Origin of the sequence: Butyricimonas faecalis, assembly GCF_003991565.1 — a bacterium.
In the GTDB taxonomy this organism is placed as follows: domain Bacteria; phylum Bacteroidota; class Bacteroidia; order Bacteroidales; family Marinifilaceae; genus Butyricimonas; species Butyricimonas faecalis.
Genome location: NZ_CP032819.1, coordinates 980,416 through 1,034,018, shown reverse-complemented (window position 1 = coordinate 1,034,018; position 53,603 = coordinate 980,416). Strand labels below are relative to the sequence as shown.

Below are 53,603 nucleotides of genomic sequence, written 5' to 3'. Positions count from 1 at the left end.
CGGAAGGCGTCGAGAAAGACACCCCCGATAGTCATGTCATGAGTCTTGTGGTAATACGCGAGTTCTTCCTCCTCCGTCAGGTCGAGAATCTCGCCGTAAGTGTCAGTACGTAGGTACCGGAAGGTCGTTCCTTGTGCCAGAATCTTCTCGATAAGCTCCATGTGCTCTTTAAGAACAGGGCCCGATAACGATTGGGGATGACAGTACAGGCATGTCTTTCCGAGATACACCTCGGGACAACCGTCTTTGTATTTGTTTTCCTTGATGCTGAACCCTGTTTCCGTGAAAAGGCGCTTTACCTCGTCGAAGAAGCGTCCGGCTTTCTCTTCCGGCATGCGACCGCCGTCATAGCCGGACTCGACGCGGAAGTATGTGTCGATATATATCGGTGTGTCCATTTACAGTTCTGATTTTGATATGTTATATAAAGCATAGCCCGGAACCTCCCGCTCGGGTTCCGGGCATCGTTGAAAATATTCTCATAGACGTATGGAATCGAACACTTTGTCGATGTCCTCCTGCGCCAGCCCGATGTAGCGCCGGGTGGTTTCCAGGTTGGAATGGCGGAATATCTGGTTGAGCAGGATCAGGCCCTCGGCCGAGCGTCCCATCAGCTCGTAGACATAGCGCCCGAAAGTCTTGCGGAAGGTATGTGTGGAGAATGCCCTGATCGGCAGCCTGTACCTTACCTTGAATACCTTGAGCAGCCTGTTGATGTATTCCAGCGAGTAAGGTTTCCCGGTACGCGGGCTGAGAAAGATGTACTGTTCGGGGGCGGGTTGTCCGAGCATCTCGTACAGGAAACGGTTCTTCTCCTGCACGTCCCTGTTGAACTTGATCAGGCGGTTTTTCTTTGTTTTCTGCTCGATGCGGGTCATGGTGCTTTTTCCTAAGATGTCTTTCCAGCGCAGGGTCCTCACGTCGGAGGCCCTGCATGCCGTGCAGAACGACAGCCAGCAGTAGGTCTCCCACAGGTACTCGCCGTCCTTCTCAAGCCCGCGGACCAGCCTGTTATATTCCGCTATGGGCAGGTAGTCGGCTGTCGTCAGTTGTCCCTTGATTCTTGTCACGTGGCAGCCTTTTAAGATTCCGGCAACCCTTCCGAGAGCATCAGCTCGGCCAGCGCCCCGTTCTGGGGAATCATGGCCGGAATGTCCGTACGTCCGGGCTTGTAGATTTCGGTTGCCACGTTATAGATATCCCACGCCGTGAGCGTCTTCTTCTCTTCGGTGAGTTTGAGCAGGTCCTCGGTGAAGATGGAAATCTGGGACTGGTTCAGGGGATAGGTCTCCACCTTGGACGAAAGACGCTTGTCGGAACTGTCATGCGATACGCGCAATGCTGTCAGCAATCCGATGTAGGCGTACATCTCCACCGGGGTAATTACTTTCGCTTTCAGGCGGCGGATGCGTTCCCTGTCCTCGTTCATCTGTACCTCGAAGTTCGAGAGCCACTCGTCTACACGACCGAAAAGCTCTTCGGTGGTGACTTTGTCTTTCCCGTAGTTCGACACACTGCGTTCGGGGGAGAGGATGCACTGGTTGTGGCACACCCTGACGCACGGGCCGATGGCCGCCTGGATGCCGTCCTGATGGAAGGCGATGACAAGCGTCGTGGTCAGCTCGTCCGTTTCCCATTCCTTAATGCGGATGGTCGTATAAACGCGGCGCAGGATATGCGCCTCGACGGCCATCGCCCCGTACTTTTGTTCCACCTGGGGCAGGACGACCACGCCGGGCTGTGCCTTGTTCTTGTTCTGGGCGGCGAAGATTTCCTCCACCTCGTAATTCAGGTTGTGTTTCTGGCAGATGTCCGCCATGCGCTCTATCACCTCGTAATGGTAGATTCCCTTGAGCGGGTTGCCATAGATGTCATTTTCCTTGTGTGTGCGCCGGAGCGTGTCGAGCGTCATCACCTCGACGTTGTTGTTCTGGAAATCGAACTGCACGGGGGCGGCCGTTGTTGCTAATGCTGTTGCCATAATGATTGATATTAAAAAAGTTATACAATAAGAAAGGCGGTGAACCGTTGTCCATCGCCTTTCCGGAATTCATTTTGCGGTTTCAGGCAGGTAACGCCTGCATATCAGGTCCGTGATACTCGGGTAATACACGTTGCCATAAGTTCCGTATGGTCCGAAACGGGCAAGGAAGCGGAAGTAAAAATCTACCGGACGCCGGTAGCTCGTCTGTATTTTGGTTTTCAGCAGGCGGTAGGCGTACTCGTCAGAATTTTCCACCTTGACCTTGCGTCCGTTGAAATAATAGTTTCCCTCCTTATCTGAAGAAAACGATACCTCTTCCTTTGCCGGACGCTCGCCGGCAACGACCCTGAAGAAGTCCTCCAGGGAGCGGCAATCCTGGTATTCTACCGGAATCGTGTCGCCCTCTCGCAGTTTCACGTCCAGTTTGTCAAGCAGTGTCTTGATGGCGGGCGTGTAGATATTTTCGGATTGGAAGCATCTTGTATCCCGCCAGTATTTCTCGAAAAGAGAGCCGGTTTCAAGGAGTAGGAACAGGGTTTCACGCGCTGTCTGCGGTTTATCGGCCAGATATGGAATATACTCGGTCACCAGTATGGAAAGTGAAAGATACTCCTCCGGTTGCAGTTCGCTCTTCTGGTGCAGGTTACAGTGCCTCTCGAGCAGGGAGTCGATGTCGGCTTCCCGCAAGCTTTCGTCCGTCCATACCAGGCAACCTTCTTTCTTGCAGGCGGGACATTTATCCGCTCCATACGGCAGGAGCATCACCTTGCCGCAATCGGAACAGGTGACCAGGTCGCCTCGTTCCGTATAAACATCTACCGTTTCCATTCTCAATCCTCCGCGTAAGGCCATTCAAGGCAGCAGTCATTGCATACGGCCACGCCCTCGTCACTCAGAATGTCAATATCTGTGCCCCCACATTCGGGGCATACCGGTACCTTTTTCTTGTCCATTCGTCGCTCTGCCGCTTCTTCCGTCAGAAGCAGCGGCACCCAGTATGCCGATGTGCCGAAATCCCGTATCCCGTTTTCATCCTGTATGGGTTCACAACCTTTCGTTCCCATGTATTTCTGGGAGTCCGGCCAACACACGGCACGGTAACACTTGTCCCGTTCGGGAGATTTGCCGGTATGGCGTATATAGTCTTCCTCGGGCACGTAAAGCGCCCCGTTCTCCCCGCTTCCCCATGCCGGATAACCGGTTCCTTCTTCCTCGAAAGGAGCACTTTCCTCGGGAAATTCCACGAGTGCATATAACTTGTCATCCCATGCCAGGGAACACTCGCCGCAGTGGAACCGACTTTCGTGAATATCATAACGGATATTTTCCGAATTGCATTTCGGACAGATAATGTCTTTTGTTTTTACTTTCGGGAAACTCAGGATTTCTCCGGCAATGATTTCCATGCTGGGCCAGAACAACTGTTCGCAGTAATCGTCGGCCATCTTTTCCGCCAGATTCTGCATGTCGTCATCGCTGATCTTTTCCACATCGAAACCTTGTCCTTCCAGGTCATCGCGGTGGACGGACGTGATAGGGAAATACCCGGCGTTCAGCTCCCGGATAAATTGTCTTTCCTCTTCTGTCGGTTCGGGTAAGTTGTTGAAATATTCCCTGAGCCGTTGATAAAGTTCTCTTACCATAATTATATTCCTGTTTTTAATCTAATATCCACCAGTCGAGGACCAGTAGTTCCGGTCCATGATTTTTTCAAGTTCGAGGTCGGAACGTTCTTTCCAGAGGTCGAAGTCATCAAGCAGCTCCGTTCCGTCCTCCAGAGAAAGCACAGTATCCTCATTGTCAAACAGATAGTCTTGTATGTCATATCCGGACGGATAACGGTTTTCCCGGATGATTTCTTCTGCAATTTCCTTGTCCATTCGGTTGCCATTTTTTCAGTTCGCCGGTATTGTAACCGGATTCATTTGTTTTGTCTTTTCCTTGTAAAACCTGTCGATGGCAAGGAAGTAGTCCTCCGCATCCCAATCAGTGCCCGCATGCTCAGTCTCGAATTCTTCCGCCCACTGGACGATCTCGGCATTGACGGCACGGGAGTCCCTGTCCTCCCACAGGTTGTCCGCCCCGGCATTGTAGGCAAGGTCCACGACAGCCTCCTGCAACTTGTTGTAGCCGTTACACTCTCTACCGTTGGAACGCAGCCATAAGTCCACGTCGACGGCATCCTCTTCCGTCGTCCCATTGTGCAGGCACAGGCACTGCCCGTTGCCGTTATGGCATACGAGGACCGGCCGTTTGGTGTCGGGGCATATCCGTACCAGCAGCTCATTGGCGGCAAGTGTTTCCGTATCATGCCCATTGAGCATTGCAGGAAGCGCCTGGCTGACCAGACTCAGGATTTCCTGTTCCTCCTTTGTCCCGGACGGCTTGGAAGCCAACAGGTTCTGTATGCGTTTAAGAAGATTGTAAATCATAATCAGCAGTCATTATGTTCTTTCCAGATTTTACGTTTCTCGTCATAGCCCTTGTTTTCCCACCATTCATTGCAGGTTTCGGCAAACCCCTGATGGTTGTCTCCGGCCGGACACTTGTCCTGACGGCAACCCGTGATCTGTTCCATTTGATTTGCGTCCAACGAGTTCCACCATTCCTCCATGCGTTCTTTGAACTCTTTTAAAGTACAGAATGGCTGATGGTCCTCGCATTCGTCGCACCAGTTATCATAGCGGTCTATACCCGTGGTACCGATGAATGTACGGGCATTCGGATCCACCCATGCCTGGGTCTGTATATTGTCTGAACCGCACCCCTCGCATACGACAATCTCGTCGTCATTGACATCAGCGGAGATGAACCCGTGTTCTTCCAGCCAGTGGGCAATCTCAAGCAATCCCTCGGTCTGTACCTGTCCGATGGGCTCATCGAAATCCTCGCCGGCTTCGCCGTTGAGCGTGCAGAGCAGTTTGCCGTTCCCGTCGATGAAAAGTTCATAAACGGTCGCACTTTCATAACCGCCGTATCCGTAAAAAGCGGAATTGTGGACCACCACTATCGGGGAGGTTTCATACTCCGCTGATTCCGCCTCCCGGTAATGTACGCCGCAGTTGCGGTAGAACGTGCCGATGATGTTGTTCTCCTTCTTCACGGCGTCGCGGATTTTCTCCATAAGTGATCTTCTGATGGAGATGATACTGAGGTGCGCATAATCCTTACGGAGACGTCTGTACACTTCCTGCTCGAAGTTGCCTCGAACAGAGTCGAAAGGGGATACGCCGGCGTTCTCCCGGATATATTTGTCCTCGTTAAAGTTGTAGCGCCGGCAGACAATATTCTTGACGCGGCGGAATTCCTCTCCGGCAAATTTGAGGATACTGTTCTCGCCTAGCGAAGTCGGAAAATAGCAGCGGGGCATGTGCACTGTCATTTCACGGTAAAGTGTGTCATCGTCTTCCGGAAAGGTTCTGTCTGTTTCCGGCTTTGTAGGTTTTTCCTGTTCCATGTTGCTTGTTTTTTATCTGTAGTTGAACAATTTCCGGTTTGCCGCCCGTTGCATGGCGGTCACCATATTCTTATGTCATAATCTTTAAAATAGTATTCCAACTCTTTTAATCCTTCCAAAGAGTGCAGCTCGTTCTTTCCGGTCACTTCGATGTCGACGGATACTGCATTTTCATCTTTGATGTTTACTTTGGCATTGTCAAACACGCATCTTACATATTCTGCAATGCATGAGGCAGGCAGGTCGTTTTTTACAATATTAAGTACCATATTATTTATTGTTCATTAAATGTTTGCTACGTCCATAAACCGGGCACCGCTTGCGGTATCTGCATTCGCCCCGGGCCGCGTCGGTATGCGCCCGGTGCCATTCATCCCAGCTCTTCACTCCATTGTCTGTAAGGAATATGATCAGTTGCATGCAGCAGAAACCGCGTTCCTCACGTTTCCGGTCATGAAGGTTGGCCAGCCCGTTATCTTTAGGTTTCATACAGGTTTGATGTTACGGCAGGTTTGCTCGAAACGCCTTCATGGCATATCATTAAAACCATGAGACATGCACATAGGCATCGCTTTGGTCACTGCCGTTGATTAGACAATCAAGTACTTCGATAAACTTTTCCCGGTCCATCCCGGCCTTTGCCAGGCAGGAATAAAATTCTTCGGCATTCTGCCGGAAGGTTTCATCCTGTTCTGAGATATGTTTTCTTAGCTGCTGCAGACCCGAACGGGCTATTTCGAAGTCATCGGTATAGGCGTCTTCTGCGGAGTTATCAACTTCGAACATTGTCAGGATATCATAAAAGATATCCTGACCGCCCCCGCCATACATACCCGGATATTTGTATTCGATTTGCCAAACTCTGGCTACATGTAGTTTCTGGCCATTATCTTTTCATTTTTCGGATTTGTTGTCTTATGCAGTGCAGCATCAATTCGATACCACGGATGCTTTCCTCATTCTCTTTCAGTTTGTAATAGTAGGCGTTCGCTTCGTCGTAGTCTTCCCGTGCCTTGCGCAATCTGCATTCCTTGGCGTCACGGACCTGTTCATGGGACAGGTCGTAACCGATGAACTCGTCCATGAAACAGGAAACCGTACGCCCGTAATAGTGGTCCGTGCGGGTTTCCACCGCAGTACGGATGATGTCGTCGCACCGCCTTCCGAGTGTCCGGAGTACGTCGCTGATATGCCGGTCATGGTACTCGTAACCGAAGAAACGGGTATACCACTCGTGTTCCTGCCGGTTTGTCTTCCCCGCGTAATACTCGTACCATTGGGCGTCGCACTTGGTGTGCCTCTGGGTAACCTTGAATATGGCATACTCTTCACCGATCCATGTAAAACGTGAGAGTATCTCACTCGCTTCTTCCTCATAGTAGCTATCCCGCCAATTCAATTCTTCGGTCTGGCTGAGCGGGAGGAATGACTGTTTGGTGATCCACTGCCCGAAACCTTTGTGCGTGACATGCGGAAGCACTTTCACGACCTTGCTCCATGCCTCGTTGCAGGCTTCATCCAGTGAAGGGAAACTTTCAGGAAAGCGTTCCCTGTCCGTTCCGTCTCGCAACACCTCGTTCCAATCTTTGTCGCAGACAATGAGGGTGAGGTCCTCCCTCACATGGCAGTCGCGTTCGCAATAGCCGTAGGGAGCATCGCAGAGCGTGTACCACTCCTTCGGTCCATAACCGTCGTCACGTCCCAGATAGCGTTTGGGCTTACCCTTCTCTGTCTGCACCTCCCACACTTCCGTGCAGTTTCCACGGTCGATATGGTGCAGGCGTACCCTGATTTCCTTGTTATCTCGTTTTTCTTCCATGTCGTTCATTTTTAGTATGGCCTGTCTTTTTCTTTTCGAGAATCCGGTAGATTTCTTCAAGGTCATGCTCATTGTCTATCGGTTGCCCGTATTCCGTATCCACGATGACCACCCTGGCATTGGCCAGGTGACATCCTGCTATCGTCTTGTCATAGCCGCTCCATTCAGGATTGATTTCTGTTACCGTGTCAAATTCAAGTCCGTATGATGTCTTCATTGTATTTCCAGTTATTATGCGTATTTTTCTATTTTATGCTACCGCTTTGTTCTGCCCGTCGATAATATGCCTGCATTCGGCTTCCAGTTCTTTCATACATTCCGTACCATAGAATCCCCAACAACTGTCCAGTTCATTGTCATCGTCACTTTCCGGCATGATGCGATACCCGAAAACTTCCCCGGTATAGTAGTTGTCAAGGGTACTGATTTCGTCTTGCAGGTATCCCTCGATCCGCTTCCTGCGTTTCGCGGTGATGTTCTTCCACCCGTATTCCCGGCGCACCTTGTCCAACGGTACCGCGATGATTCCGAAAAATCCGGAATCCCACGGGCAGCTGAACGGCGAGGTGGATATTGTAATGCCGCCATGGTCGTAGAGGTAGACCGGCAGGGCGATATATTCCTTCAGGAACGATTCCCGGAAATTTCCGATATGCCCTTCAAAAACCTTGTCGATATCGAAGTGGTCATCAAACTCCTTCTCCGGGCGGTAGCGACGATGTGCCGTATAAAGCGTACCGAGATTGTCATATGCTTCACGCGGGCTTCGGGCGTCATCATCATAATAGATGTTGATGCGGTACCCGTTATATTTGATTTGATTATATAGATTCATTTGCCTGGGTATTATGTCTTGTTACAAAGTCTTACAAATTGTTCCGTAATCTCGTCCCGCTCGAACTCGTCGCAGTTCAGGTCGAAGAATATACCCGAAGCCGCGAGCATGTCACGGGCTTCCCCGTAGGTAAGGTCGTTCCTGTGCCTGTATCTGTCCACCATGTCCCGATGTTCGGCTTCCGCCCGGTCGTGCAGCCTCATTTTATACAGCCTGTACCATGCGGGGAACTGTTCCTTGGAAACCATATTTTCCAGCTGCAAGTCCCGGTATCTTCCCGGTGCCAGCAGGATGTGGCTGTCAATGTAGGACTTCGCCTCGGCTATGATTCCCTCCCTGGTGAAGGGACGGTGGGAGCGTGCCGTGAAATGCACCCATCCACCATGCAACGGGTGTTCGATTTCAATCTGCACACCCTGCCTCCTGACATGTACCACGATATAGGCGGTCTGGCCGGGGAACATATCGTCCTTGAGGCTCACTCCCCGGCAGGCCGGCGGGTCAACATGGATGTAGTGGTCCTGCCTTGCGCCCCCGAGGAACCTTTCAAGCTGCCGCATCGACTGGCGGTAGATGAATGTCCCCACGCGGCACTGGCCTCGGCGGATGTCGCCGTAATAGTACTTTCTTGCCCTTGCTCCGGTAATGCGGGACTCGTCCGATGCCTCGAAATAGCTCCGGTAGGTATCGTCCGTACGGCAGAAATCATATATTTCCTGAAAAGTCCTTGTTTTCATTTGTTACTCCTTTTTATGTATTGTCTTCTTCCGGCGGGGGAAATTCCCCCGTCCTGTAAAATATCTCTCCGAGACGGTCAGCCTGTTCCGCCAGACCTCTCTTCCGGACAGCCGACACGGCATCGCGTGCGGCCTTTTCGTACATGCCCAGCAGTACCGCCTCGGGCAGGCGTTTCGTCCGCCACACCTCCTGTGCGGTGGCGAGCATCTCCACCTCGCAGCCCAGATGGCTGGCCGTGAGGATAATGACGGCATTGCCGATGAAGTTCGGTACGCGTTCTTCCTGTTGTTCTCCTTTCATTGTTCCGTGCCTTTAATCCGTTTCGAACTCGTCTTCATAGACCTCGATCTCCTTCCTGCTCTCGCAGATGCGTACCAGCCAGGTGTATTGGAGCCGTTCCAACAGTTCTATACGGCGATAGCCCTTGTAGGGCACTTTCAGCGTTGCAATGTCTCCCGGTTTCATGTCAGGCGGGTATTTCAAACTGGACATGGAAATGGAATTCGCTTATCAGGCTGCAAATCTGCGGTACTGATTTAGGATCCTCCCCGTAAAGGTAGAAGATGGTCCGGCAACGTGTCAGGCATCGGATACCCTGTTTTCGTAACCGGTACAGCAGGTAGGCCCTGCGTCGTAGTTGTTTCTTGCTCATCGTATAAAGGATTATGTCGTTTTGATTAGAATAGCGGTGTGGTCGTCAAACAGGGGCATCTCTTTACGTTTTCGATGTAATGCCTCCATTGAAAGATGCTCATCTTGTGTTAACAGGGATGAGCATCATTTCAATGGAGGGAGTACTAATTTATTCTGACCCGCCACACCGCGCCGCCTACCGGGCGGATGGTGATGACGGCCTATTTCTTACGCCATGCCGCCATCTTCTTTTTGATGTTGATATTGTTGTCCGCCAGCATTTTTTTCAGGACTGCCAGCAACCGCCAGCCTTCTCCGTTTTTATACTCTTCCGCCTTGGCTGACAGGAACGTCAGTGACTGGTACTTGTCCAGACGCCGACCCCGGTCATTGACAGCCGTGCAACCGTGGAAACGAATCAGGTTCTGCATGGTAAAGAACGCCCCGGCTCCCTTATAGGCATCCATCCATGCCTTGCTTTGAGGAGTGCCCCATGGCAGCCGGATACGACGGTCATTGAACTGTCTGACCGCGTTGTAAAGCTGTGTGGCGTCCAACGCGTGCCTGATGTGGGTTATCGCGATGGAAAGCGGGTAGTACAGTTTGGATTGCAGGTCCTCCACGAAAATATTACGGCCGTGTATACGCTTGTAGGGAACTCCCTTGCATTTTCTTGTTTCCAGGTTGCCCACGTGTTTTTTCAGCGCGTTGACATAGTCGCTCGCGATGGCCAAAACCACATCACGGTTGAACCAGCGGTTTCTCTCGGCAAAACCCGTGATGTCCTTGTGTTCCATCTTCATCTGGGCGTGCAGCTCGTTCAAGAGCATTTTCCACTGGTAATCATAGCCTTTCCGGTGAATCATCTCGGTCACCCCTGCCGGCTCTTTTTCACGGTAATGCGTGTATGACATCATATGGAACATTTGTGCCATGACCCACCGGCGGAAGAGTCGGTTGTTGGGAACGGTACCCTGTGCCATGATGCTGCCGAATATCGGGTCGTTGTCATCCAGGATGGTAAGTTTCCCGTCTTTGTTGGAGGCGATATACTCGCCGCCCTCGGCTCCCTGCATGGCGAACAGGCAGCTCACGTCCACACCGGCACCGCGGAGTGCCTCGATACGCTCCCGCGCCCCTTTGGGAAGTCCGGCAGGAGAATTATGGCCGGCCACCACCGGATAGACGGTGCCCAAATCCGAATTCTTGCCGATAACGGTGCCCGTGGCGGCAAATTCCTTGTCCGCGATGGCGAATTCCGTGCCGCATCCGGGGCACAGGACTTTTGTTTCTTGTTTCTTTCTACTCATTGTGAATTTGTTAATAATTGATTACTTCCGGGTTCCACCCATTTTCTGAGTATCACCAGGTCCTTGTCTTTTTCGCTTTGCCAGAACCATTTGCCCATCGTTTCGGGATTCCATGTGAACCCGCCTATAATCCGGCAGAGGATATAGAATTCCAGCTCGAATTGCGCGGTATCCCGGTGTTGCCCGTACAGCATGTCCCCGTCCTCGAGGTCACTTTCGGGCAATGCCATGAAATACCGGCGGGACTTGCTCTGGCTGCGCTCCGATGGTATCGAATGTTTATAGCGGCGGTACAGCTCCTCCACATCCGTGAAAAAATCCCCGCAGCCGTACTCCGGCAACCACGGAGCGCCATCATACCTGCCGTTCCGTATCATGTGTCTCCCGTTTACTTTTAAACTTCTGGACTGGAAATCAATCCGGAAATTTGCGCCGTTCTCTATGGCGGTGACGGTTTCTCGGTAAATATCTTCCATTTTCTCACCTGTTTACAATTAATGGCACTCAAACCCCTGGCGCGTATCTTTATAGTCCTGATAAATACAGTAGGACTTCGGTCCTGAACCAGGTAGTTGCCTGGCTCAGGACCAAGCTTGAATACTGTATCTTGAATTTGGGTCCCTCGTGCATATGCGGTCGCGCTACCTTCTGTTCAGGGGACTCATCCGGACGGCACATCCCTTTAAAAACCTGATACGGGCCGCGAGTACAGCTGGAACCTGTGTCATCTGTCGTGTTAGCAGGAGATAACACAGGCTCCAGCCGTGTGAATTGCGGCTCTGTTGAAATCCCGGCCTTGCCCCCTTTGCCCTGTGCTGTTCTTTTTGCGGTTCCCGGAATGCCGGCACGTTCCTTTACAGGTCCGATGTCTGCTGTGGCGGAAGCCGGAATGGCGCCGTCGTATAACGTTAGGGATACGACGGCGCGAGACGGGCTTATCGGGGACAGCAGGCTGAATCCATTCCCCCGAACCGCACGTTCCCGTGCTGGAAAAGACTGAAAGTTCTCATAATACCGGCACATGGCTTTATGCTTCCGATGTATCCCGCGTATGGGTCTTCTGCGGAGTCCGAAGGCGACGGTCAGCCGCCTTCAGACTCGGAAAGAAGACGTTGGTACGCGGGATGCCCAAACCTATTCCTTGAACTTTCCCGGTGTGCTCCGGTAACGGGTACGGGACAGACGGCACATGACTTTAATTTCCCGATACATTACAGGCGCAGCCAGAATCGAGATGGGATTAACCGGGTGTTAGACCGGTTAATCTCGATATGGATTCTGGTTATAAGCCTGTAACGTTGAATAGCCTGCCCGTCCACCCGTTCTGCCGTGTGCCCGGCGTAACTTATAGCGATGCCACCAGCGTGTTGTACACCGCCCGGCTGGTCAGAAGGGCGTTACGCATGCAGCCGACAGTCAGGTAACCCGGTATGTCCCGGTCTGTTTTATCGCGGTTGGCCTTCACGTTGCGTCCCCGTCCCCGGACGATGCAGCCATCCGGTTTGGTTCGGACATATCCCAGACCGCCGATCTTGCACCTGCCCGTCTGAACGGCTCTAAAGCAGTCCATCACGAACTTGTTCAGCTCGTTGAGGTCACTCTTCACATTACAGACCGGCAATACCTGTATCGCCCAGCTGAACTCGCCCTTGTACAGGTAACGGTTCACGGCGTCCACGGCTTTTGCCAGTGTCGTGTCCCGGCAGCGGATTGTCCGCCGCTCGATCTCGTGCTGGAAGGTCTTGATGCGTGATGACGAGAGCGAGACCATGCCGCCCTTGATACTGAATCCTAAGAACTTGAACCAGACATCGGCTGCCAGGTATTCCACTTTCTTGGGATTTAGCTTCATGGATTTATCTTCCAGGCGTTTTTGGAGTGTGTCCATCGCTTTTTCATAATCCTTGCCGATAAAAAGCATATCGTCGGAATACCGGACGTAGTAGCCGTTCATTTGTGACAGTTCCCTGTCTAGGTCGTAGAGCAGTACATCCGCCAGCCAGCTAGCCACAGCACAACCCTGTTTCAAGGATTGATACTTGCTTTGCAACCGGTTATCTTCATCGAAATAGAGGTCCGAGTGGTAATATTTCCTAAGTACGTCTATCAGGGCAGACTGGCCGTGTTTGGCCTCCACCTTGTCGAACGCCTCGTCGATGAACCGTATCGGAACACTGTCGAAGTATTTGGAAAGGTCGGACTTCCAGCCCAGACAGCCGCTATTGCCGGTTTCTGTCATCCGGTGGCTGACTTCCGTAACTACCTTGCCGCACCCTATACCGGTCTGGTAGGACTTGCACGAAGAGTGCAGCATCTCCGGCATCAACTCGAAGAGCAGGTCGTTGGCGATACCCAGTACTACGCGGTCCATCGGCTCGTTTACGTACACTGTGCGGAACTCACCGTTGTCCTTGGGTATCTGCGCCGTGTGGGGAGGGGAAATCTCGTACTTTCCCCGGCGCATGGCATAGGCCATCGCCATACGGGTATGCTCGTCGGTCAGCCGAATAAGTTGGTCTTTCCTAATGTCTTTCAGCACGCCTTTCTCAATGGCCTTCGTCCACCGGCCTATGTCGAAGAACATTTGCAATATCTTGTCTTCATTCATGGCACTCAAAACTTTTTTGGGAAAGGATAAAATTCAGTATGTCCATGCCGGATTCTACGTCACATTCCTGCTCGTACTCCTCGCCCGTGTAGTAACTGTAACCCATGATGAAGATTTTCCCGTCTTTCCGGAGCGACGCGTTCGTGATGACCAGTTCCACGGGGTCACGGTCCACAACATGGAGATAGGTCGAGGATTGTTCACCGTTGTCATCAAGGCTGCCGCCACACTCGGAAAGCAGCTTCACGGACAGGGCGTAACATTTTTCATTCAGGGCTTTCTCCGCCACGTGATGGTTGTTCATCTCTTCCGTAAGTGTTCGGATGCGGTCACCGCGTCTCTGCTCGGGAACCGGTTCGAAAGCGGTTTCGAACATCCAGACAGGCATCCATTTATGGAAGACGGCGGGTCCCAAGCGGCATATGTAAACTTCATCGTTCTCTTTCTCCGTCTCCGGGATATCCATTCCCGAGGCTCGTGCTGCCGCTACGCTCATGCGCTCGAAACCGCCGAGGCAGGAAGGTGCCGACTTCAAACGGTAGGGACGGATGTTTCCTACAGGGACACCCATTGACATAAGTAGCATCCCCTTAAAAGTGTCGGTAACGGGAGTGGTTTGCTGTTTGTTCATTCTTTTATTCATTTTCTGGTCTTTGTACATACATTATGATTTCTCACGCATCCTCCGCAAGGGCCACAAGCCGCTCTTCCGGCAGCAGGAACTCCTCGTCCGTGAAGTAATAGCAGATTTTCCGGTCCACGGCCTCCGCCTCGTCCGATATGGGTGCGCCGTCTTTGCCGACCAGCACGTCTTGCAGACCCGTTACAGAGACCAGGGTTTTGTATTCCCCGCCCGTTCCACGGAACAGCGTCAGTTCCCTGACAAAATATTCCCTGTCATTCCATGTGATAATCTCAAACATTTCCTCCACTTCCGGGAACAGCCGGCACAGGACCGGAAACAGTTTGCAGGCATCGCTCCGGAGCATCAGGAAGACACATTCCATCAGGCATAGTCCGGCATCTTTGAGCATGGGCAGCAATACGTCCGTGCCTGCTCCGTTTGCCTCTGCCACTATCAGGGCTTTCCAGTATCCTTCCTGGAATGAGTCCGTCCAAGGGATGAGTTCGGCTGCCCTGACGGAATAGGAAACCGCGATTTCTTCCGGATTGTCCTCGTCCGTGGAAATCAGTCCTATTTTCGTGTCATCTTCGACAGGCTCCTTTACCGGCAGGCAGACTTTCATTTTCCGGAACGTGTCCGTGTCCTCGTCCGCCCAGTTGACAAAGCCGCCGAATCTTATAAAATCATATCTGCTCATTTGTCATTATTGTTTATTGTTATTTACCTTACAATTCTTCCGGTTCTCCATCGTTGATACTCCGGTAGAAACGGTCTCCGTCCGCCCACTTCTTGGCGGTGATAGCCAGCTCGAAAGCTTCCTCTATGGAAAGGCCGTCGGCGGGAAGGGCATCAAGGAGTTCTCCCATGCATACGTCATTCTCGCGATACTCTTTCTGCACCTTTCCGAGTGTCATTCTGCCCTTGTCCGTCTTTTTACGCCACAAAAGCATCTGTTGTATCCAATTTTTCATGCGATTCTTTTATTAAAGGAAATCCTTGGCATAACTGCGGGCTTCATTGAAAGTGTTGAAGCCGATTCCACTCATGCAAGAGATTGCCCAGTATCTTAATTTCCTGCTTTCGGCACGGGCAAGATAGATTTGCCCGATACGAATCCCGTCTTTGAGAATGTCATGCCGCTTGTCTTTTGTAATCCGTACCATGTTCCGACATTCACTTGTCCATTTTCCAAAATCCGTAATCGGACCCGTCACCGAGATGAGCACCGAAATAGTACCCCTCCGGTGAGTAACTATCGAGCGTGTCGAACAGCGATTCCAGCAATCCCGCCGCGTCATCGCTGTTCCACCAGTCTGCTTCTTTGTCCTCCATGGCATGGGCGGGGATGGCATTCATCACCTGCACGTACTCCGGTGTGTCACGGATAACGTCCAAGAACGCCGGAATCAGGTCCTGCGTGCGCATCGTGCCGTGGGAGATACTCTCTCCCGGCACGGCATGGAGGCGGTTTTGTGTCCTCTCGTCTATGAACATGGCATTTAGATAAAGGGCAGACGGGTATCTTCCAGCATGGAGGCCAGCATTTGACACATCTCGTATGAAGCACGGTTGCGGTCGTCAATGCAGCGTGAATCACGCCCTGCCATAGCGGTAATGGAAGCCTTTACCGTTCTGAAGAATGTCTGTTCCAGTGTCTTGTGGAAATAAGGAAGAGCCTGGGCGAAACGTTCGGACTTGAATCCCAAATCGTTCATGGCGTATTCCAGCTGTTTGGCCGCCTTGTACTCGCGGCTGTTCTCCAGGCTTTCCGGAATATCACCGAACTGTGCGGTCCGGAGCTGGCGTTCCAGTTCGATGACGGCCACCGAAAGCAACAGCTTGATGGCTTCCGGGTTGCCGATACCGTGTTTCTGCCCGTCAGCGGTATGGAACTCGATCAGGTTTACACTGTTATTCTCTTGTAATTCTTTGTAGCATGCGAGGGTCTTGCTGAGCGCTTTTGCTTTCTCTTTATCCATAATTTTATCTGATTTGATTGTTATTGCACACAAGTACGTCCCCAACGATGAAGTCTTTCGACGCCGGGTGATGAGCACGGAATATCCTGCTCGCTTCAAGATTGAGGGACAGAGGGATAAGTTTGCCTTCCTCGTTGACGACCATTGTCGTGCTCCCGTCCAGTTCCACCAGTTCGATGTAGCCGCCGACAATCGCCTGCATCTCCTCCAGCGTGAAGTCTGAGCCATTGGCTGGCTGCACGGGTTGGCGTGTTCCGTCCGTTTTGATGATTTCTGTCATAGTTGCTTTGAAATTTTAAGATTCATGACTCGCCAGTATATCCAAAATCTGTTGCAAAGGGAATTTTTCAGTCCAGAATCGCTCGTCGGTATGTTTGCCGTACGCCCGGTATCTGGCTTCCCCGTTTGCAAATACCGCCAAGATATGGCTGACCAGCACATTGTCCGGCGGAACCAACCTTTCCAGTTCCGTTTCGGTCAGTTCCACGAAGCACCAGTTATTGTCTTCCGGCAAGTCCTCGCTGCCCAGTATCCCGTCCTCGTCCGGCTGGTAAAAACCAACCGATATGTCATAAAAGTTCAAAGACTGGAAACTGATGTCATCCTTGAATGGCTTGACGGCTTCCAGCCTGCCGGACTGTGTCTGTCTCCACTCTTTTGACAGGTACACGATTGCAAAGTCGCAGCAATCCCATGCACTGTCAGTTCCTGCCTTGAGCAGGAGGTATGGGGTAGGTTCATTTGAGATTTTCATCGTATTTCCCTCCTTTTATGCCACGCGTGATACCGTTTCACGGTGCGTAGCTGGTTAATGATATGGCCAAAAAGCTCGCGTGAATAGATGCGGTAATGGAACACAGCCGAATACTCGCATACATTGCCGTGAAAGTCCACGTGGGAGCGGTCATCCGCAAAGTCGAACAAGTCGCCCTGGATTTCCAGCGTGTATTTGTTCTTCCGTAGCCAGTCAAAAAACTCGAAGATGTCCTTCTTTTGGGAGTAGAAAGTGCAGTATTCGTAGCGGTTTCCGCGCAGGTTCCTCAGCAATGCCGCCATCTCGTTCCGTTCCCGGCGGTCGCCAAATTCGGATCCCGTCCGAGTGGCGAGGTTCTTCAGGAAATATATTTTACCTCCATACTCGAAATAGTACGGTATGTAGGTGACCGTCTTTTTGTACCAATTGACATATTTGACAAAGGAAGCCTTCTTGACGATGGCGGGATGCAGGTTTACTTTCTCCATGTGTTCCCGAATCTGGCGGTAGATTTCCGCATTGGAAAGACGTATGGGACGTTCCGCCCGGAAATACCTGCCGTCCGACTCGAAACAGAGCGCGTACAGGTTTCGGTAATACGGTTCCCCGACAAAGAACCAGTCGCTCTGCATGCGGGCCGGAGGCAGGCATTCCAGCAGTTCGTAATAACGTTCCTCCGTAATTTCATGGAAGGGCTTGCAAAGTGCCCGGGTATAACGCTTCACAAGCAGTGTCATGCGTACCGGTGATACAGCGACCAGGTACGGGTTCTTCTCCCTTTCGCGCAGTGCTTCCAGCGTCTCGCCGCCGTAGTCGCTGTGCATGTCATCCGACATCGACGTGAGGCATGTCCCGTCGAAATAACGTGAATCGATGATGTATCTCATGGGCACTGGATTAAATGGTTATTTTCAACACCTGACCGGCGGCATATTCGGCATTGCGGGTGAGCTGGCGCTGCCATGCCTGGTTGCGTGGCGCCCACTTGAAAGCGTTACGCTTCAAGGTCGTACGCATATCGGTATCGGGTATTTTGTCGAAGAGGATTTGCAGGCGGTCTTCTTCGAAGTTGTAGACCACCTTGCCGCCATCGAACGGAATCTCACGATTTTCACGGCTTGCCCGTTCCTGCTGCTTTTCCCGCACCTTGCGGACGAGTTCGGGATACTTGAAGATTGAATGGCGTGCCGTGACGACAGGTTTCTTGACTTTGTCGTTCCACTCTCGCAGACGAGCGACGGCACGGTCGATGATTTCCACGTTGCCATGGTTGACATAGGTGGAGAGTCGCCCGGCGAGGTTGCTGACGAAGAGAGCCCGGCTATAGCCTCGTGCCGTACCCGTATCGATACCGTGAATGGTCGAGGCGGCATCGTCGATAAAGGCTTTGACCTTCTGCCACTCCTCCTCGAGACGCTGTTCTTCGGGCTTGGCCGCTTCGGTAGCCTTGCGAATCGCTTCGAGTGCACGTTCTCGCCATTCCCGGAACGCCGTGACGCTCTTGGCGTGGCTGTTGCAGGCCTTTTCGTTGCGGCCCGTGTTGAAGCGTGCAGGTCCCGTAATCATCGCGCTGGCACAACGGCTGTTGGCGGCGATCATGGCAGAGAAATAGCGTTTGTAGTTTTCCATGTAACGTTCCCGCTGCTGCTCGGGCATCGACTGCAAATCCTCGTGCAGTTCCTTTTCGTGCGAGGCGATGTCTGACTCACCCCGCTCGTCGGGTGAGAAGGAGGTGAGGTTGTAGGAGCTGCACGCCTGCTTGAAATATTCTTCCAGATAGCCCGGGTGCGCCACTTCCACAACTTCCCAGTCCTTGAAGTCCGCCGGGGCGAGGATTTCTTCCTTGCCCGGATTCCCTACAAGATGGGAATAGCTGCAATACCCGTGTCTCTTTCCCCTGAAAAGAAACGCTACCGGTTCGCTTTCCGGGGCATCCACACGCCGCACCATGGTCACACGATGGGCATTTTCCTTTGTCAATAATGTTGTTTCCATACCTTTCTTCTTGATTTCGTTATTTGATTGTTTCCGATTTTTATTGTTGCTTCATCCGGGCGGCATGGTCCATTACAGAGGCGAACCCCACCTCGATACCTATCTGGTATCCGCCCTTGATGGTCGATTCCAGCTCCGCCTCGCTTTCGATCAGGGATTCCGAATCATCGGCATAAAGCCTGTACAGGGAGAATACGTCTGCCTCCCATAGCTTCCGGGCATTTTCCGCCGATACAAGCAGCCACACGAAACCGTCCTCACGGGTTACCTTGACGGCGGCTTCGCTATGGCTCAGAGTCCGCCACTCCTTGATGTCCAGTGCCACCCTCCACACGATATACATCAGCGCATCGTGGCGGCTTTTAATATCAGGGGAATCGCACAGGCGGCTGGCCACATCTTTGAGTGTCCGGAAAGAGTCCGCCATGAACTGCTCCACGACATACGGCTTTTCGGCAATGGCGGAACAGGCATCGTCCGCCCTGCCTGATTCCGGAACGGTCTGAATATCCTCCTCTTCAAGGAAGATTTCACGGTGCAGGTAGTCCAAGTAGTAATATGATTTCATTCCGCTTATTCTTTGGGGGTGAAAGTGATTCTCGTGTGCCCGTCATAACCGAAGGACGGTTTCAGGCCGAAGGCTTCGGCATCACTGCTGATGCAGCAGATGTCCCAAATCTCCAACCCTCCGGCGCAGGTTATGACGGTATTGTTTTCAGATATTTGCGGCGACTTGTCTTTCAATGCAGCCCCGCCGCAGATGCCGCGTAGAATAACACCACGCTGGTGGGTAGTAAGTTCTTTCGTTTCCATAGACCTAATCTTTTGCTTTTACACCGAACATGTTCTCCATTGTACTGGCGAGGGCTTCCTTGAAACCGTCGCTTACGCCCCAGTATTCAAGTAACCCGTTGCCGATGACCTGCATCTGTTTGTCGGTGGGCATATCGCCATCATACCCGTATTCCTTGAGCAGGGCACGGCTGATGATGACACCTTTTATCTCGTTGATTCTATGTTCCTCTCCCATAGCCGTTAATACATCTTTACCCGCAGACCAGATATCTGCTTTCTCGTTATTTCTGTCATTTTCTTTATCCGTTTATAAAAGCATAGGGGCATTCCGCCCCCATAGTTGTTTTCCTGTTACAATCCAAATAAAATTGGATCAAAGTTTTCGGTTAAATTTGTTTTTATCTTATTTACAGCGTATTGCATTTCTTGGTGAACTTCTCGGCCAAAGGTCAAGGCACGAGAGCCTCCGCCGGCCTTTGATCGAGCCGGTGCGGAGGCACATCGTGCTTAACACCTTTGGCTCTCTCGAAAGCCGAGATTTCAGAACCCGAAAAAATCCTTCGATAAACAGATTTTCCTTAGCGGTCAGCTCTCTGCCGCATATCCCTTATTAGTTTACAAAGGCCAGAGGAGCAGATTATTTTAAGCGGACGTTAACGCCGCAACAACTATGTAGTATTCTCTCTGGGAAAATCCGTTTACCGGAAGGGTTTCTCTATGACACGATACTATTGACATATTCGGTCTGATGTTTCAGCACAAAGAATAGACGGTTTACCAGTTTGCGGGCGACCTTTACGATAGCTTTGCTCTTGGGCATCCGTTTGCATTGTTCCGTATAGAACAGGTTCATCGCAGGGTCTTGACGTACCGCCACCCATGCCGCTTCTATCAGGTTACAGCGCATAACGGCGTGTTTTCGTATGGTAATATCCCCCGTCCCATCTTTCTCTCCGCTGGAGTGGCACATCGGGATCATTCCGATATAGGCAGCCAGTTGTTCGGCATTGCGGAAGCGGGTTATGTCGCATATCTCGGAGAGGAACGCCATTCCCGTAGCCTGCCCGAACCCCGGAACGCTCATAATCAACCGCAGCGGTTCGCGGAATCGATCCGTCTTGGCCAATGTCCGTAAAGCCCGTGTCATCTCCAGTTTCTGACGGCGTAACTCTTCCAGATGCCGGATATGAATGTCGAGGGCCTGACGGCCGCTCGGGGTGAGCGTCTCTATCTCCTTCAACCAGGCGAAAAAGCGCTTCGACCAGTTGGAAAACGGAGTGAGAAACTCCTGCGGAATCTCGATGCCTAAATACCGAAGTTGAGACTTGAGCCGATTCTTCTGACGGGTCGTGTCTTTGGTTATCGAGTTCTTCAATCTTATCAAGGAACGCATCTCCAACGATACGCTGTCCGGCGTATAAATGCCTTTCAGCTCGTTGGCTCTTAAACTCCGCGCCAGCTTACCGCTGTCCACGGTGTCGGTCTTACGCAGCTTTTCGCTGCTCTTGGTCGGCACGTCGGCCGGATTGACCACGATGTTGTCGATCCCTAAGGCCGTCAGACGCTCGTGTATCCAAAATCCGCAGAAGCCCGCTTCGTACACCGAGTGATACTCGGCGCCCGGATAACTCCGAGTTAAAAATCCGTACAACGCTTCTGGGCTCGGATGCTGGCTAAACTTCTTCAATACGGAGGTTTCGGACAAGACCGTAACCGACCAACTCTTCAAATGGACGTCGATTCCTACATAAATCTTTTGTCCTCTGAAACTAATTTTGTTTCTTTGCTCTCTCATGGCTATCGTCGTTTTAGTTAGTAAAGGTTTTGCAGCTTTAATCTAACCAAAATCTCGATAGCTTTTTCATTTATCCGCTATCATCGCGGCTTACCCTGATTGTAAACATAGGGATTATTAATTCATATTATTTTGCATGATTTTTTCCGGAACACCTATCCGGCATAGATGTACTTGAGCTTGGGCACTCCGTTCTGGAGCACGGTGAAGGCGTTTTCTTCCACCTGCACGTCCTTTGCCTTTGGCCACCATAGCCACGAGAGTTTCCCGTCGGGTTTGAGGAATGCCACGGCATTACCCTGCACTTTCCCGACCTCACGCACGCCGAGGTCTTTTCCGCCCTCGAACAGCCGGACACACCGCCACTTCGAGCCAAGCGTCATTTTCCGTTTCACGTCTGCTAATGTTTTCATACTCATTGCGTTTTTATTATTGCATATAAATTCTGCATTTCCGGTTGCACCGTCTCAGGCTGTCCGCCGAGAGCGGATAACTGCGGTTCAAATGGTCGGGAAACCCTTCTCGGAACATCAGCTCCGCCGTAGCGTACTCCTTGCACCATTTCCGCCGACGTCTCCCACGGGCAGGTCTCGTTTCCGGCATCCGCCTTTTCGGAGATTTCGGCACACGCCATTTCCCACCGACAAACACCGCTTCATATTCCCGTTGTAACACGCCGCTGCAATACGCCGCCACGCTGACAGCGGGCACACTTCCGAGCTGTCCCGTCGCGGCAAGGCTGTCAAGCGTATCGGTGGCAGCCTTGAAACTGGCAAAGCACCCGTAACTGCGGGTGCGCTTTGCGTCAAACACTTCTATCATATTTATTCGTTTTATTATTGGCACATCCGTTCTCCGCTTCCCCGCACAGGATAACAGCGGAAGCACGGCAGGCGGTTCCGCAGAACGCCAGACCGTGCTTAACCGTGTTATATACAAGGTAGGCACAACGCCTCACGGCGCAAGGAAGTCATATCGGAGGGAATTTTAGAAAAGTGCGGGCATTTCAGGGTGCAATCCTGACACAGTGTATATCAATGCCCGAAAAAGCGCGCACGCCCCGCAGTTTCCGCAGCACGTGTGCGCGTCATGTCACTCGCCATCGTCCCCGCTGTCAATTCCTGCGGTGATGTTGCATATCTCCTGCAATGCCGATTCTATCTGCACAAGGTCGTCGATGTCGAACTTCACGGCATCGCAGTCCTTCTCCCACACTTGGCGGGCTATGAAGACGGCATCATGCAGCGACCGCTCGGACTCTTCCAGAGCGGTCTTCAGGTCGTCCACGGTGTACTCCCCGTCCTGCGGCGGAGGTACAGTCCCGGCACCGTTTTTTGCCGGGAAATTCTTTTCGCCTATCACGTTACAGTTGCTTTCGCCCGAAATGAAAAGCGCGTATCCGTGGCATACGTCACAAGAACACGCGCTTACGACGGCAGATACGAAAAGGGCAGGCAGTCCCACACGTTCAGCGGGCTGCCTGCCGTCCTTTTGCCTTTTTCGGGCAGGTTTCAGTTACTCCGTTGCCCTTATGCCGCCTTTTTGCTTTCGTCGGCAACCGTTCCGGCAGGCTGTTCCGCCACCTTTTCAGCCTTGCCGGTCTTGGTCGTTTTCTCGGTTGGCTTTTCGAGGCTGGCGAGGTTCGGGGCGAAATCCATGGCGTTGCGGATAGCCTTTGCAGCGGCATGGATTGTCTTTTGGAAATCACGGTTTGACTTCTCGAGGTCTACTTTGGTCGGCACAAGACCGATACGCGCCCAAACGCTGTCGGTAAGGTCGTACTTCTTGATACGATTTCCCGACTTCTCGCAGATGATGATTTCCGCAGGGGTTGTGGCACGGAATTTCGAGCGTATGCCGTCGGCATCGGCACGCAGTTTCTTTTCCTCCGCAATGGTGTGCCACATAGTTGCGACCATGTTTTTAATCACACGGAAAATCTCGTTGTCCGACTTGTCGGCAGGCTCAAAGTCCGCACCGAAAAAGTGCTGTGCCGTCTGCACGAGTTCACCGTCCTTGTTGGTAGAGTTGTAAACCAACATGATACCTGCAAACGAACCGATGTTTGCATACTGTTCCTTGTTCAATTTAGAAGTTGCCATAATGATAAAATTTTAGAAACACTGCGCAAAATCACGCATTGCGGGCACTCGGGGAGTCGAACCCCGAACTCTGCACCATAGCGCAAAGTGTGGCATTTCCTGCCACGCGCCCAAAAATTTGCCGTGCATTTCACCCTGCACGGCAAAATTTTTCGTAACTTTGTCGCACTTAAAACGTACCCCATAGCAGGCTATCCAAATGAGCGCATTTTCGGCATATCGTGTATCGGCTTACTCACGCATCACTCGTGTCGTGGCTCTGCGCTGCTTTACTCCAATTTCGGCAAGACGCTTCTCTGGCACGTCCCGGATCTTTCCCAATCCGGCAGCTAACTGTAAGGTGAGGCATTTAGGCGTTACCACCGAGCTGGGTATTGGGTATAGCATTGGCATATACATTTACCAGCGTCCTCTATGCGGATAGTTTTTACCGCTATCGTGCATTTTATTCCGAGCGCACAAGGGCGCAATTATGGCATTATTCTTACACGTCCTTTTTCCATACAACTCTCGCACTCCCAAATTTGCGTGCTTTGCGTATGCGGACTAAAAACACGTTTTTAGCCGTTCCAACTTGCTACATTGGTCTGTAGTCCTGCTCGGTGTGGTTATTTAACACCCTATTTAATCGCTCCAAAGCGAACAGGCGAATTTTTGATTTTCCAAGCCTCAAAAATAGGTTTCCCACAAAAAGGGCTTTTTGTTTCTCGCTCTCGGCGGTCTTTGCTTTTCTGTTTTTTAATTCTGTTTTTTACTATCTATTTTTTTATTCGTTTTTCTCCGTACTTGTTTGCCGTTTGTTTGGCTTTCGAGTACATGACTATTATAAAACCGTTTTTCAGAACTGCAAAACTTTTTGAGAAAAAAAATTTGGAACGTTCCAAAAACAGCCTTTTTGCGAATATGGAACGCACGCGCGCGAAGTGAATTTGTAAATAGTTGAATATCAATAAAATAGAAAAAAATGATTTTCTTTGAAAAAAATTTTTCCTTTGCAAAAATCAAAAAAGCCCCGTTTCAACGTATGTATAAAATCAAAATCAGTTTTGTCTATTGATTATCAGATTATTAGCTGCTTAAAATGGATAAAATAGGACTGAAAAGATTTTTTACTTTCAATTTGTAAGCAAAGATAATGTAAAAGACGTTTTTAGGCTTACTTTATACAAAAGTAAACCTAATAAATTATTGATATTCAATGGTGTAATAAAAATAAAAAGATTGGGGAGGGTGTACCCTCGGGTGCGGATTCGGTCTCTGTCCTCGGGCCGTTTTTTCAAGTCCGGTTTTCCAAAACGGCTCAAAATGCGGCTTTCGGATTGAAACTGTAAGCAGGTATCAAAAAATATACAGTAAAGTACTTGTATTTATCATGGTTGCTTAAGGTGCTGGTGTTCACCATGTCCCATATTTTTGAAATATTCTCATTTGTGGATGCCTGTCCTTTCAATTTTCACGGGTGTACAGACTTTCTGCACGATTTCCGGGTTCCGGCTTGAAGCTGTTTTTTAGATACGCTGAAAACGTATCAAAAAATATATAGAGACACGTCGGTATATTGACTGTTCTTAACCGGATTGGACGACGGAAAAGGAGGATGTGTATTCCTGTCATTCAGTATGTTCGGATATGCTTTTCACAATCGGACAATCTTGTAATGTTTTGTTCCTTAATCATATAGAATATACAGAACGAAGCTATCCACATGGATTCCGACTTATTTGTACGGTTTTTGTGACTTTATACAGGAAACCGTGGAAATGCAGAAGAAATGGGGTTCAGTTACCTGCCTTTTTGGTGAATTATACGTATATTTGCCGTATTGTATCCACTTATGTATGAAGTATGGCATTTTGCTGTTACAGGAAATATCTGGATAAAGAATCGAAAGAATGGAATCATATCATAAGAAGAAAATCGGGAGTATTCCGAAAGACAGCACGGGTGGGTCGTCCATTCGCAAGGGAATGGTCGTCTTCAACGGTGGGACATCGGAAACCGGACTTGTGGGAGATGTCACGGGTAATTGCGTGTCGGTTCCGGTAAGGATGACTGCGGGCAAAGAACTCGTTACCGATGACGCGGTCATGTTTCTGAATGATTGCCGGGAAGCGAGCGCAGAGCAAAAGATTGCCCTCCAACGCCTGCTGAACGAAGGCCATCTTGCATGGGACAAGCGCCGGGGTGTATGTTCGGAATCTCTCTATGCTCCCAAAGACGGACAGTTGGTAAAACTCAGTATCCTGGATGAGCATGTAATACTGGGGGCTTTCAAGGAAATCGACGCAAAAGGACGTGTTGTGCTGTATTGCCTGCTGGACGAAGACGGGAGCCTGCGCTATTCCCTGCATGAAACAGTCGGGTACGCGGTGAATCTCCAGATACTGCCTATCGGAACCAGTGGCCGTAGCAGGCTTTCCGATGCTCTACGCCAGAAAGGGCTTGCATGGAACGGACGGCTGAAGGAACTCGAACGGCTGGCAACACGTGTCAGACGCGGTGACAAGTACTATTACCTGAATGACATACTGGAAATCCGTGAATGCAGGGACAACAACAGGCCGGCGGACAGGAAACGGTTGGAATGCGGGAACTATTTCATGGAGCGGAGGGATGCCGAACTGGTACGTGACTGCGTGCGCTCTGTCGTAAGGCTGAACCGCGACAAGGATGCCAGACGGTAAGAGGGTGACGGTATAAGGTATTCGTTCTGTTTCTCTCTCTTGTATCTGGGGAGGAAGTGGTCCTTTAATCCTCATCTTATCCGTTTTCAACACTTTCCGATTCAAAAAAACAAAAAAACAGACGGCGTGCCGTCTGTCATGATTTGTTTCTTTTTTGGTATCTTTTTTCTTTGCGTCAAAGAAAAAAGTACATCTTTCTTCTTTCTTCTTGTATAATACTACTTATAGTATTGTTGCTACATTTGTAACACCCCTCCTGTCAGATACACGGTACATTTGTACCACATTGAGGGGAAAGATGTGGCGAATTTCGCGTCTTTCCACCCAAATTCCACTATCGGGAGCATGAATCGCAAGCCGATGTTGCCGCTTCGGAAAATTGCAGTCGCCTTTTGCAGGGCAGCATTGCAAGAACGAAAACGGTCTGATTTTCACGTGCAGGAAAATAACCGCAAAAAGAGATCCGATAAAACATCTATATATGAAAAATATCCCCTATATTTGCATAAAATTTACATATAACTGCGATATAATATGATTATTCAGTTCACAGTCGAAAATTTCCTTTCGTTCAAGGAGCCGGCGACCTTGTCTTTGGCTGCTTCCGCGCTGAAAGAAAAACAGACCCGGTCCGATGAGATTGTTTTTGAGCTTGAAGGTACGAACCTCTCTTTGCTGAAGAGTGCGGTCATCTACGGGGCCAATGCCAGCGGGAAATCGAATCTAGTCAAAGCGCTCGATTTCTTCAAATGGTTTGTCATCAATTCCTCCAAAGGCGTGCAGTCCGGCGAAAGCATACGGGTGGAAAGTTTCCGTCTCAACCGGAGGACGGAACAGGAGCCCAGTTATTTTGAGGCGGTCTTTGCCGACGAAACGGTCCAATACCGCTATGGGTTTGAAGTCGATGAAAAACGTGTACACCGGGAGTGGCTTTATCAAAAGGGCAACAAGCGCAAGGCAAAGGAGGTGGAACTGTTCCTGCGTGACGGCGATGAGTATGAACTGCATCCCAAATTTTCGGTCGGCAAAGAGGTTGTCGCCAAAAAAATGGTGCGCGACAATGCGCTGCTTCTTTCCGTGGCAGCACAGTTCAACGAAAGCGTCTCGGTGGAAATCATGGGATGGTTGGCCAACACCACGATTGTTCTTGGCAGCAGCGACGAGCGGATTTGGGAAATGGCGATAGCCCAGATCGATGATCCGTCCATGAAAAGGCGTATTGTGGAGTTTGCCCGGTTTGCAGACTTCGGAATCGACGACATACGCAAGGTTGACAATACAGTCATCAGTTCACACCAGCAATATGACGAGGAGGGCAACGCCACGAAGACGGTCACTTTCCCGTTCCGCGTAAACGAGTCGGAGGGTACGATCAAATACTTCTCGCTGGCTTATCCTATAATCGACGCGTTGGATCATGGCAAAAGGCTGGTTGTCGACGAGTTCGACTCGAAAATGCACCCTCTGTTGACCAGTCGCATCATCGGGCTGTTCAATTCCAGAGTGACAAATCCCAGGAATGCACAGTTGATTTTCACGACACATGACACCAACCTGCTTAATGCAAGCCTGTTCCGCAGGGATCAGATCTGGTTTACACAGAAAGATTCGTTTGGAGCCTCGGAACTCTATTCGTTGGCGGAATACAAGGTTCGCAACAGTGCACCTTTCGAAAAGGAGTACCTGATGGGGAAATATGGCGGTATCCCTGTCATCGGCCAGTTTGAACGGTTATTTGACCTGAGGGAGGAAGAATATGGCAGCACGGACGAACAAGCGTGATCCACGCGCGGCACGGACACTCAGGCGTATCAGTTTTGTCCGTGAGGTCAAACAATCCTTCCTGATCATCTGCGAGGGGGTAAATACGGAACCGGATTATTTCAATGCGTTTCGCCTGACCTCCGCCAATATTAAAGCGGTAGGCCAGGGACTCAATACGGTAGGTCTTGTCCAAAAGGCTTTACGGATGAAAGAAGAAGAGCGGAAGAAAGGACGCGAGTATGACCAGTGCTGGGTGGTATTTGACAAGGATGACTTTCCCGATCGGGATTTCAACCGGGCTATCGGTATGGCGGAAGCCGGTGGCATGAGGGTGGCATACAGCAACCAGGCTTTCGAGTATTGGTTCTTGCTGCACTATAACCTGGTACAAGGCCCGATGCACAGAAATCAATATGAAACAAAGCTATCCGGCTTGTTGGGCTTCTCCTACAACAAGGAAGCCGGTACAGGCGGTCGTGTTTTCAGGGAGCTGGGCGGTAAACAGGCTCAGGCCATCACGAACGCAAAAGCCGTATTGCGCCGAATGGAGGGAATACCGCCGGCACAAGCGGAATCTTCGACAACGGTGCATCTTCTTGTGGAAGAACTGAATAAGTATATTTAGCATATTCTGTCGTTTGCCCGGATAATATTGTACCCGGCTACCACCTCCTTCCGGTTTTATCGGATTTTATGTCGCAAAAACACAAAAACAGACGGCAAATCACAACGATGCCGTCTGTTTTTATTCATTTACGTTCCGTGGACAGATACGCTCAAACTTTTCGGTGTCTCTCTTTCCATTGGCTGACCTCTTCGTCAGAGACGGATGCCACGGTCCTTTTTTCCACATCGAACATCCGATGACAGAATGCCCTGGTAGAAAAAGGATTTCCAAGTTCCGCCAATATCCCTACAAGCCGGTTGTAGGAATCCATGTGCCACAGGTAATCGTACATCCCGCTGACCGGCACCCGTTCAAGCAATCCCATACGCGTTGTCTTTTCCACGCACTTGTCGAAAATCCGCGAACCCATCTCCATGTTCTCCATGTAGTACCGCTTGCTGCGCAAGGTGTCGTAACCTTTTTCACGCAGGCGTGTACGGTCTGCCATGTACAGCATGAAGATGACCTCTTCCGGGGTGAACGCGCCGACCAGCCCGGTGAAGCATTTCATAAACGGTATCACGTGTTGCCTTTTGTCGTCATTCCCTTTCATGTCCGTTTTCGCGTTCGTTCGTCCGTAATGTTTCCGCTTCCCCGTCATCCTTAATCGACGGATTGACATAGAACTGGCATATCCTGCCGTTTATCATCGGTTTATACACGGCGTATCCCAGTTTTTTGGCGTAACGCCCCACGGATACGCGGTTGGCGAACTTGCCGGTATGTTCCGTCAGGTGTTCCGACATCTCCCCGACGGTCATTCTGCTTTTCAGTTTCATATCATTCGCGTTTAAATGTTTTCCTGATAAAGGATAGCCGCGACTAATACGAACTGTTTGCAAATGGTATGAATTAATAAGAGGCGGTTCCATGAAATCGGCAAAGGAGGAATCAACCGGTTATACTGATACTTCATTCATGAAACCGTCCCTCATCTATTTTCCCATTATCCGGACAATCTCCCGTATCGTGTCGAAGTTCCGCTCGTCCAGCCATTCTTTGGCCACGTTCCACGAGAGCGACATTCCGAACTTCAGGTTCTCCATGGTGATGGTATGGTGCGACAACCTGCCTTCAGTGGGCTTGAGCCCTGCCGCGTGCAGTTCACACAGTCCGTCCTGAAAGAACGTGCACCCGCCTGCTTCCTGTTTCGCCTGTACCATCGGCACGATATACGGGATTTTTCCCAACAGCAGGCCTACCGCCCACCGAGTGGGTGCAAGACGCTCCCTGTATCCGGCTTTCAGCAACCGGAGGATGTCTTCCGGCGTACCGAGGCACGGTATCCGGCATTGCTGCCTGCACAGACGGCAACGGCACTCTACCGGCCGTCTTCCTGTCTTGCGGATGATCCGCTGTAATGCCGTTTCCATCGCTATGCACCCGGTGGGCCGTATTCAGGGTTCCTCTTGCGCCACAGTTCTATGATACACTCCCGTCCGGCCTGTGTCCATCGTTTGGTGGATCCGAAAGTATATACCTTGCCCCGGCTGTTCTCCCACGTGTAAGGCACATCGCATTGCCAGGCCCGGCAGGAAGGAAAGACCACCCATTGCCGCTTCTCGTACTTGCAGATGCCCTCTTCGGCAAGGAACTGGTGCAACTGTCGCGGCGATATGCCGAGTTCGTCAGCGATGCGCGTGCTCTTGAACCAGTCCCTGTTCTCGATAAACTCCTCGTAGAATACGATTTTCGGCAGGGATTCCCTCACCACCTTCCGCAGTTCCAGGATCAGCCTTGTCGCCGATTCCATATCCTGCGGCATGGGACAATCCATGCACGGCATGCCGGGTGCCGCCTGTCCGGGGCGTCCGTGTACGACCGGCTTCCCGCGTTTCACGGAGAGTTTTCCGATAGCCTCGCCCAACCATTCCGCCAAAAGCATGTCCGGGGCAATCCATCTGGCCAATGGTATGACAAGCGGTGATTCCAACCAGGTCGCGCCGTGTCCCCGCCCCCGTGTGGTGAAGACTTGCGACTCGTATTTCCCGGTACGTCCGTTCCCGGCCATTTCCCTGCGGAGCATATCCGTGGAAGCGATGCGGAGCCATTCGGACGGAATTCTCCCGAAGCGCATCGTAATTTGCGTGGCATTGACCATCAGCTTGTCACCGATACGCCGGAACGTGACGGGGAACCCTTCCTCGAAGTGCAGGACGATGTCGTCCTGGGGGACGGCGTGCAGCTCCCCGGCTTCCAGCTCCAGAAGCTTGTTGCCCCACACCTCCAGCTCATCGAGCAGGTCACGGGGTATGATAGTCTCCTTGCGGACCAGTTGTAAAAGCCGGCGCATATCGATGGGGCGGAAACCCCACTGTTCCTTGCCGTTTTTCCGGAAACTGATTTTCAATGCCGTCGGGCAGACACGGGCGATGGCTCCGTTTTCAAGCAGTTCGCCCCGTTTGAGTATATCGCAGATGTCCACGGCACAGATGTGGATCTGGCCGTTATGGTTCCGGGAAACCCTTATGTTCCAGTCCCGGAACGGAATATTCCTATTCTCCCTCATAGGTATTTCCTCCTTTCTTTTGGTTATCAGACTTACGTTTGTTTTCAAGCAAGGCTCTTTTGTGAGCCATCTTACGCACCGGATAGTACGTGCGTTTCTCGCCACAAAGGGCGTCATAATCTTTCAGCATCAGTGTGCCGAGGTCGGCCAGCTCGATTTCCACATCCGGATGCAGATGCCTGAAATAGAGTCCTCCGCTGCATACATACTTGCCCGTACAACAGAATGAAATGGCCTGCAAGTTACCTTTTGTCAGCTCCGCCGCGCTGTGCAGCGAGCGCGTGACGGCTACAAGAACCTGTGCCCCGTTGAAGATGAGCACCATCTTGGGTCTTTTAAATGTGCTACGTCTCATGTTGTTCTAAAATTTGTGTTAATTCCTCCTTTGTAAATCTAAGACCGGCAGCCTGTACCAACCAAGTGTCTGAAACAGTAAATCCACCGGACAGCAGTTCGGACATGCGCTCCAGAAGATAGATGCCGAACGCGGGATCGATGTAAACGACAAATAATAGAGCCAGACATTCATCAATTAACAGGTGTCCCGACGCCTCGTCACGGATGACCATCTTTTCCCTGTCTATTCCGTAGGCGTCTGCCGACGCCATTATCCAGTGATGGAAAGCGACACGGAAATCACGGACATTGTGCCGGCGTGCATCTCCTTTGGCCTGGATGAAGCGTGTCGCGTCGAAATAGACCGGTCCGTCTTCCCGTAACGTTCCGAAAAGCAGATCGGGGAACTCCCTGTACCGGATTATCCGGCAGGGAATCTTTTCTTCTTTCATGTTCTCTTTTTCATTTCATTTTTGGATTTGTATCTAACGTGGTGCAAAGATATATCTTTTTAAAATGAAATAAGCTATAAATATATACATAAATTACACTTTTAATAATTTATTATTTATTGATAATAAGATATTTAAGTGATAATACAATCCGAAATATCTATATATTTAGGTTGCTTATTTCGGTTTGTAAATCAAACGTTAAGAGCCCCGTTCTCCATATATTCTTTTGGTCGTAAAAACCTCTTTTCGGGATTATCTCTACTCTTTGAACAAGAAACAAGAAAATTATGGCTACATCGGACAATTCATTTGGCGGGGAACTTTTGGAGAGTATTTTCAAGACCTCCAAGAAGACAATTCAGGAGTATGTCCGCGAAATCGAGCGCAACAACCGTTACCGTTCATGCCGCCAGGATACCGGTTCGGGATACATCCTCGATGACCGTGCCGGGCTCATTGACCTGTATGAAGCCTGCCTGCAGCAGGACGCTCATATACGTTCGGTGGTCGAGACACTGGAAAGCCAGATTCTCGGTGACAGGTATATGCTGGCCCGTGTAAACGAGAAAGGGAAATATATCAAGGACGTGGCGAATTCCCTGAAGATACAGGGCTCGCAGTTCGACAAGATAATCAAGGGTATCGTGGAATCCAAACTGTACGGGTACACCCTGCTTGAAATCATGCCGCATACTGACCCCAGAACAGGCAGGCTGGCGGAAGTCAACATCATCGAACGGCGCAATGTGTTGCCGGACCAGAAAACGGTACTGAAGCGGCAGGGACTGTGGGAGCCGCATTGGGATTTGCATGACCCGGCATATTACCGTTGTTATGTACTGGTAAACTCCGGTGACTTGGGACTTTTTTCCGCCACGACCCCTTTGATACTGGCCAAGAAATTCACGGTGGCCAACTATGTGAACTTTTCCCACACCTATGGACAGCCGATTATTCACGGCAAGACGGTAAGCGAGAGCAATGCCGACCGCAAGAGGCTGGCTAACGAGATAGCCAACGCGGCACAGAACAAGGTGGTGGTTACCGGCATTGAGGACGAGGTCGATATCAAGACATTCACCATGTCCAACTCGGAAAAGATATATACCGGGCTTATCGAGTTTGTGAACAAGGAAGTTGCCAACCTCGTACTCGGCTCAGAATCGATGGCCGGAGGGATGCAGTCGTACGTGGGTTCCACGAAAGCTCACCAGGACATCTTCCGTGACCGTATCGAAGTCTACCGTCGGTATATCGAAAACGTCATGAACGAGGAGATAATACCCCGTCTGGTGGCTATCGGGTATATCCCCGGAGGATTGGAGTTCCGGTATTCGAACCGGATAGAGATGAGCAACGAGGACCGCATCAGACTCTATTCGCTTATCACGGACAAGTACGAGGTGGCGGCCGATGAGATCGAGAAGGAGTTCGGTATCAATGTGGGCAGGCAGCTCAATGTCATCCCGGGATTAGGTTTTGGGGGTGAAGGCGGCTCATCCGGTATCAGCCACAACGACCGGGGCATCATGTCGGACGAGGAGTATTTCCGGCGTTACGGACGCCCCCGGGGGACGAAGGTCGGAAATTTTCTGCGGGGAGCGGAATAGAAGCCTGCCTTCCGCTCCCGGACAACGCTCCGTTCAGGGCTGTCAGGGCATCTGCAACCACGGAATCCGATACAGGAAAGGAGTATCGTGTCATTTTCGATGCATTCCGCAGGCTGATCCTCTATTGGGAGAACAGTGCGGAACGTCTCGACATTATAGAGGACATCATCACCCTGCGTGCCTCTTTCCTCATAGACCGTGCGCTGACAGGTCTGCGAATCGACATGGACCGCGCATTGGAGATACTGAGAAATCACAACTCCTTTACAACAGAGAGGGAACGGCAGCAGCGTGACATCCTGATTGCAGCCATAGACAACCTGGTGGATTTTGCTGCGGCAGAGGAGTATGCCATGCTCGGGGAACTGCCCGATACGGCGGATGAACAGGACATGGAGGCATACGAAAAGATATGCCGCAGGTACAATCTCGTCCATGCGGAGGAAGAGAACAGCCAGGTATTCTTCGCGGCCTCGATGGCCGCATGGTGGATGGCGGTGAATATGGACAGCGTCCTGACCTACATGACACAAGGTGACGAACGGGTACGTGCCTGGCATCTTTCATTGGAAGGGCTTTCCTTCCGCAAGTCGGAGTTTCCTCCGGAGCTGATACCGCCGATCGAATGGGGATGCCGCTGCTTTCTGGTCACGGAAGGGTTCGCCGCTGTCCGGGCGGCTTTGCCGGATAAGGGAGGCTATCTGGAAAAGGTGGATCCGGTCTTCCGGGAGAGCCTGGCTACAGGCGGGCGTATCTTTTCCGATGCACACCGCTATTTCTCCGTCCCGCTTCCGGGTTACATGAATGATATTGTGAAACGCATTAAAGGGAAATTCGCCTATGCCCAAGATAACGCTTGATGAGTTCTGCAGCCACTGGGTAAGCAGGACCAGTACGCGCGTCATGGCCAGCCGGCTGGAGTTCAATGTATTCGATTTCGCAACGGCTGCCGGTGACTATACCAGGCAGCAGTTCGTGTCCTCATTCGCTTCGGGGGGATTCAACGGCGGCAAATGGGCACCTCGTACCTCCAAATGGGGAAAGAGGTTCACCCATCCGGCCATGAACGATACGGGGACTCTGGCCCGGAGCATACAGTCGGAAGCCGGCCGGACAGATATAGTGGGACGGCGTTCGGACCGTACGCGCATCTTCCGGAAAGGCGCCAGGTATTGCATGTGGACTACGGAAAAGAGCTTTCCCGTCAAGGGCAAGCGGGGACGCAGTAAGGAGCGTTACGGGCATTATGCCGCCATACACAATACCGATCCGAAGTTCGGGTTGTACACGGTAAACCAGTATTCCACGCGCCGTCCCGTACACCGGCAGTTCATCGGATTTTCACCGAAGACGGACGACTATATCGCCGCCCATTTTATAGATATGATTTTTAAAGGATTTCCACACCAGCCGTTATGATAAAAGACAAACACCCCGCACCACAGTCCGCACAACCGTCAACACCGGCGGAGAGCCTGCCTGAAGAAGTTTCCGCAAACCCTTTCGTGGAGATATACCGGGCCGTTAAGCGGGCTGTCCTGACCCTGCGGGAGAATCCGGACGACCCGTTGTCGCCGCCCCTGTTCAAAACCGTCGCCATCGACAACGGCCAGTTCGCCCGCATCGTCCGTGGCGACAACACGGAGTATGAAATCGCGTTCCCTGCCGTGTTCATCCACTTTATCAACGTGAGGTACCTGGTACAGCAGCAGCGTATCGGAGAAGGACGCGCCACCATGCGTGTGCGGTTTGTCCTGAATACACTCAACAATGCGGATGAAGACAAAGAGTGCGAGGCGTTTCTGGTCTTCCAGCGGCTCAATGTAGCCATACAGGATGCCAAGAACCATGAACCGGCGCTGAGCGAGCGGTGCAACCTGACCTACTTTGACATGCCGCTCTCCACCAATATGTTGCAGGCGTACTGGATAGACTACGAGGTATGGTTCAGGGAGTCCTCCGCATGGAAATACAGGGACTGGGTAAAAAGATATGTGGTCATGCCCCCGTTCACCCAGCACAGCGATGCACCGCAGCATGACAGCGGCGGGCACGGTTTCCATCCACGTCCGGAACATGACGAGGTATCCGGTTTTTCGGATACCGGACCGGAAAAATGAAATTCATATAGAGCATTTTCCCGCCCCTTGACCTTGAGACAAACAGTGCAATTAGTCTGCAATTCAAACAATTCGTTTATTGGGGAAGTAACCACTCTGTAGCTGGAATGACATTTATGGTGTAGCCATCCTCTTCAATTGTTTCATGCTCTTCAAAGGTTATAAGTGTTAGATTATTACACTTTAATTTCTTGGCAGCGTTCTTCAATCCTCTTATCTCTCTATTGCGTGTCTTTTCAGTGGAAATATCATACGATACCTGTATCAACTCCCGTACATTGCCGTCTTTCGCTATGACAAAATCAACCTGCGAGGATTCCTCCTTGTAATAAAACACATCGCAGAACAGAGGCTTATAGCGACGCAACAATTCAATACATACAACATTCTCCAGTTTCCAGCCAAGATTCTCCAATGAGAAGTTTTCTTCACGTTCTGTAACGAATGCCGTATCCACAACATATACTTTCTCGTTTCTCACACGCTCTTTGCTCTTGTATGAGAACCGGTTGATACCTATCAATAAAAATGCCTCCTTGAGGTATGAATAATAGTTCTCCGCCGTATGGTTTGATACTCCGAACAGTTCACCGACTGTCTTGGCAACAAACTCCTGACAGTAATTGTCGGCAAGATAGGCGGCGATTCTTCGCAGAGCCTCCACATTGCGGACCTTGAAGCGTTTTGCTATATCGTTTTTGATAATGGCATCCAATAATCCGTTTATATAGCCTCTTCTGTTGCTCTCGTTGAACAGTTCAGGGAATCCGCCTTGCTGAAGGTATTCGTGCAGGGCACTTTTACGAAAGCCTTTCGCTTTGGTTGACAGAGAGGTCATATCAATCCTCTTCATCTCGCTGTACTCCGAGAATGAGAACGGATAGAGTTCCACCTTATTGTTTCTTCCGGTCAGGTGTGTGCTCAATTCCTTACTGAGTAATTTAGAGTTAGAACCCGTAATAAACAGGTGCATCTTCTGGCGAAGCAATCTGTTGACAAACAACGGCCAGCCTTCTATATTCTGTATCTCATCAAGGAACAGATATTTGAAGTCACCGTATGTCATATATAATGCTTCGAGCAAACGGTCCAAGTCGTCTGCCTTCATATCCTTCATCCGGTCATCATCAAAATTCACATAAGCAAATTCGATCCCCTTTCGTTTAAGGAACATTTCGCATAGGGTGGATTTGCCACATCTTCTGACTCCTATTACCACCTGAGCCCGATTGCTCTTCGGATCAAGTTGTGATTCTTCAGGACGCGGGCACAGTTCCGAGTAATCATTCGCCAGCAACTCCTCACGCTGGTCTGCTACTATTGACAGTAGTGTATGTGTATTCATAATTCATTTTTATTATACTGCAAAAATAACTCTATTTCCATAAATACGAAATTTTTCCAAATATTATTTCCATAAATATGGGTATTATCGCATTTTTACTTCCATAAATAGTGGTGCAAAACCTTTTCTTTTCCCACCGCCTACTCTTGTTCAAATAACCCTTGCATATGGATATGAACACACTTCAATATGTCGTCGGAGAGGCGAAAGAAGGCCAGCCGGCTGTCATCCGTTTCTTCGGACGTGTGACGGAAGAGACGACCTCACGTTTCAATGACGAGTTCGACTTCCTGGAAAATATCGTCCGTCCCTCCTGTATCCGCGTGTTGATCAATTCGGAGGGCGGCAGTGTCCTTTACGGCATGTCCACCTATTCCACCATCGCCAATGCCACGGTGGATACGGAGTGTATCATCGAAGGGGTCGCTGCATCGATGGCCTCCATCATCTGGGCGGCAGGCAAGCGTTCTCTCATGCGTGATTATGCCATACTGATGATCCATAACCCGATGTTGCCGGACGATGACGGCGGGGAACCGTCGGACATGGTATTGGCTTTTACCAAACAGATCGAGACGATTTACCGGAAACGGTTCGGCCTGAAAGCGGAGCATGTACGGACCATCATGGACGGACAGGCCGGCAAGGACGGAACCTATTTCGACGCACAGGCTGCCGTCAAGGCCGGTATCATCCCTGCGGAGCATGTCATCCATACTTCGAAGCAGCTCTGCCGTAAAGTGCATGACCAGATAGAAGGATTGACCGATACGACCGCCATCCAGGAGTTGATGAGCCGTGTCAGCGCGGGAAATAAACCTTTCAACGGCATTGGACCTACTCTTACAGAAACGGAAAACGATATGGAAAACGAAAACAAGACACAGAGCATTGAGTACGGGGCGATTGCCGCCTCTCTGGGAATGAAGGACGGGGAGGTCAAGGACGTGATGGCACGTATCTCCGAACTGGCCGCGATAGAGCCCAAATACAGAGAAATACAGAAATCACTGAGCGACGCGCAGACCGTCATCGCCGGCAAGGATGCCGCCATCCGGAACTTGCAGAAAGACCTGGACACAGCGACGGCGCGCCTCTCCGCCTACGAGCAGAAAGAGAAGGACGAGCTGGCCTCCCGCATCGAGACACTGGTGGAGAACGCCATTGCCGAAGGCAAGATTGACCGTGAGGCGAAAACGCAGTGGGTGGAGATGGCCGGTTCCAACTTCGAGTTGGCGGAAAGCACGCTGGCTTCCATTCCCGCACGGGAGAAAATCTCGAAGGAAATCGCCGATGACCCTGCCAACATCCAGGCCACGGCGGAAGCGACAAAGACCGCCGAACAGCTGATGGCCGAGAAGGTGGCGGAAGTGGTCGGCGCGGATTTCAAGTTCCGAAAGCTCTGACAGGCCACCCGCGGGCAGACGCCCGATTTTAACTGACATGCCGGAGACCGCAGTGTCTCGCGCGGAAACAGCAGGTATCCGCCAGTCGGCCGAGTTTCATTCTTCAACGGAAAACTTAAAACGACAATGGCTGATACAGTAAACTTTCTTCAAAACGGGTATAGCGGCGAAGTGCTTGAGGACTTGCTGACCTATACCGTGCAGGGCAATGATACGGTCCGGGAGGGACTGATCCATATCAAGACGGGCATCCAGCACCGCTACACGCTTCCTGCCATCAAGCTGGGCAACATCATTCAGGACAATATGCCAACCCCGCAGCCCATCCACGGGGCCAAGGGCAGTGACGGCACGAACGAGTACCAGCTCACCGAACGTCACCTCGAACCGTCCGATTTTATGGTCTATCTCGAGTTTAACCCGAGGGACTACGAAAAATACTGGCGTTTCGCGCAACCGGAAGGCAATCTCGTGTTCCGAGAACTCGATCCGAAAATCCAGGCGACGATGCTCCGTCTCCTTATGGACAAGAAAAACGAGTATATCGGAAATGCCATCTGGACCTCCGCACGCGGAGGCGAGACGGCGGCCAAGATTACCGCACCGGAAGGCTGCACGAAAATCGGGGCCAACAAGGAGAAGTATTTTGACGGGGTCATCAAGCGCATCCTTGACAATGTGAACTCCACCGATGCCGAAGTGGTTGCCGGAGGGCAGTGTATCGTTTCGGGAACGACCGAGCTGACGGACGGGGCGGCGGTGGAAGCGGCACTCTATGCGATGTGGAAGAAATGTCCGAAGCAGATACGAAAGAAGACATCCTTGTCCTTTGTGGTCGGATGGGACGCTTGGGACGCGTATGACCAGTATATCTCGGACAAGCAGGTCAAGTACTCCGAGAACACCGAGGTCAACCGCTATCGCTTCAAGGGCAAGCGCGTCATCCCGATCGTGGGAATCCCCGAACACACGATGGTGCTCGGCGAGTTCTCCACCGGCATGGACTCCAACCTGTGGATGGGAGTGGATTACGCGAACGATACGGACATCCTGAAAATCGACCGTCTGCAGGCCAACTCCGAGCTGTTCTTTTTTCAGATGCGCATGAAAATGGACGTGAACATCGTCCGTCCGGCGGAGATCGTGGTGCATACCGCCTACAAGAAGAGCGAATAACACACCTTTCTTCATTCACAATATCCACCCGGGGAGCGGAGGCAAGGCCCCGTTCCCCATTTTCATTCTACTGTTATGGCAAAGAAAATCAACACGGAGGAGACTCCGCAGACAGACAACAATAACATTCCTGCACCGGAGACCCGGACGGTGGACGTTCCGGAATCGGTATCGGAAAACCACGGGACAGGCGGCGAGGCTGAAGACAGGCAGCCGGTCAAGACCGGGAAGAAAGAGGATACAGAGACGGAGGAGACGACGGAACCTCACATCCTGGCCCTGCTGAAAAAGTTCCCGGCATATCCGTCGCTGTACATCGACACGCACGGGGGAACCTATGCGCCGGACACGGCCGCCGCCATCAGGGGCAAGGCCATCCTCTACAGGAATCCTTTCTACAACGAACTTAAAAAGAAATCATAATGGCACTCGGTAATGTATTTATCAAGGATGTGGACGGCAATATCCCTTACGACACCGGCTCGTCGGGCGAGAAGGTGACGGGACTGCTGTTCGACGTGTCCCTCCAACCGACGCTTTTCACGGAGGGGTACGGTAAAACCAATGAGACCAAGCTCAAGTCCGGCGATGTCTGCTACATCACCTCGTTCAAGTCCGCCGTGAACGATTTCGGCATTATCGAACGTGTGGAGGCAACCGACGAGGAAGAGATGAATGTCAATTTCCTGCATGGCATTCCGGCATACCATATCCGTGAATTTTTCCGCATGTCCGGCAATCCGGGCGGTTCGGGGAAACTCTACGTGATGTTCGCGGACTGTTCGGCAAACTGGAATGCGCTGGAAATCATGCAGTGTGCAGCCGGGGGCATGATCAACCAGATAGGCATATGGACGGAGCAGCCGCTGTGGAAGGCTAACGGAGTATCGGGGCAGTACAGCCTCAATCTGGTAAAGGGACTTAATGATGTGGCCGTGGGGCTTGCGGAACAGAATCAGCCGCTCTCGCTCATCCTTTCCGCCAATCCTTCCAATACGGGGGCGGATACGACCGAGGGACGTCAGATTGACCTGAATAAAATACCTTCATGTATCTGTGAATCAAGCCGTGTCAGCTGTATATTCGGCCAGGCGCATCACGAAAGGATCTCCACGATGCAGATGTGCAACAGGAACCATACGCCCGTGGGATTTCTGGGAGCGGTTATGGGAGCCATAGCAAAGGCCAACGTGCATGAATCCATCGCGTGGGTCAAGCAGTTCAATCTCTTCGCGGACGATTTCCAGGAAATAGAACTGGGGTTCGGGGATATCAACCTCGACGAGGCGGAAGAGAACTTCCTCAGTCTGAACCGGTACGAGTCGCTCTCCCCGTCACTGCTGGACGAACTCGACGACAAGGGGTATATTTTTCCCATCAAGTATGCCGGCCGCGAGAACGGGATCTACATCTCGAAAGACCAGACATGCTCACATGGGGATTTCCGTACCATTGCACGGAACCGCACTATCAACAAGAGCCGCCGAGCCGTGCGCGCTGCACTGTTGCCGTATGTAAATTCCCCGCTGATGGTCAATCCTTCAACCGGGTTTCTCGCCCCGTCGAAGATTACGGCATTCAAAACACTCATTGGGGATATACTGGCCAAGATGCAGGCGGCGCAGGAGATTTCAGGCTATGCCGTGACCATCGATCCTAACCAGAACGTGTTGGTGGACGATACGCTGCGCATCTCCTATGTCCTTGTCCCGGTGGGCGTGGCCGTGAAGATTTATGTCGAGGAAGGACTGTCATTAACCGCTAACAAATCATAGCATATGGCAATAATCAACAATGTAGCATACTCGTGGTCGATGATAACCCTGTCATCGACCGCCCTGGGAATCGATGAGGGTTCCACGACTCTTGAAGGCGTGTCGGCCATCAAATGGTCGAAGAAGCGCAAGGTCGAAAGTAATTACGGCATGGGTGGCCGGCCGGTGTCGAGGGGCTTCGGGAACATTACCTATACGGCGAGCATCACGATGGACTATGCCACGCAGCAGCTGTTGCGTTCGGTGTACGGTTCGCTGCTCGAAATCGGAGAGTTCGACCTGATCATCAGCTTTGCCAACCCGATGGCCGGCGAGGACTGGACGACGACGACCGTAACGCTCAAAGGTTGCATCTTCACGGAGGATTGTCTCGAGTCACAGCAGGATGATACCAATATCACCCATGAATTCGACCTCAACCCGTTCGATATCCAAATCGGCTCGGGGGATACAATCTAAGCTGTCATGGATGTAACTTTCGAGGGGAAATCTTCTACCGGAAAGAACGAATGGCTCACGCCTCCCTGCCTGCTTCGGAGGCTGGGTCCGTTCGATCTGGATCCGTGTTCACCCGTAAACCGCCCATGGGATACGGCGCGACATCACTATACCATTGAGGACGACGGGCTGCAACAGCCCTGGTTCGGACGAGTCTTCTGCAATCCTCCCTATGATACTGCACTGATTGTCCGGTTTATCCGCAGGTGTGTCGAACACAGGAATGCCGTCGCGCTCACTTTTGCCCGCACGGACACACGCCTGTTCCACGAACTGATATTCCCAAACGCCGATTCAATACTCTTTATCAAGGGACGACTCAGTTTTTACCATGTCACTGGGGAACAGGGAGGTACGGCCGGGGCGCCGTCATGCCTGATAGCCTTCAACAAAGAAAATACCGCAGTTCTGGAAACATGCGGTATCGACGGGAAGTTGGTGAAGCCGTAATACTCACCATATGAAAATTCTTGCGGTTAAAATCATGTAATTTTCAATAAAAGCAGTAAATATCGCACCAATACTATTTTGTTCAGCATAAAGCACCTTGCTAGACGCTCTCTCAAATCGCACTTGTGCGATTCTCTTATTGTTTTATATACAAGTATATCATATGGGCTTTTAAGTCCTTGATAAATAAATGTTAATTGATTTGCACATCTATATTTGTATAAGATTTTGCAAGTTTACCAATACTCGATGGTTCGTTTCTCTGTATATTCTTCTGGAGCAGTATATTCATCGCCGATATAGTTCCCATTGTCATCATACTTATCATATTCGGTGGTGTAGCTTACCTTCCGCTCTATCCAATTCTTATGTTTGTCGAACTTGGTATAAGTGTAGCGATAAGTGGTGTTGCCTTCTTCCGGGTGCTCCTGTATCATCGTGACCGGATATTTGCTGTCACCTTCATAGCTATATTTCCAAGTGACGTATGCCATGTGCGAAGTAAACTGATGACTGATGATACGATTGCGTTTATCAAACATATAGGTCTGGTCAAGTTCCGTGTTGGTATCAGCATCCGGACAAATATCCGTCCGCATACCATCTTTTGATTCGATGTTCACCACATAATCTCCCCATCCTTCCACTTTGTAGGAAGTAGCTGTGACATATTGATAGGCCGCTTCGTCTCCGAACTTGTTCTGCATGGCAATCAGATTGCCCGCCTGGTCAAATTTGAGTGATTCCTCATTGCCGTTTACCGACTTGACTTTACCGGACAACCCATAAATATCCGTTCCTTTGTAGCGTAAACTACCCATTAGGGCTGGCTGACCGTTTTCTTTTGCAGCTTTCATGGAAGCAATCGTTCCATCATCCCAGTAATCAATGCTGCGGACAACTGTCAGGCTGGGAGTCTCACCCGCTTTGACAGCAGAGGAACGATCCTGATTCGATGTAAATCCGTCTCTGAAAGCCTTATAGTAGGTACGCAATGCGGGTATCTCATCGATGTTAGCCGGAAATGTAACGGTAGCCTGTGTCCAGTTTCCTTTCTCATCATATACATAATCGTAGGAGACGGTAAACGTCATGTCATCCACCCGCCAGCTGTTGCCTTTACTTTTATATACACCTCCGCTATATGTCCAAGTAGCCAAGTCTCCGTGTGAGTTATACGCAAAGCTGCTGGTACAAGTCAGTGTTTCAGTCCCCCCGTCAAATTCAACGGGAATCTTCTCTACGGCTTGTGTACACAGATGGCCTGTATAGGCATAGGTTGTCACCGATTGTCCTGTCTTGTAACTGTCGATGTCTTTCAAGAACATGTTCGTGGTCTTCGGTGTTTCAAAAGACTTCAAGTGAGCGAGCGAGTCAAACTGCATCTCATGAAGCGTCACGCCCGATTCATTGACCGTGCCATTCTTTTTTTCGGGCAGGATGGATTGCAATACCCCATTACCGTGATAGGCATACAGAAAAGTGGTTGTGTCATAATGTCCCCGCCCGTTCTTGTCGCGACGTATCAACCGACCTGCACTGTCGTATGTGAAGCCGTCATCTTTTTTCCGGCGTTTGTAACGTCCGTCATCTACCGATTTGATTTGGGTCAGGTTGGAATTGCCGTTATATTCATACGAAATGACATCAAATCCGGTTGCACCCACATTGAAAGAAGTGCGCCGCTGTTCGGACAAACGGCCGTTAGGCAAGAACTCGTATTGCGAGGTGCTTGTCACACCCCATGCTGCATTGTGGTATTCGTAGGTGACCAGCTTCGGATAGTTGCGTAATCCCATCTTTGCCCAATCCGTAGGATAGTTTACGAAATAAGGCATCAGATGTTCCGCATCCATATCCACTCTTACCGGATCAAAATATACCTGAAGCGGTGTATAAGGCTGGTTGCTTTCTTCACTGCCACAGCTTGCTGCTCCTATCGACAGCAAGCAAGAAAGACCGACAGCTTGTATGGTCTGTAATGCTTTCATGCTCATTTTATGGCTTATATAATTCTGTTTCATGTTTTTCTTCACAAGGGATTTGCTTACTCACGGAGTAATGAATATTCCATACGGGATAAGTTCCTGTTTTATCTTTGCAACACGAGTGGAGATAACAGTTTCCGTGTATCGGACTTTCCGCTCCCAGCAATCCAGAAATATATTCACTTCCCTTTCCGGACAGAACGATTCTGCCTTCATTGATTACCCGATGGAACGAACAGCCTCCGAAACTGCCGATTATACCTCCTACGCAGGAATATTCAGATGTCAGGTCATTCTTGATTTCGATGTTACCTGCATTGTACAGATCCAATGGATAGATACGTTCGTAGTTATGTGGTTGCAGATTGCCGCATACTCCTCCGATATTAAATGCAGCAGATGTATTCTGGGTGTCTAAACGGATGTTTCCCCAATTATGGAGATGTCCTATGTCTGTTTCATTGGTCCAGAACTGTCCGAAAACACCACCGATGCAGTTGTGTTCAGGTTGGGCATCGGCCTTCCACAGCACGGTCAAATTGCCTTTATTCTCAACGCAAACATCCCCCTTAATAAAGACCTTACCATAATTGGTAACCATCCCGATGACTCCACCTATATCGGCATTACTACAAGGATTGACAGTGATATTGCCTTCGTTAACCACCTTGCCACGTAAAGACACTTCCACTTCGGAGCCGTAACTATTCAGATGTCCGATAAGTCCACCTAACCAAAGTGTACAGATGCCCTTATTGTCAGCAAATGAGATGTTAACCTTGCTGGTGCAATTCTCGATACATCCATTCTTGAACTCTCCCGCCAGTGAACCGACAGACAGGATATAACTGTCTTCTCTTTTTTGAGCGTCAATGGTCATGTCACCTGCCAATGTCAGGTCTTTGACCACCGTTCCTTTCTCACCACCCATTTCATCAAACAGACCGGCACTAAACGAACCCTGAGAATTCTCTTCAATGACCACCCGTATTCCATCGAAAGTAATGGTATGTCCGTTGCCGTCGAACTCCCTAACCGGGAATTTAATAGGTGTCCATTCACCGCTGATTTCGATGTCCTTCACCAGTTTAATCCGCACTTCATCCGCCGGAACCTCCTTGCCTGCATCGGTGAGTAGCGTTTGCGCTTCCATGTTTTTATCCTTGATTTCGAACGTTTCGTTCAGGAAACGCAGTTCACTCTCTTTCCCGATTTCAAATACCTGTTCCGCCTCGTTGAAATGCAAGGCGGTGACTTTCTCTTCACACGATGTCAGCCAAAAAGGCAGGCAAGCGACAAGGTAAACCATTCTTTTCATGATGCTGTTCTTTTTACATATCTGCTGCATAATTCTCGCCCTCCATGATAAACATTCCCGACTCTTTCCAGTAATACACCACATAAGGCTCTACTTTCGACATTTCATTGATGTCCTGCGTGGGCATTCCACTAAAATAGGTAAAGACCAGTGCGTTACCCTCTATTTTCCCGGCATACGACTCCACGCTTGACATAGGAATGCTTTCACCTTGTGGAGGATACATGGCCGTTTTGACCATAAAAACTTGTTCTCCTTTCTTTTCCAGTGTGAAAGATATTAAGCCGTTGGCATAACTTTTTGTAAAGGCTGATTCTGGGATGGTATTATCTTTCAAGTAAAAAGCATACTCCGGAGAAATATATCCGATACGTTTGTCTTGGGCAGAAAGCTCTACCTTAAACCATCCCTTTTCTTTCCCCAAGAATCTGAAGCTTTGTCCACGGTTGGCTTTCATTAAAGGACTACCCGATACAGGGGTGGAACGGACATTGATTTTATCTCCTCCACTGATGAATACGTAGTTACATTTATCTTTCTGCTTAAACACTACCGGCTCTGAACCGGGTGGCAAGAAGGACAGTTCCTTCGTGGTGGGATTGTACTTGAACTCCGCTTTTTGTTTTCCCATACTGCTTTCTACGGCAACCGAAGCCTCTGTATTATCAATGTGATAGACGTCTACAATACTATAGGCAAGCCCATAGCCTCCTTCAAACACATTGTAAGCACCGTAACTGCCATCTGTCGGTGTGTTGTACAGGTCTATTTCCAACTGAATCTGGCTGTTGCCTTCCCAATATTCCCATTTGCCCACAAAGGGTTTTGTGTCATCTGCTTGTATAGACGCGTGTACACTCAAGAAGCCACAAACAAGGCTTATCAAACTTAGGCATATCAATTTTTTCATTATGCTGTTGCTTTATATGGTTAAAATTAAAGACTAAAAGTGACATATACGGCAGACTGTACCCGTACAGGCTGTCCGTCTTTGATTCCGGGTGTCCATTCCTTCAAGGACTTGACCACTCTTATGGCTTCGGTATTGAGATTGGCATGAACCTTTTTCACAGCCGTAACATCAGATACCGAACCGTCTTTCTCCACTATAAAGGAAACAAGCACGTCGCCCTGAATCTTCTGCTGTTTGCAGATCATGGGATAACGTATGCTTCGGGCAATATCCGCCAGCAATGCTTGGTTTCCACCGGGGTATTCCGGCTCCTTATCCACCTCGCTGCCTTTGTACACCTTATTGGGGCTTACCTTGGATTGTGCCGGTTCTCGTCTATCTTCCTTCGGAGTGGTTGGCATACCAAATCTTCTTTCGGGAGTATCTTTGTCTGTTTCTTTTTGCTCTTCCAGTTCCTGTTGTAATGTTCTCTGCAACACTTCACTGGAGATAAGAAAACCGTTGAACTTAGAAGGAGCGTACCCGGAGAATGCCGATACCACTTCGAAACTGAATGTTTTTCCCTCCTCGATACGTGGGAAATAATAAGTACCCGCTGTTTTTATCCGATTACCCGGCATCAGGTAGAACAGGTCTATGGGCAAACTGCGGCTTGTCTTCTGTGCCACTCCCTTTATCTGAAATTTATAGCCGCCATTGGCGCGTCCCGTACAAGTAACGCTGGTAACATGCCAATAACGATCCACTCCGGCATCGCATTTGAACGGCACATTTACCGGATAACTCTTGGGAGGAATGGAAAAACTTGTTTGCGCAAAAGTCGCATGACTCATGAAGAATACCCCTAAGACAATCAGGCATAGTAAAATAGATAATCGCTTCATACGTATATCGTTTTATAGTTTTTAGATTCATCAGAGTTTAAACGTGATAGGCAGAGTGTATTCCACACTTACCGGTTTGCCATCCTGTGTACCGGGAATCCAACGAGGCATGGACTTCACTACGCGGACAGCTTCCTTATCCAGATAAGGATCTACAGACTTGGTAACACGGATATTTGAGATAGAGCCATCGCTCTTGACTGTAAATTTCATCAGCACTTTGCCTTGTATTTTCTGTTCCTTGCAAACTGTCGGATACTTTAGATTCTTTGATAAAAATTGTACCAATGCGGTGATACCACCGGGAAATTCCGGAGCCACCTCTCTCTTGTTCTGGGAAACTTCTGCCATCGAAGGCAAATCATTGATAGTTCTTGCCTCATTTGCAGCCTGTGTATCCAAACAATTGCCAATCAGCAGTGCGGATAGTAAACTGCTCAAAATAATTTGTTTTTTCATACAGTTTTATTGTTTAATTATCAATATGTTACATTATTCATTTATTTGCGATAAAATCCGGAACTGTCGCGTCCCCATTTGCCGCCAAATTGGTCGGTGTAATCACACTCGCTATAGGGAGAATCTTGTGTAAGATGATATAATGTTCCAGAATCAGTAAAACTTGCTGTTTTCAAACCGCTTGAACTGCTTGATGATGAACCGCTCCAAGGCTCCGTCGCTCCCTTATGCAAGTCTTTAAAACCGAGAATACCCATAATAAGACCTATCCCGTTGCCTATACTGAATCCCCATTGGGCCATATCCCACATGGTACCAGAGTCTATCCAACCCAGCCAATCAAGAATAAAACCTACCGCCAATCCAATCGCTCCAACAATCAAACCTACAACCAGCATCAATGCGAAGAATTGTAACACAATCTTGATAATGTAGATGGCTATGCCTAAAAACAGTATCCACTTTATCGCTGTGAACCAAGCCGATTCTCCTTCGGAATCAAACAACCAAGAGGTTAAGTCCCATGACTCTTCTTTGGTGGAAGTACCCGCTTCGTCTGTTTCTGTTACGGCTTCCAGATACGATGCGCTGACATAACCCTGCCAGCCATTATAATTGATATTAGCCCATCCGTTTTCTATAGATACAACATCAATCACGTTATCCTTAGACAATTGCCCTAATAGTTTTCCGTTTTTATTGGCTGAAGCCCGTACATTAAGACCGTTGGGAGCGGTCACTCGATAATGATCTGCAAAAGATTGCGTACATAGGGAAAAATTAAGGATTAGAAACAAGACCCATTTAATAATGTTTCTGCTAACGAACATATTCTTCAGCATACAAATACTTTGCTGGCTATATCTGTTCATCATAAATTAAGACTCTTGCAGTCCCGTAGAGTCTGCTTGATTAAACCACGAAGCGTGGAACTGCAAATGCCACGTTCTAAGTCGGAGGTCGTAGGAATAACCTTTATTCAGAGTATGGTAATAGCAGCCCACGCTATAGCGTGAGAAACCAATTACGCTTTTCCCTCTGAATAGTCTTGAATTTCCTACGTTCCCGACTTCGAGATAAGCATAACGCTTCTTTCTTTTCTAATATGTCTTGGAAAGAGTTTCCTCAATCCGGCACAAAGGTAGTGAAATTTCATGAAAAAAGACCTTATATACCGTGATTTTCTTAAAGTTAGAGATGGGGTAATAGAAAGGGGGGACTGAACACTTGGAAACAGTTTCAGAACATTGGAAAAAGAACATATGGAACAATAGAATCTCATTTTTTACATCATTTATTATAACTGATTTGTTATCATTGAATTATGTCTCTATCTTTGTAAACGCAATTTTTGCTTTCCCGAAAAAACAAAAATATAGAAACATATATTTTTTTAGTCATATTAAAACATATAGTTGTTTATGAAGAAAATCGTATTGGCCTGTGTCCTCGTTTTTTCAGCCTGCTGCATGACTATATTTGCACAAGAGGACAAAAAGGAAAAGGAAAAAGTGAAGGTAGAATGTTGTTGCGAAGACTGTACCTGCCGCGAGTGTAAATGCGATACGAACTGCTCGGAATGCAGAGGTTGCCGCAAGAATGAAGAATGCAAGAACTGCAAGGATTGTGATCATGAAGGTCGTTGCTGCGATTATGACCGTCATCACAAGAAACACAGAAGAGGCGGATGTTGCGGAAGATGTTGAACAATCACTGTCCGGATTATAAAAGGTGTGTGTGGACACACCTTTTTTGTTTATAAATGAACAATCATCTATAAAACCAGAAAAGGAGTAGCTCCTTTCCGCTTGCCCCCACCTGAAACCTTTACCAGGGCCATTTGCATCCCAATAAGAAGTTCTCATTAAAATACTGTTGTTCATTCCACAGTATAATTTACCACCTCAAAAACATCACCTGCAGGAGCTAGCCCAACCCTTTCAACGAGGGGACATGAAATCCGATAAAAATAGGGATAAATTAGAAATAAGCCACTTATGAGCCTTTTCCAAAGGGTGAATAATGACTTGGCAACAATCGCAATTTCTGCGATGTGCGGTGTATTTCTGTCAGACAACTCTTATTCTGATGCAAATGCACACAAATAAAGCGGATGATAAGAAAAATATAGCATTTTTCTTTCGTCCGCCTTACATTTAATCAATGATTTCAAAACGTACCAGCATGGAATAGTTTTTCTTGATGGTACGGAAGTTGTCGAATGAGGCTGCATCGGATGACAGGACGTTGCTTTGTACAAACGGAGAGGCTTTACCACTACCTTTTTCCACAATGCGTATGACATCACCTAACCTTTTATCCAATGCCTCCACCAAATAGGTCGCTTTCCTTTGAGCGGCTTTCAATGCTTCAATCTTTCCCTTTTGGTGATAGGCAAGCATGTCTTTGTTCTCCAATTCACCGATGCGCATGGTGTGGATGCCTTTCGTGTCGATGCGCTTGACGATTTCATTTATCTGATTAAAGTTGGTCAAGGTAATGTCGAATTTCTTAGAAACTAAAAAGTCTTGCCCTTGTTGCCGCCAATAGTCACCGATTTCTTGTGTGCGAATGGCATTTTGTGGAATACCGGCCTTATCAAGAGCTTCTCTTAATCCTTGCTCTATCTCTGATAAAGGTACTTTGGTACGGTATTCTTCGGGCTTCGATTTCCCGTCAAATTCTTCTTCGAAGTATTCACGGATTTCAATCAGATAATGGATTTTGTCAGGTACAATCTCGATTTCTGATGTACCCGTCACTTCAATGTACCGCTCATTGGTTTGCGCTTGTAACGAGAGTGTTACCAGCATCAACATTGATAATAATAGTGTTTTCTTTTTCATCTTTACTGTTATTTGTTACGTTTGCTAAATAAAATCCCCACTATTTGCCCGATTAATGCGATCAACGTATATCCTAACGCATAGAATATTCCTACTTCAAACGGCCATTGGTAAAAGATGAGTCCTGACGGAATAAATAGAACGGGCACAGATAGAATCCACCAAAAGGATGTGTGTTTGAGACCATAGATAACCGAACATCCGAAGCATATGGCAGGAAACACGCCTAATAAGAAAAACATGGCGGAACCCGTGTCGCTGATTAATATTGGAGACAAATAAAACAACAACCCCAAAAGGACTAAGTAGGAGCAGAAGCTGGTTTGCTTCAACTGTTTTAATTTAATTTTTGTTCCATCACGCATCACAATAAAATTTACTTTGATTCCACTCTGCCACTTCCATTTTTTTCAAATGACTTGACTGGCACAATATCAGCATCATAAATATTAAAATCTGCCGTAAGTGTCATTTCCTTATTATTCGCATGGAATGTCTTGGTTAAACGATATTTACCTTTGGGCAAATGATAGTACTCTCCAACGGGAAAGCGGAAACAATACAACAGCATTCCTCGATGTTGTACAAATAAATCATCTTCCCATGCAATATAAGAAACTTTTAACTCCGGACAAGCCCATTCTTTCCCATTCCAAATATAATTATTCCAACGTCGTCCGAAGTTGATTGGAATGTCTGTCGGATTCGATACAAACACATTTATCACTTGTACGTCTTCCCAATATTCCTTGCGCTCCGTCCACATACGGATTTCTCCATCTTTGTCCGCTTCGGACAGTTCCTCCGTGTACCAAAGCTGGCATTGGGGAATTTCATAAGTCATCGTATCTCTATCCTGTTTACTACTATCTTCGGTAATGGCGATTCCCGTAGGGCTATCCGCGCCACCGATAATCGTATTCTGCTGCTTCTGTTTGTTGGTGCAACCCACAATAGAGGTACAGAGCGCAGTGATTAAAATTATAGCTTTTGATTTCATAGCGAGATTATTTTACTTCAAACTCCGTATCCATGTATATTTCCAGTTGCAACCCTATTTTGTACTTGCCGGGAGATAACTTCCCTGCACTGTATCGCTTCTTCTCATTAGGGTTGGTAATGCGATTGACATCCCACGATACCGGGATGGAAAACAGCATGGCTTCTCCCGCTTCCAAGCGGGCACAGCTTTTCATGTAATTAGCTTCACCACTCCATCCTGAACGGGCTAACGGATGTACCATATACCGGTCATCAGTATCTACGCTTGGAAAGAACACCGGTTGTACGGACAGGTTGGTATGGTTCTCGAATAGAATACGGATGGAATCATTGTCCGATTCCAGTACACGAAAACCAAAGGCCCCTTGCATTTCCGTTCCTTGTACCGGCTGAATCTTTGTGTCTGTCAGGTCGCAATACGTATAGATGTTGGAGAACACGTAGAAGTGGATCTGGTATTTGTCCGGCTTCAACGGATACTTAAACTCGGACATATGAATGTATTCGGGTAACGTATCGCCTTTGGACAAATCTCTGCCCACACCAGCAAAGGCAAGATTGTCGATGAATGGAAACGTTTCCCACTTCCCGTCTTTCCAATGTTTCATCCAGTGATACTCCGGCTCGGCAGCAGGAGCATCTACATTGATTACATCCAACGTAATCCGTTTGGTCGAGGGCGAGTAAACGGGTTGTTGGGTACGAATTTTGTAAGCGTCTGGATGCGTAACAGTCACATTGGGAAGCCGCCGGATATGTACACGGCTTTCATACTTTTCTATTTCCGACAGTGAAAGAGGGAAATCAATGTCCTGTGCTTTCAGTTTCGGCGACCAAACGGACAAAAGGACGAATAAATAAAACAAGTTCTTCATACATTCGCTTATTTAAGTATTTTACCATTCTTATCTATATAATACCAGTCAGAGCTATTCCAATAGTGTTTTTCACCATTAGAACCGGGAACATCCTTGCTTTCTCCGGAAAATGTAACCTTGGCTTTGCCGTTTTCGAATGGAAAAGCAAATTTGAATTGAGGTTTGATTACTATGTTGCCTAATGTATCCGCAAACCCTATCAGTCCTTTATCATCTGTTATACGGAAAAGCCCTTCTCTGACATAATCTGCTCCGTTGTCATATTTGAACGCATAGAATAATTCTTTTCCTTGATTGTCGATACAAACAATCCGTGCGTTTTGTCTGTTCTCATACACGAAACCGATATTCCGTATCGTGTCCGTTTGACAGAACCTGTATTTGCCATACGGAACAATAGTATCTCCTCGTTCGTTCAAGTAACATACGGGAACACCAACTTCAAGAAAATTTTCAGTTGTATGGGCAATCAAGTTTCTACTCCCCTTAAAATGTATAGGTATATTTAATGTGAATTCTTGATATTCTCCCTTACCACGAAAATTGATGGCAGGCGTCCAGCGAGGCATTTTTCTGATAATATCCAATACTTGATTATCCCAATCCTCTATACCACAACTTTGCAGGACTTTTGCCGTATATACTTCTCCATACGAATTAATCTGTATCGAATAAACTCCTCTCACTCGTTGCTTATCGCCTAATAGTGTTGAGTTGTATACTAACCGTTGGATGATATAGTCTTGTGCGGAGATACCTGTTTGTATGACATCAGGAATTTCATTTTGGAAGCGAGCAACAGTTTCCCATTCTACGAAACTTTGTTTCAATTCTTCTTCCGCAATGCTATCCGCTTTCAACCTGTCCCTGTAGTGTTGAGGTAAGAAAGGTACATACACCGTATAGAAACATTCCATCCGCTTGCCGTCCTTATCCCTGCATGGTAAGCAATGCGGCAATTCCCTTGTCAGTCGGATAACTTCTTTGTCGAATTTTTTATGTATGGTGGTCAGTATATTAATGCTGCGCGATAGCCCTAATGTATCGATAGAGAACATGACTACAGAATATCCGGCTTGGTTCTTCTTCAA

General features: G+C 49.4%; 73 protein-coding genes (2 of these 73 only partly in view). 15 read left to right on the top strand and 58 right to left on the bottom strand.

All coding sequences use genetic code 11. From position 1 onward, the window contains the following. The 20 genes from D8S85_RS04495 to D8S85_RS04400 all read right to left on the bottom strand — a co-directional run. On the bottom strand, positions 1–398 hold the 5' portion of the coding sequence (locus D8S85_RS04495; RefSeq protein WP_004293660.1) for a hypothetical protein. It extends 271 nt beyond the left edge of the window; the window shows 398 of its 669 coding nt (coding positions 1–398); it begins with the start codon at positions 396–398; the stop codon falls past the left edge of the window. Between the two features lie 81 nt (positions 399–479). Then, a complete protein-coding gene (locus D8S85_RS04490; protein WP_004293659.1) occupies positions 480–1,070 on the bottom strand; it encodes a tyrosine-type recombinase/integrase in 591 nt (196 codons plus the stop codon). 11 nt (positions 1,071–1,081) lie between these two features. Further along, the gene (locus D8S85_RS04485; protein ID WP_004293658.1) at positions 1,082–1,981 is read right to left on the bottom strand and encodes a DUF932 domain-containing protein; all 900 of its coding nucleotides are present in this window, start codon (positions 1,979–1,981) and stop codon (positions 1,082–1,084) included. Positions 1,982–2,050: 69 nt separating this feature from the next. Next, positions 2,051–2,836 carry a hypothetical protein gene (locus tag D8S85_RS04480; RefSeq protein WP_004293657.1) on the bottom strand — a complete coding sequence of 262 codons (786 nt, stop codon included), beginning with the start codon at positions 2,834–2,836 and terminating at the stop codon, positions 2,051–2,053. After that, entirely contained in the window at positions 2,815–3,627 is an 813-nt protein-coding gene (locus D8S85_RS04475; RefSeq protein ID WP_004293656.1) for a hypothetical protein, read from the bottom strand. Before D8S85_RS04475 ends, D8S85_RS04480 begins: the two co-directional genes overlap by 22 nt. A gap of 21 nt (positions 3,628–3,648) precedes the next feature. Next, positions 3,649–3,864, bottom strand: coding sequence for a hypothetical protein (locus tag D8S85_RS04470; protein WP_004303944.1), 216 nt, complete (start codon positions 3,862–3,864; stop codon positions 3,649–3,651). Between the two features lie 15 nt (positions 3,865–3,879). Continuing rightward, positions 3,880–4,308: a hypothetical protein gene (locus D8S85_RS04465; protein WP_228423208.1), complete on the bottom strand. Its 429-nt coding sequence runs from the start codon at positions 4,306–4,308 to the stop codon at positions 3,880–3,882. Between the two features lie 110 nt (positions 4,309–4,418). Then, positions 4,419–5,441, bottom strand: coding sequence for a hypothetical protein (locus tag D8S85_RS04460; RefSeq protein ID WP_004293653.1), 1,023 nt, complete (start codon positions 5,439–5,441; stop codon positions 4,419–4,421). Between the two features lie 59 nt (positions 5,442–5,500). After that, complete coding sequence (locus D8S85_RS04455; RefSeq protein WP_004293652.1) at positions 5,501–5,710, bottom strand: hypothetical protein; 210 nt, start codon at positions 5,708–5,710, stop codon at positions 5,501–5,503. Between the two features lies 1 nt (position 5,711). Beyond that, a complete protein-coding gene (locus tag D8S85_RS04450; RefSeq protein WP_004293651.1) occupies positions 5,712–5,930 on the bottom strand; it encodes a hypothetical protein in 219 nt (72 codons plus the stop codon). A gap of 51 nt (positions 5,931–5,981) precedes the next feature. Beyond that, complete coding sequence (locus D8S85_RS04445) at positions 5,982–6,272, bottom strand: hypothetical protein (protein WP_004293650.1); 291 nt, start codon at positions 6,270–6,272, stop codon at positions 5,982–5,984. A gap of 55 nt (positions 6,273–6,327) precedes the next feature. Continuing rightward, a complete protein-coding gene (locus tag D8S85_RS04440) occupies positions 6,328–7,260 on the bottom strand; it encodes a hypothetical protein (protein WP_004293649.1) in 933 nt (310 codons plus the stop codon). Continuing rightward, entirely contained in the window at positions 7,241–7,477 is a 237-nt protein-coding gene (locus D8S85_RS04435) for a hypothetical protein (protein ID WP_004293648.1), read from the bottom strand. Before D8S85_RS04435 ends, D8S85_RS04440 begins: the two co-directional genes overlap by 20 nt. Positions 7,478–7,510: 33 nt before the next feature. Next, positions 7,511–8,095 carry a hypothetical protein gene (locus D8S85_RS04430; RefSeq protein WP_004303947.1) on the bottom strand — a complete coding sequence of 195 codons (585 nt, stop codon included), beginning with the start codon at positions 8,093–8,095 and terminating at the stop codon, positions 7,511–7,513. A gap of 11 nt (positions 8,096–8,106) precedes the next feature. Beyond that, on the bottom strand, positions 8,107–8,577 hold the full coding sequence (locus D8S85_RS21805) for a hypothetical protein (RefSeq protein WP_230329077.1): 471 nt from the start codon (positions 8,575–8,577) through the stop codon (positions 8,107–8,109). Beyond that, entirely contained in the window at positions 8,574–8,804 is a 231-nt protein-coding gene (locus D8S85_RS21800; protein ID WP_227225043.1) for a hypothetical protein, read from the bottom strand. Before D8S85_RS21800 ends, D8S85_RS21805 begins: the two co-directional genes overlap by 4 nt. 41 nt (positions 8,805–8,845) lie before the next feature. Then, positions 8,846–9,133: a hypothetical protein gene (locus tag D8S85_RS04420; RefSeq protein WP_004293645.1), complete on the bottom strand. Its 288-nt coding sequence runs from the start codon at positions 9,131–9,133 to the stop codon at positions 8,846–8,848. 12 nt (positions 9,134–9,145) lie between these two features. Further along, a complete protein-coding gene (locus tag D8S85_RS04415; protein ID WP_004293644.1) occupies positions 9,146–9,325 on the bottom strand; it encodes a hypothetical protein in 180 nt (59 codons plus the stop codon). 362 nt (positions 9,326–9,687) lie between these two features. Further along, positions 9,688–10,776, bottom strand: a complete 1,089-nt coding sequence (locus tag D8S85_RS04405; protein ID WP_004293643.1) for a hypothetical protein — start codon at positions 10,774–10,776, stop codon at positions 9,688–9,690. Continuing rightward, the gene (locus D8S85_RS04400; RefSeq protein ID WP_004293642.1) at positions 10,773–11,252 is read right to left on the bottom strand and encodes a hypothetical protein; all 480 of its coding nucleotides are present in this window, start codon (positions 11,250–11,252) and stop codon (positions 10,773–10,775) included. Before D8S85_RS04400 ends, D8S85_RS04405 begins: the two co-directional genes overlap by 4 nt. A 257-nt stretch (positions 11,253–11,509) precedes the next feature. Here D8S85_RS04400 and D8S85_RS21620 point away from each other — a divergent pair, with 257 nt between their 5' ends. Then, the gene (locus D8S85_RS21620) at positions 11,510–11,776 is read left to right on the top strand and encodes a hypothetical protein (RefSeq protein ID WP_191215929.1); all 267 of its coding nucleotides are present in this window, start codon (positions 11,510–11,512) and stop codon (positions 11,774–11,776) included. 29 nt (positions 11,777–11,805) lie between these two features. After that, positions 11,806–12,072 carry a hypothetical protein gene (locus D8S85_RS04390; protein ID WP_127074860.1) on the top strand — a complete coding sequence of 89 codons (267 nt, stop codon included), beginning with the start codon at positions 11,806–11,808 and terminating at the stop codon, positions 12,070–12,072. A 49-nt stretch (positions 12,073–12,121) separates the two neighbouring features. Here the strand turns inward: D8S85_RS04390 and D8S85_RS04385 are convergent, their stop codons facing one another. The 20 genes from D8S85_RS04385 to D8S85_RS21440 all read right to left on the bottom strand — a co-directional run bounded on the left by D8S85_RS04385 (position 12,122) and on the right by D8S85_RS21440 (position 23,816). Then, positions 12,122–13,384, bottom strand: coding sequence for an RNA-directed DNA polymerase (locus D8S85_RS04385; RefSeq protein WP_004303952.1), 1,263 nt, complete (start codon positions 13,382–13,384; stop codon positions 12,122–12,124). Beyond that, entirely contained in the window at positions 13,377–14,045 is a 669-nt protein-coding gene (locus D8S85_RS04380) for a hypothetical protein (protein WP_004293640.1), read from the bottom strand. The genes D8S85_RS04385 and D8S85_RS04380 overlap by 8 nt, the downstream gene beginning before the upstream one ends. A 13-nt stretch (positions 14,046–14,058) precedes the next feature. Next, positions 14,059–14,706 carry a hypothetical protein gene (locus D8S85_RS04375; RefSeq protein ID WP_004293639.1) on the bottom strand — a complete coding sequence of 216 codons (648 nt, stop codon included), beginning with the start codon at positions 14,704–14,706 and terminating at the stop codon, positions 14,059–14,061. A gap of 28 nt (positions 14,707–14,734) precedes the next feature. Further along, the gene (locus tag D8S85_RS04370) at positions 14,735–14,980 is read right to left on the bottom strand and encodes a hypothetical protein (RefSeq protein ID WP_004293638.1); all 246 of its coding nucleotides are present in this window, start codon (positions 14,978–14,980) and stop codon (positions 14,735–14,737) included. Between the two features lie 12 nt (positions 14,981–14,992). Then, positions 14,993–15,172: a hypothetical protein gene (locus tag D8S85_RS04365; RefSeq protein ID WP_004293637.1), complete on the bottom strand. Its 180-nt coding sequence runs from the start codon at positions 15,170–15,172 to the stop codon at positions 14,993–14,995. A gap of 10 nt (positions 15,173–15,182) precedes the next feature. Continuing rightward, positions 15,183–15,503 (bottom strand): hypothetical protein, encoded by a 321-nt coding sequence (locus D8S85_RS04360; protein ID WP_004303957.1) that lies wholly within the window; start codon positions 15,501–15,503, stop codon positions 15,183–15,185. A gap of 5 nt (positions 15,504–15,508) precedes the next feature. Continuing rightward, positions 15,509–15,988 (bottom strand): hypothetical protein, encoded by a 480-nt coding sequence (locus D8S85_RS04355; RefSeq protein WP_004293635.1) that lies wholly within the window; start codon positions 15,986–15,988, stop codon positions 15,509–15,511. A 4-nt stretch (positions 15,989–15,992) separates the two neighbouring features. Next, positions 15,993–16,268, bottom strand: a complete 276-nt coding sequence (locus tag D8S85_RS04350) for a DUF3846 domain-containing protein (RefSeq protein WP_008143017.1) — start codon at positions 16,266–16,268, stop codon at positions 15,993–15,995. A 15-nt stretch (positions 16,269–16,283) separates the two neighbouring features. Then, positions 16,284–16,742 carry a hypothetical protein gene (locus D8S85_RS04345; protein WP_004293633.1) on the bottom strand — a complete coding sequence of 153 codons (459 nt, stop codon included), beginning with the start codon at positions 16,740–16,742 and terminating at the stop codon, positions 16,284–16,286. Further along, complete coding sequence (locus tag D8S85_RS04340; protein WP_008860787.1) at positions 16,739–17,629, bottom strand: hypothetical protein; 891 nt, start codon at positions 17,627–17,629, stop codon at positions 16,739–16,741. Before D8S85_RS04340 ends, D8S85_RS04345 begins: the two co-directional genes overlap by 4 nt. A 10-nt stretch (positions 17,630–17,639) precedes the next feature. Beyond that, positions 17,640–18,737 (bottom strand): hypothetical protein, encoded by a 1,098-nt coding sequence (locus tag D8S85_RS04335; protein ID WP_004293631.1) that lies wholly within the window; start codon positions 18,735–18,737, stop codon positions 17,640–17,642. 40 nt (positions 18,738–18,777) lie between these two features. Then, positions 18,778–19,305: a hypothetical protein gene (locus tag D8S85_RS04330; protein ID WP_004293630.1), complete on the bottom strand. Its 528-nt coding sequence runs from the start codon at positions 19,303–19,305 to the stop codon at positions 18,778–18,780. Positions 19,306–19,310: 5 nt separating this feature from the next. Further along, complete coding sequence (locus tag D8S85_RS04325) at positions 19,311–19,550, bottom strand: hypothetical protein (protein ID WP_004293629.1); 240 nt, start codon at positions 19,548–19,550, stop codon at positions 19,311–19,313. A gap of 4 nt (positions 19,551–19,554) precedes the next feature. Next, a complete protein-coding gene (locus tag D8S85_RS04320; RefSeq protein ID WP_004293628.1) occupies positions 19,555–19,767 on the bottom strand; it encodes a hypothetical protein in 213 nt (70 codons plus the stop codon). Positions 19,768–20,247: 480 nt separating this feature from the next. Beyond that, complete coding sequence (locus D8S85_RS04315; RefSeq protein ID WP_004293627.1) at positions 20,248–21,327, bottom strand: IS110 family RNA-guided transposase; 1,080 nt, start codon at positions 21,325–21,327, stop codon at positions 20,248–20,250. Between the two features lie 155 nt (positions 21,328–21,482). Continuing rightward, complete coding sequence (locus D8S85_RS04310; protein WP_004303959.1) at positions 21,483–21,740, bottom strand: hypothetical protein; 258 nt, start codon at positions 21,738–21,740, stop codon at positions 21,483–21,485. A gap of 16 nt (positions 21,741–21,756) precedes the next feature. Then, positions 21,757–22,149: a hypothetical protein gene (locus D8S85_RS04305; protein ID WP_004303960.1), complete on the bottom strand. Its 393-nt coding sequence runs from the start codon at positions 22,147–22,149 to the stop codon at positions 21,757–21,759. Positions 22,150–22,419: 270 nt separating this feature from the next. Next, positions 22,420–22,689, bottom strand: coding sequence for a hypothetical protein (locus D8S85_RS04300; RefSeq protein ID WP_008143004.1), 270 nt, complete (start codon positions 22,687–22,689; stop codon positions 22,420–22,422). A gap of 167 nt (positions 22,690–22,856) precedes the next feature. After that, positions 22,857–23,429, bottom strand: coding sequence for a hypothetical protein (locus D8S85_RS04295; protein ID WP_004293623.1), 573 nt, complete (start codon positions 23,427–23,429; stop codon positions 22,857–22,859). A 231-nt stretch (positions 23,430–23,660) separates the two neighbouring features. Continuing rightward, positions 23,661–23,816, bottom strand: a complete 156-nt coding sequence (locus D8S85_RS21440; RefSeq protein ID WP_153880831.1) for a hypothetical protein — start codon at positions 23,814–23,816, stop codon at positions 23,661–23,663. Positions 23,817–25,321: 1,505 nt separating this feature from the next. Here D8S85_RS21440 and D8S85_RS04280 point away from each other — a divergent pair. From D8S85_RS04280 to D8S85_RS04270, 3 genes are all read left to right on the top strand, one after another. Then, the gene (locus tag D8S85_RS04280; protein ID WP_004303962.1) at positions 25,322–26,113 is read left to right on the top strand and encodes a hypothetical protein; all 792 of its coding nucleotides are present in this window, start codon (positions 25,322–25,324) and stop codon (positions 26,111–26,113) included. Between the two features lie 534 nt (positions 26,114–26,647). Beyond that, complete coding sequence (locus D8S85_RS04275) at positions 26,648–27,895, top strand: AAA family ATPase (RefSeq protein ID WP_004293619.1); 1,248 nt, start codon at positions 26,648–26,650, stop codon at positions 27,893–27,895. Beyond that, on the top strand, positions 27,870–28,502 hold the full coding sequence (locus tag D8S85_RS04270; protein ID WP_004293618.1) for an RloB family protein: 633 nt from the start codon (positions 27,870–27,872) through the stop codon (positions 28,500–28,502). Before D8S85_RS04275 ends, D8S85_RS04270 begins: the two co-directional genes overlap by 26 nt. 151 nt (positions 28,503–28,653) lie before the next feature. Here D8S85_RS04270 and D8S85_RS04265 read toward each other — a convergent pair whose 3' ends face one another. From D8S85_RS04265 to D8S85_RS04240, 6 genes are all read right to left on the bottom strand, one after another. Beyond that, positions 28,654–29,145 carry a hypothetical protein gene (locus D8S85_RS04265; protein ID WP_229032689.1) on the bottom strand — a complete coding sequence of 164 codons (492 nt, stop codon included), beginning with the start codon at positions 29,143–29,145 and terminating at the stop codon, positions 28,654–28,656. Beyond that, on the bottom strand, positions 29,084–29,323 hold the full coding sequence (locus D8S85_RS04260) for a hypothetical protein (RefSeq protein ID WP_004293616.1): 240 nt from the start codon (positions 29,321–29,323) through the stop codon (positions 29,084–29,086). Before D8S85_RS04260 ends, D8S85_RS04265 begins: the two co-directional genes overlap by 62 nt. Before the next feature lie 156 nt (positions 29,324–29,479). Beyond that, positions 29,480–29,917, bottom strand: coding sequence for a hypothetical protein (locus D8S85_RS22130; RefSeq protein ID WP_004293615.1), 438 nt, complete (start codon positions 29,915–29,917; stop codon positions 29,480–29,482). A gap of 2 nt (positions 29,918–29,919) precedes the next feature. Then, positions 29,920–30,621, bottom strand: coding sequence for a phage antirepressor KilAC domain-containing protein (locus tag D8S85_RS21790; RefSeq protein ID WP_240648868.1), 702 nt, complete (start codon positions 30,619–30,621; stop codon positions 29,920–29,922). Between the two features lie 418 nt (positions 30,622–31,039). Then, positions 31,040–31,378 (bottom strand): hypothetical protein, encoded by a 339-nt coding sequence (locus D8S85_RS04245; protein WP_127075719.1) that lies wholly within the window; start codon positions 31,376–31,378, stop codon positions 31,040–31,042. A 19-nt stretch (positions 31,379–31,397) separates the two neighbouring features. Next, complete coding sequence (locus D8S85_RS04240) at positions 31,398–31,841, bottom strand: hypothetical protein (protein WP_127074859.1); 444 nt, start codon at positions 31,839–31,841, stop codon at positions 31,398–31,400. A 290-nt stretch (positions 31,842–32,131) separates the two neighbouring features. Between D8S85_RS04240 and D8S85_RS04235 the strand changes: the two genes are divergently transcribed. The 4 genes from D8S85_RS04235 to D8S85_RS04220 all read left to right on the top strand — a co-directional run bounded on the left by D8S85_RS04235 (position 32,132) and on the right by D8S85_RS04220 (position 35,574). Next, positions 32,132–33,454 carry a phage portal protein family protein gene (locus tag D8S85_RS04235; RefSeq protein WP_127074858.1) on the top strand — a complete coding sequence of 441 codons (1,323 nt, stop codon included), beginning with the start codon at positions 32,132–32,134 and terminating at the stop codon, positions 33,452–33,454. 224 nt (positions 33,455–33,678) lie between these two features. Continuing rightward, a complete protein-coding gene (locus D8S85_RS04230; protein WP_127074857.1) occupies positions 33,679–34,314 on the top strand; it encodes a phage minor head protein in 636 nt (211 codons plus the stop codon). Beyond that, positions 34,295–34,873, top strand: coding sequence for a hypothetical protein (locus tag D8S85_RS04225; protein WP_127074856.1), 579 nt, complete (start codon positions 34,295–34,297; stop codon positions 34,871–34,873). Before D8S85_RS04230 ends, D8S85_RS04225 begins: the two co-directional genes overlap by 20 nt. After that, entirely contained in the window at positions 34,870–35,574 is a 705-nt protein-coding gene (locus D8S85_RS04220; protein WP_127074855.1) for a hypothetical protein, read from the top strand. Before D8S85_RS04225 ends, D8S85_RS04220 begins: the two co-directional genes overlap by 4 nt. A gap of 76 nt (positions 35,575–35,650) precedes the next feature. Here the strand turns inward: D8S85_RS04220 and D8S85_RS04215 are convergent, their stop codons facing one another. Then, a complete protein-coding gene (locus tag D8S85_RS04215) occupies positions 35,651–36,919 on the bottom strand; it encodes an ATP-binding protein (protein ID WP_127074854.1) in 1,269 nt (422 codons plus the stop codon). 167 nt (positions 36,920–37,086) lie between these two features. Here D8S85_RS04215 and D8S85_RS04210 point away from each other — a divergent pair, with 167 nt between their 5' ends. The 6 genes from D8S85_RS04210 to D8S85_RS04185 all read left to right on the top strand — a co-directional run bounded on the left by D8S85_RS04210 (position 37,087) and on the right by D8S85_RS04185 (position 42,224). Next, positions 37,087–38,325: a Clp protease ClpP gene (locus D8S85_RS04210; protein ID WP_127074853.1), complete on the top strand. Its 1,239-nt coding sequence runs from the start codon at positions 37,087–37,089 to the stop codon at positions 38,323–38,325. A gap of 126 nt (positions 38,326–38,451) precedes the next feature. Then, complete coding sequence (locus D8S85_RS04205; protein ID WP_127074852.1) at positions 38,452–39,501, top strand: hypothetical protein; 1,050 nt, start codon at positions 38,452–38,454, stop codon at positions 39,499–39,501. A 75-nt stretch (positions 39,502–39,576) separates the two neighbouring features. Then, positions 39,577–39,924 (top strand): hypothetical protein, encoded by a 348-nt coding sequence (locus tag D8S85_RS04200; protein WP_004322763.1) that lies wholly within the window; start codon positions 39,577–39,579, stop codon positions 39,922–39,924. After that, positions 39,924–41,276: a DUF2586 family protein gene (locus D8S85_RS04195; protein WP_127074851.1), complete on the top strand. Its 1,353-nt coding sequence runs from the start codon at positions 39,924–39,926 to the stop codon at positions 41,274–41,276. The genes D8S85_RS04200 and D8S85_RS04195 overlap by 1 nt, the downstream gene beginning before the upstream one ends. Positions 41,277–41,279: 3 nt before the next feature. Next, a complete protein-coding gene (locus D8S85_RS04190; RefSeq protein ID WP_004293603.1) occupies positions 41,280–41,735 on the top strand; it encodes a hypothetical protein in 456 nt (151 codons plus the stop codon). Between the two features lie 6 nt (positions 41,736–41,741). Next, on the top strand, positions 41,742–42,224 hold the full coding sequence (locus D8S85_RS04185) for a DNA N-6-adenine-methyltransferase (RefSeq protein ID WP_127074850.1): 483 nt from the start codon (positions 41,742–41,744) through the stop codon (positions 42,222–42,224). A gap of 236 nt (positions 42,225–42,460) precedes the next feature. Here the strand turns inward: D8S85_RS04185 and D8S85_RS04180 are convergent, their stop codons facing one another. The 11 genes from D8S85_RS04180 to D8S85_RS04130 all read right to left on the bottom strand — a co-directional run. Further along, on the bottom strand, positions 42,461–44,215 hold the full coding sequence (locus tag D8S85_RS04180; RefSeq protein WP_127075715.1) for a hypothetical protein: 1,755 nt from the start codon (positions 44,213–44,215) through the stop codon (positions 42,461–42,463). 7 nt (positions 44,216–44,222) lie between these two features. Continuing rightward, positions 44,223–45,530, bottom strand: a complete 1,308-nt coding sequence (locus D8S85_RS04175) for a hypothetical protein (protein WP_127074849.1) — start codon at positions 45,528–45,530, stop codon at positions 44,223–44,225. A gap of 13 nt (positions 45,531–45,543) precedes the next feature. After that, positions 45,544–46,440, bottom strand: a complete 897-nt coding sequence (locus D8S85_RS04170) for an SH3 domain-containing protein (RefSeq protein ID WP_127074848.1) — start codon at positions 46,438–46,440, stop codon at positions 45,544–45,546. Positions 46,441–46,466: 26 nt separating this feature from the next. Next, a complete protein-coding gene (locus tag D8S85_RS04165; protein ID WP_127074847.1) occupies positions 46,467–47,327 on the bottom strand; it encodes an energy transducer TonB in 861 nt (286 codons plus the stop codon). Between the two features lie 30 nt (positions 47,328–47,357). Continuing rightward, entirely contained in the window at positions 47,358–47,786 is a 429-nt protein-coding gene (locus tag D8S85_RS04160) for an energy transducer TonB (protein ID WP_127074846.1), read from the bottom strand. 41 nt (positions 47,787–47,827) lie between these two features. Continuing rightward, on the bottom strand, positions 47,828–48,661 hold the full coding sequence (locus D8S85_RS04155; RefSeq protein ID WP_127074845.1) for an SH3 domain-containing protein: 834 nt from the start codon (positions 48,659–48,661) through the stop codon (positions 47,828–47,830). A 582-nt stretch (positions 48,662–49,243) separates the two neighbouring features. Continuing rightward, complete coding sequence (locus tag D8S85_RS21435) at positions 49,244–49,669, bottom strand: hypothetical protein (protein WP_004322796.1); 426 nt, start codon at positions 49,667–49,669, stop codon at positions 49,244–49,246. A gap of 273 nt (positions 49,670–49,942) precedes the next feature. Beyond that, positions 49,943–50,632: an SIMPL domain-containing protein gene (locus D8S85_RS04150; protein ID WP_127074844.1), complete on the bottom strand. Its 690-nt coding sequence runs from the start codon at positions 50,630–50,632 to the stop codon at positions 49,943–49,945. 376 nt (positions 50,633–51,008) lie between these two features. Beyond that, complete coding sequence (locus D8S85_RS04140; RefSeq protein WP_127074843.1) at positions 51,009–51,632, bottom strand: immunoglobulin-like domain-containing protein; 624 nt, start codon at positions 51,630–51,632, stop codon at positions 51,009–51,011. Between the two features lie 7 nt (positions 51,633–51,639). Beyond that, positions 51,640–52,509, bottom strand: a complete 870-nt coding sequence (locus D8S85_RS04135; RefSeq protein ID WP_127074842.1) for an immunoglobulin-like domain-containing protein — start codon at positions 52,507–52,509, stop codon at positions 51,640–51,642. A gap of 8 nt (positions 52,510–52,517) precedes the next feature. Next, positions 52,518–53,603: the 3' portion of a WG repeat-containing protein gene (locus D8S85_RS04130; protein ID WP_127074841.1), read on the bottom strand. The gene runs 567 nt beyond the window's last position; 1,086 of the gene's 1,653 nt are visible here — the last part of the coding sequence; its start codon lies off the right edge, out of view; its stop codon occupies positions 52,518–52,520.

Excerpts from the sequence above, each read along its gene's own strand:
- D8S85_RS04340 (WP_008860787.1), bottom strand. The coding sequence starts at position 17,629 with ATGAGATACATCATCGATTCACGTTATTTCGACGGGACATGCCTCACG.
- D8S85_RS04150 (WP_127074844.1), bottom strand. The coding sequence starts at position 50,632 with ATGAAAAAGAAAACACTATTATTATCAATGTTGATGCTGGTAACACTC.
- D8S85_RS04405 (WP_004293643.1), bottom strand. The coding sequence starts at position 10,776 with ATGAGTAGAAAGAAACAAGAAACAAAAGTCCTGTGCCCCGGATGCGGC.
- D8S85_RS04465 (WP_228423208.1), bottom strand. The coding sequence starts at position 4,308 with ATGCTCAATGGGCATGATACGGAAACACTTGCCGCCAATGAGCTGCTG.
- D8S85_RS04440 (WP_004293649.1), bottom strand. The coding sequence starts at position 7,260 with ATGGAAGAAAAACGAGATAACAAGGAAATCAGGGTACGCCTGCACCAT.
- D8S85_RS04320 (WP_004293628.1), bottom strand. The coding sequence starts at position 19,767 with ATGGGAGAGGAACATAGAATCAACGAGATAAAAGGTGTCATCATCAGC.
- D8S85_RS04280 (WP_004303962.1), top strand. The coding sequence starts at position 25,322 with ATGGAATCATATCATAAGAAGAAAATCGGGAGTATTCCGAAAGACAGC.
- D8S85_RS04350 (WP_008143017.1), bottom strand. The coding sequence starts at position 16,268 with ATGACAGAAATCATCAAAACGGACGGAACACGCCAACCCGTGCAGCCA.
- D8S85_RS04225 (WP_127074856.1), top strand. The coding sequence starts at position 34,295 with ATGCCCAAGATAACGCTTGATGAGTTCTGCAGCCACTGGGTAAGCAGG.
- D8S85_RS04330 (WP_004293630.1), bottom strand. The coding sequence starts at position 19,305 with ATGAAATCATATTACTACTTGGACTACCTGCACCGTGAAATCTTCCTT.
- D8S85_RS04365 (WP_004293637.1), bottom strand. The coding sequence starts at position 15,172 with ATGGTACGGATTACAAAAGACAAGCGGCATGACATTCTCAAAGACGGG.
- D8S85_RS04210 (WP_127074853.1), top strand. The coding sequence starts at position 37,087 with ATGGATATGAACACACTTCAATATGTCGTCGGAGAGGCGAAAGAAGGC.
- D8S85_RS04140 (WP_127074843.1), bottom strand. The coding sequence starts at position 51,632 with ATGAAATCAAAAGCTATAATTTTAATCACTGCGCTCTGTACCTCTATT.
- D8S85_RS04190 (WP_004293603.1), top strand. The coding sequence starts at position 41,280 with ATGGCAATAATCAACAATGTAGCATACTCGTGGTCGATGATAACCCTG.
- D8S85_RS04415 (WP_004293644.1), bottom strand. The coding sequence starts at position 9,325 with ATGTCCAGTTTGAAATACCCGCCTGACATGAAACCGGGAGACATTGCA.
- D8S85_RS04445 (WP_004293650.1), bottom strand. The coding sequence starts at position 6,272 with ATGTATGGCGGGGGCGGTCAGGATATCTTTTATGATATCCTGACAATG.
- D8S85_RS04430 (WP_004303947.1), bottom strand. The coding sequence starts at position 8,095 with ATGAATCTATATAATCAAATCAAATATAACGGGTACCGCATCAACATC.
- D8S85_RS04380 (WP_004293640.1), bottom strand. The coding sequence starts at position 14,045 with ATGTACAAAGACCAGAAAATGAATAAAAGAATGAACAAACAGCAAACC.
- D8S85_RS04475 (WP_004293656.1), bottom strand. The coding sequence starts at position 3,627 with ATGGTAAGAGAACTTTATCAACGGCTCAGGGAATATTTCAACAACTTA.
- D8S85_RS04295 (WP_004293623.1), bottom strand. The coding sequence starts at position 23,429 with ATGGCAACTTCTAAATTGAACAAGGAACAGTATGCAAACATCGGTTCG.
- D8S85_RS04375 (WP_004293639.1), bottom strand. The coding sequence starts at position 14,706 with ATGAGCAGATATGATTTTATAAGATTCGGCGGCTTTGTCAACTGGGCG.
- D8S85_RS04355 (WP_004293635.1), bottom strand. The coding sequence starts at position 15,988 with ATGGATAAAGAGAAAGCAAAAGCGCTCAGCAAGACCCTCGCATGCTAC.
- D8S85_RS04460 (WP_004293653.1), bottom strand. The coding sequence starts at position 5,441 with ATGGAACAGGAAAAACCTACAAAGCCGGAAACAGACAGAACCTTTCCG.
- D8S85_RS04470 (WP_004303944.1), bottom strand. The coding sequence starts at position 3,864 with ATGGACAAGGAAATTGCAGAAGAAATCATCCGGGAAAACCGTTATCCG.
- D8S85_RS04360 (WP_004303957.1), bottom strand. The coding sequence starts at position 15,503 with ATGTTCATAGACGAGAGGACACAAAACCGCCTCCATGCCGTGCCGGGA.
- D8S85_RS04230 (WP_127074857.1), top strand. The coding sequence starts at position 33,679 with ATGGACCGCGCATTGGAGATACTGAGAAATCACAACTCCTTTACAACA.
- D8S85_RS04205 (WP_127074852.1), top strand. The coding sequence starts at position 38,452 with ATGGCTGATACAGTAAACTTTCTTCAAAACGGGTATAGCGGCGAAGTG.
- D8S85_RS04220 (WP_127074855.1), top strand. The coding sequence starts at position 34,870 with ATGATAAAAGACAAACACCCCGCACCACAGTCCGCACAACCGTCAACA.
- D8S85_RS04385 (WP_004303952.1), bottom strand. The coding sequence starts at position 13,384 with ATGAATGAAGACAAGATATTGCAAATGTTCTTCGACATAGGCCGGTGG.
- D8S85_RS04455 (WP_004293652.1), bottom strand. The coding sequence starts at position 5,710 with ATGGTACTTAATATTGTAAAAAACGACCTGCCTGCCTCATGCATTGCA.
- D8S85_RS04155 (WP_127074845.1), bottom strand. The coding sequence starts at position 48,661 with ATGATGAACAGATATAGCCAGCAAAGTATTTGTATGCTGAAGAATATG.
- D8S85_RS04480 (WP_004293657.1), bottom strand. The coding sequence starts at position 2,836 with ATGGCCTTACGCGGAGGATTGAGAATGGAAACGGTAGATGTTTATACG.
- D8S85_RS04160 (WP_127074846.1), bottom strand. The coding sequence starts at position 47,786 with ATGAAAAAACAAATTATTTTGAGCAGTTTACTATCCGCACTGCTGATT.
- D8S85_RS22130 (WP_004293615.1), bottom strand. The coding sequence starts at position 29,917 with ATGGAAACGGCATTACAGCGGATCATCCGCAAGACAGGAAGACGGCCG.
- D8S85_RS04185 (WP_127074850.1), top strand. The coding sequence starts at position 41,742 with ATGGATGTAACTTTCGAGGGGAAATCTTCTACCGGAAAGAACGAATGG.
- D8S85_RS04325 (WP_004293629.1), bottom strand. The coding sequence starts at position 19,550 with ATGGAAACGAAAGAACTTACTACCCACCAGCGTGGTGTTATTCTACGC.
- D8S85_RS04195 (WP_127074851.1), top strand. The coding sequence starts at position 39,924 with ATGGCACTCGGTAATGTATTTATCAAGGATGTGGACGGCAATATCCCT.
- D8S85_RS04450 (WP_004293651.1), bottom strand. The coding sequence starts at position 5,930 with ATGAAACCTAAAGATAACGGGCTGGCCAACCTTCATGACCGGAAACGT.
- D8S85_RS04265 (WP_229032689.1), bottom strand. The coding sequence starts at position 29,145 with ATGACGGGGAAGCGGAAACATTACGGACGAACGAACGCGAAAACGGAC.
- D8S85_RS04275 (WP_004293619.1), top strand. The coding sequence starts at position 26,648 with ATGATTATTCAGTTCACAGTCGAAAATTTCCTTTCGTTCAAGGAGCCG.
- D8S85_RS04165 (WP_127074847.1), bottom strand. The coding sequence starts at position 47,327 with ATGAAGCGATTATCTATTTTACTATGCCTGATTGTCTTAGGGGTATTC.
- D8S85_RS04135 (WP_127074842.1), bottom strand. The coding sequence starts at position 52,509 with ATGAAGAACTTGTTTTATTTATTCGTCCTTTTGTCCGTTTGGTCGCCG.
- D8S85_RS21790 (WP_240648868.1), bottom strand. The coding sequence starts at position 30,621 with ATGCGCTTCGGGAGAATTCCGTCCGAATGGCTCCGCATCGCTTCCACG.
- D8S85_RS04270 (WP_004293618.1), top strand. The coding sequence starts at position 27,870 with ATGGCAGCACGGACGAACAAGCGTGATCCACGCGCGGCACGGACACTC.
- D8S85_RS04235 (WP_127074858.1), top strand. The coding sequence starts at position 32,132 with ATGGCTACATCGGACAATTCATTTGGCGGGGAACTTTTGGAGAGTATT.
- D8S85_RS21800 (WP_227225043.1), bottom strand. The coding sequence starts at position 8,804 with ATGATTTCTGCCGTACGGACGATACCTACCGGAGCTATTTCGAGGCAT.
- D8S85_RS04370 (WP_004293638.1), bottom strand. The coding sequence starts at position 14,980 with ATGAAAAATTGGATACAACAGATGCTTTTGTGGCGTAAAAAGACGGAC.
- D8S85_RS04215 (WP_127074854.1), bottom strand. The coding sequence starts at position 36,919 with ATGAATACACATACACTACTGTCAATAGTAGCAGACCAGCGTGAGGAG.
- D8S85_RS04420 (WP_004293645.1), bottom strand. The coding sequence starts at position 9,133 with ATGAAAGGAGAACAACAGGAAGAACGCGTACCGAACTTCATCGGCAAT.
- D8S85_RS04175 (WP_127074849.1), bottom strand. The coding sequence starts at position 45,530 with ATGAAAAGAATGGTTTACCTTGTCGCTTGCCTGCCTTTTTGGCTGACA.
- D8S85_RS04260 (WP_004293616.1), bottom strand. The coding sequence starts at position 29,323 with ATGAAACTGAAAAGCAGAATGACCGTCGGGGAGATGTCGGAACACCTG.
- D8S85_RS04180 (WP_127075715.1), bottom strand. The coding sequence starts at position 44,215 with ATGAAAGCATTACAGACCATACAAGCTGTCGGTCTTTCTTGCTTGCTG.
- D8S85_RS04200 (WP_004322763.1), top strand. The coding sequence starts at position 39,577 with ATGGCAAAGAAAATCAACACGGAGGAGACTCCGCAGACAGACAACAAT.
- D8S85_RS04400 (WP_004293642.1), bottom strand. The coding sequence starts at position 11,252 with ATGGAAGATATTTACCGAGAAACCGTCACCGCCATAGAGAACGGCGCA.
- D8S85_RS04240 (WP_127074859.1), bottom strand. The coding sequence starts at position 31,841 with ATGAAAGAAGAAAAGATTCCCTGCCGGATAATCCGGTACAGGGAGTTC.
- D8S85_RS04345 (WP_004293633.1), bottom strand. The coding sequence starts at position 16,742 with ATGAAAATCTCAAATGAACCTACCCCATACCTCCTGCTCAAGGCAGGA.
- D8S85_RS04305 (WP_004303960.1), bottom strand. The coding sequence starts at position 22,149 with ATGATAGAAGTGTTTGACGCAAAGCGCACCCGCAGTTACGGGTGCTTT.
- D8S85_RS04170 (WP_127074848.1), bottom strand. The coding sequence starts at position 46,440 with ATGAAAAAATTGATATGCCTAAGTTTGATAAGCCTTGTTTGTGGCTTC.
- D8S85_RS04315 (WP_004293627.1), bottom strand. The coding sequence starts at position 21,327 with ATGAGAGAGCAAAGAAACAAAATTAGTTTCAGAGGACAAAAGATTTAT.
- D8S85_RS04335 (WP_004293631.1), bottom strand. The coding sequence starts at position 18,737 with ATGGAAACAACATTATTGACAAAGGAAAATGCCCATCGTGTGACCATG.
- D8S85_RS04485 (WP_004293658.1), bottom strand. The coding sequence starts at position 1,981 with ATGGCAACAGCATTAGCAACAACGGCCGCCCCCGTGCAGTTCGATTTC.
- D8S85_RS04245 (WP_127075719.1), bottom strand. The coding sequence starts at position 31,378 with ATGGTGCTCATCTTCAACGGGGCACAGGTTCTTGTAGCCGTCACGCGC.
- D8S85_RS04390 (WP_127074860.1), top strand. The coding sequence starts at position 11,806 with ATGCTTCCGATGTATCCCGCGTATGGGTCTTCTGCGGAGTCCGAAGGC.
- D8S85_RS21435 (WP_004322796.1), bottom strand. The coding sequence starts at position 49,669 with ATGAACAACAGTATTTTAATGAGAACTTCTTATTGGGATGCAAATGGC.
- D8S85_RS21440 (WP_153880831.1), bottom strand. The coding sequence starts at position 23,816 with ATGCTATACCCAATACCCAGCTCGGTGGTAACGCCTAAATGCCTCACC.
- D8S85_RS04310 (WP_004303959.1), bottom strand. The coding sequence starts at position 21,740 with ATGAAAACATTAGCAGACGTGAAACGGAAAATGACGCTTGGCTCGAAG.
- D8S85_RS04435 (WP_004293648.1), bottom strand. The coding sequence starts at position 7,477 with ATGAAGACATCATACGGACTTGAATTTGACACGGTAACAGAAATCAAT.